This is a genomic window from Vibrio sp. YT-17 (assembly GCF_033337375.1).
In the GTDB taxonomy this organism is placed as follows: domain Bacteria; phylum Pseudomonadota; class Gammaproteobacteria; order Enterobacterales; family Vibrionaceae; genus Vibrio; species Vibrio alginolyticus.
The window spans coordinates 1-48,696 of sequence record NZ_JAWOQP010000031.1 but is presented as its reverse complement, the minus strand read 5'-3'; the positions used below and the strand labels follow the sequence as shown (position 1 = coordinate 48,696).

60 protein-coding genes are annotated in these 48,696 nt (G+C 44.2%); 33 read left to right on the top strand and 27 right to left on the bottom strand.

The annotated features are described in order from the left end of the window. The 3 genes from R7F67_RS21670 to R7F67_RS21660 form a co-directional block, all read left to right on the top strand. Positions 1-303: hypothetical protein (locus tag R7F67_RS21670; protein WP_318057369.1), on the top strand; the 303-nt coding region annotated here is incomplete at its 5' end. Between the two features lie 180 nt (positions 304-483). Continuing rightward, entirely contained in the window at positions 484-828 is a 345-nt protein-coding gene (gene kfrB / locus R7F67_RS21665; protein WP_140110025.1) for an IncP plasmid survival protein KfrB, read from the top strand. Between the two features lie 28 nt (positions 829-856). After that, positions 857-2,176: a phosphoribosyltransferase gene (locus R7F67_RS21660; protein ID WP_140110026.1), complete on the top strand. Its 1,320-nt coding sequence runs from the start codon at positions 857-859 to the stop codon at positions 2,174-2,176. A 36-nt stretch (positions 2,177-2,212) separates the two neighbouring features. Here R7F67_RS21660 and R7F67_RS21655 read toward each other — a convergent pair whose 3' ends face one another. Genes R7F67_RS21655 through R7F67_RS21645 form a run of 3 tightly spaced genes read right to left on the bottom strand, consistent with a single transcriptional unit; the run spans position 2,213 to position 3,803 of the window. Next, positions 2,213-2,650, bottom strand: coding sequence for a conjugal transfer protein TraM (locus R7F67_RS21655; protein WP_140110027.1), 438 nt, complete (start codon positions 2,648-2,650; stop codon positions 2,213-2,215). Continuing rightward, complete coding sequence (locus R7F67_RS21650; RefSeq protein ID WP_140110028.1) at positions 2,650-3,375, bottom strand: conjugal transfer protein TraL; 726 nt, start codon at positions 3,373-3,375, stop codon at positions 2,650-2,652. The genes R7F67_RS21655 and R7F67_RS21650 overlap by 1 nt, the downstream gene beginning before the upstream one ends. After that, positions 3,375-3,803, bottom strand: a complete 429-nt coding sequence (locus tag R7F67_RS21645) for a TraK family protein (RefSeq protein WP_318057368.1) — start codon at positions 3,801-3,803, stop codon at positions 3,375-3,377. Before R7F67_RS21645 ends, R7F67_RS21650 begins: the two co-directional genes overlap by 1 nt. A 339-nt stretch (positions 3,804-4,142) precedes the next feature. On the opposite strand from R7F67_RS21645, the gene traJ reads away from it, so the two are divergent. The 12 genes from traJ to R7F67_RS21585 all read left to right on the top strand — a co-directional run bounded on the left by traJ (position 4,143) and on the right by R7F67_RS21585 (position 17,223). Further along, a complete protein-coding gene (gene traJ / locus R7F67_RS21640) occupies positions 4,143-4,514 on the top strand; it encodes a conjugal transfer transcriptional regulator TraJ (protein WP_318057367.1) in 372 nt (123 codons plus the stop codon). 32 nt (positions 4,515-4,546) lie between these two features. Next, positions 4,547-6,955, top strand: a complete 2,409-nt coding sequence (gene traI / locus R7F67_RS21635) for a TraI/MobA(P) family conjugative relaxase (RefSeq protein WP_318057366.1) — start codon at positions 4,547-4,549, stop codon at positions 6,953-6,955. Then, positions 6,952-8,856 carry a type IV secretory system conjugative DNA transfer family protein gene (locus tag R7F67_RS21630; RefSeq protein WP_140110032.1) on the top strand — a complete coding sequence of 635 codons (1,905 nt, stop codon included), beginning with the start codon at positions 6,952-6,954 and terminating at the stop codon, positions 8,854-8,856. Before traI ends, R7F67_RS21630 begins: the two co-directional genes overlap by 4 nt. Next, a complete protein-coding gene (gene traF, locus R7F67_RS21625; protein WP_318057365.1) occupies positions 8,853-9,380 on the top strand; it encodes a conjugative transfer signal peptidase TraF in 528 nt (175 codons plus the stop codon). The genes R7F67_RS21630 and traF overlap by 4 nt, the downstream gene beginning before the upstream one ends. Before the next feature lie 9 nt (positions 9,381-9,389). Beyond that, positions 9,390-11,450, top strand: a complete 2,061-nt coding sequence (locus R7F67_RS21620; protein ID WP_140110034.1) for a DNA topoisomerase III — start codon at positions 9,390-9,392, stop codon at positions 11,448-11,450. A 4-nt stretch (positions 11,451-11,454) separates the two neighbouring features. Further along, positions 11,455-11,667 carry a conjugal transfer protein TraD gene (locus R7F67_RS21615; protein ID WP_140110035.1) on the top strand — a complete coding sequence of 71 codons (213 nt, stop codon included), beginning with the start codon at positions 11,455-11,457 and terminating at the stop codon, positions 11,665-11,667. A 3-nt stretch (positions 11,668-11,670) separates the two neighbouring features. Further along, positions 11,671-15,213 (top strand): zincin-like metallopeptidase domain-containing protein, encoded by a 3,543-nt coding sequence (locus R7F67_RS21610; protein ID WP_318057364.1) that lies wholly within the window; start codon positions 11,671-11,673, stop codon positions 15,211-15,213. An 11-nt stretch (positions 15,214-15,224) separates the two neighbouring features. Beyond that, a complete protein-coding gene (locus R7F67_RS21605) occupies positions 15,225-15,395 on the top strand; it encodes a hypothetical protein (protein ID WP_180765114.1) in 171 nt (56 codons plus the stop codon). Positions 15,396-15,514: 119 nt separating this feature from the next. Next, positions 15,515-15,838 carry a hypothetical protein gene (locus R7F67_RS21600; RefSeq protein WP_318057363.1) on the top strand — a complete coding sequence of 108 codons (324 nt, stop codon included), beginning with the start codon at positions 15,515-15,517 and terminating at the stop codon, positions 15,836-15,838. 89 nt (positions 15,839-15,927) lie between these two features. After that, positions 15,928-16,164: a hypothetical protein gene (locus R7F67_RS21595; protein ID WP_318057362.1), complete on the top strand. Its 237-nt coding sequence runs from the start codon at positions 15,928-15,930 to the stop codon at positions 16,162-16,164. Beyond that, the gene (locus R7F67_RS21590) at positions 16,164-16,364 is read left to right on the top strand and encodes a hypothetical protein (RefSeq protein ID WP_318057361.1); all 201 of its coding nucleotides are present in this window, start codon (positions 16,164-16,166) and stop codon (positions 16,362-16,364) included. The genes R7F67_RS21595 and R7F67_RS21590 overlap by 1 nt, the downstream gene beginning before the upstream one ends. A 379-nt stretch (positions 16,365-16,743) precedes the next feature. Beyond that, complete coding sequence (locus R7F67_RS21585) at positions 16,744-17,223, top strand: Fe3+-citrate ABC transporter substrate-binding protein (protein WP_318057360.1); 480 nt, start codon at positions 16,744-16,746, stop codon at positions 17,221-17,223. A 35-nt stretch (positions 17,224-17,258) separates the two neighbouring features. On the opposite strand, the gene R7F67_RS21580 is transcribed toward R7F67_RS21585, so the two are convergent. The 4 genes from R7F67_RS21580 to R7F67_RS21565 all read right to left on the bottom strand — a co-directional run bounded on the left by R7F67_RS21580 (position 17,259) and on the right by R7F67_RS21565 (position 19,648). Continuing rightward, positions 17,259-17,657 carry a hypothetical protein gene (locus R7F67_RS21580; protein WP_318057359.1) on the bottom strand — a complete coding sequence of 133 codons (399 nt, stop codon included), beginning with the start codon at positions 17,655-17,657 and terminating at the stop codon, positions 17,259-17,261. A 10-nt stretch (positions 17,658-17,667) separates the two neighbouring features. Further along, a complete protein-coding gene (locus R7F67_RS21575; RefSeq protein WP_318057358.1) occupies positions 17,668-18,327 on the bottom strand; it encodes a DNA adenine methylase in 660 nt (219 codons plus the stop codon). Positions 18,328-18,427: 100 nt separating this feature from the next. After that, positions 18,428-19,288, bottom strand: a complete 861-nt coding sequence (locus tag R7F67_RS21570; RefSeq protein WP_318057357.1) for a 3'-5' exonuclease — start codon at positions 19,286-19,288, stop codon at positions 18,428-18,430. Between the two features lie 3 nt (positions 19,289-19,291). Next, positions 19,292-19,648 (bottom strand): hypothetical protein, encoded by a 357-nt coding sequence (locus R7F67_RS21565; RefSeq protein WP_140110043.1) that lies wholly within the window; start codon positions 19,646-19,648, stop codon positions 19,292-19,294. A 355-nt stretch (positions 19,649-20,003) separates the two neighbouring features. Here R7F67_RS21565 and radC point away from each other — a divergent pair, with 355 nt between their 5' ends. The 7 genes from radC to R7F67_RS21530 all read left to right on the top strand — a co-directional run bounded on the left by radC (position 20,004) and on the right by R7F67_RS21530 (position 23,633). Next, positions 20,004-20,450: a RadC family protein gene (gene radC / locus R7F67_RS21560; protein WP_318057356.1), complete on the top strand. Its 447-nt coding sequence runs from the start codon at positions 20,004-20,006 to the stop codon at positions 20,448-20,450. A gap of 42 nt (positions 20,451-20,492) precedes the next feature. Then, positions 20,493-20,831, top strand: coding sequence for a helix-turn-helix domain-containing protein (locus R7F67_RS21555; RefSeq protein WP_203343778.1), 339 nt, complete (start codon positions 20,493-20,495; stop codon positions 20,829-20,831). Positions 20,832-20,842: 11 nt separating this feature from the next. After that, positions 20,843-21,037 (top strand): hypothetical protein, encoded by a 195-nt coding sequence (locus R7F67_RS21550; RefSeq protein WP_318057355.1) that lies wholly within the window; start codon positions 20,843-20,845, stop codon positions 21,035-21,037. Positions 21,038-21,046: 9 nt separating this feature from the next. Further along, positions 21,047-21,718, top strand: coding sequence for a hypothetical protein (locus tag R7F67_RS21545; protein WP_318057354.1), 672 nt, complete (start codon positions 21,047-21,049; stop codon positions 21,716-21,718). Positions 21,719-21,905: 187 nt separating this feature from the next. Further along, positions 21,906-22,178 (top strand): hypothetical protein, encoded by a 273-nt coding sequence (locus R7F67_RS21540; RefSeq protein ID WP_318057353.1) that lies wholly within the window; start codon positions 21,906-21,908, stop codon positions 22,176-22,178. Then, a complete protein-coding gene (locus R7F67_RS21535) occupies positions 22,178-22,996 on the top strand; it encodes a hypothetical protein (protein ID WP_318057352.1) in 819 nt (272 codons plus the stop codon). Before R7F67_RS21540 ends, R7F67_RS21535 begins: the two co-directional genes overlap by 1 nt. 1 nt (position 22,997) lies before the next feature. After that, the gene (locus R7F67_RS21530; RefSeq protein WP_318057351.1) at positions 22,998-23,633 is read left to right on the top strand and encodes a recombinase family protein; all 636 of its coding nucleotides are present in this window, start codon (positions 22,998-23,000) and stop codon (positions 23,631-23,633) included. Positions 23,634-23,647: 14 nt separating this feature from the next. Here the strand turns inward: R7F67_RS21530 and R7F67_RS21525 are convergent, their stop codons facing one another. The 20 genes from R7F67_RS21525 to R7F67_RS21430 all read right to left on the bottom strand — a co-directional run bounded on the left by R7F67_RS21525 (position 23,648) and on the right by R7F67_RS21430 (position 39,411). Continuing rightward, positions 23,648-24,136: a cold shock domain-containing protein gene (locus R7F67_RS21525; RefSeq protein WP_318057350.1), complete on the bottom strand. Its 489-nt coding sequence runs from the start codon at positions 24,134-24,136 to the stop codon at positions 23,648-23,650. Between the two features lie 202 nt (positions 24,137-24,338). Beyond that, the gene (locus tag R7F67_RS21520; protein WP_318057349.1) at positions 24,339-24,809 is read right to left on the bottom strand and encodes a hypothetical protein; all 471 of its coding nucleotides are present in this window, start codon (positions 24,807-24,809) and stop codon (positions 24,339-24,341) included. A gap of 14 nt (positions 24,810-24,823) precedes the next feature. Continuing rightward, complete coding sequence (locus R7F67_RS21515; RefSeq protein ID WP_318057348.1) at positions 24,824-25,279, bottom strand: OB-fold protein; 456 nt, start codon at positions 25,277-25,279, stop codon at positions 24,824-24,826. A 101-nt stretch (positions 25,280-25,380) separates the two neighbouring features. Beyond that, entirely contained in the window at positions 25,381-25,647 is a 267-nt protein-coding gene (locus R7F67_RS21510) for a hypothetical protein (RefSeq protein ID WP_318057347.1), read from the bottom strand. Between the two features lie 18 nt (positions 25,648-25,665). Continuing rightward, positions 25,666-26,112, bottom strand: coding sequence for an OmpA family protein (locus tag R7F67_RS21505; protein ID WP_318057346.1), 447 nt, complete (start codon positions 26,110-26,112; stop codon positions 25,666-25,668). Between the two features lie 17 nt (positions 26,113-26,129). Then, positions 26,130-26,858 (bottom strand): TraX family protein, encoded by a 729-nt coding sequence (locus R7F67_RS21500; protein ID WP_257878276.1) that lies wholly within the window; start codon positions 26,856-26,858, stop codon positions 26,130-26,132. A 12-nt stretch (positions 26,859-26,870) separates the two neighbouring features. Beyond that, the gene (locus tag R7F67_RS21495; protein ID WP_318057345.1) at positions 26,871-27,482 is read right to left on the bottom strand and encodes a transglycosylase SLT domain-containing protein; all 612 of its coding nucleotides are present in this window, start codon (positions 27,480-27,482) and stop codon (positions 26,871-26,873) included. Positions 27,483-27,493: 11 nt separating this feature from the next. Then, positions 27,494-27,991 (bottom strand): conjugal transfer protein TraL, encoded by a 498-nt coding sequence (locus R7F67_RS21490; RefSeq protein ID WP_318057344.1) that lies wholly within the window; start codon positions 27,989-27,991, stop codon positions 27,494-27,496. Between the two features lie 16 nt (positions 27,992-28,007). Continuing rightward, on the bottom strand, positions 28,008-29,807 hold the full coding sequence (gene trbL, locus R7F67_RS21485) for a P-type conjugative transfer protein TrbL (RefSeq protein WP_318057343.1): 1,800 nt from the start codon (positions 29,805-29,807) through the stop codon (positions 28,008-28,010). Between the two features lie 9 nt (positions 29,808-29,816). After that, positions 29,817-30,041, bottom strand: a complete 225-nt coding sequence (gene trbK / locus R7F67_RS21480; RefSeq protein WP_318057342.1) for an entry exclusion lipoprotein TrbK — start codon at positions 30,039-30,041, stop codon at positions 29,817-29,819. An 8-nt stretch (positions 30,042-30,049) separates the two neighbouring features. Further along, on the bottom strand, positions 30,050-30,832 hold the full coding sequence (gene trbJ, locus R7F67_RS21475) for a P-type conjugative transfer protein TrbJ (RefSeq protein WP_140110052.1): 783 nt from the start codon (positions 30,830-30,832) through the stop codon (positions 30,050-30,052). Between the two features lie 17 nt (positions 30,833-30,849). Further along, entirely contained in the window at positions 30,850-32,256 is a 1,407-nt protein-coding gene (locus tag R7F67_RS21470; RefSeq protein ID WP_140110053.1) for a TrbI/VirB10 family protein, read from the bottom strand. A 6-nt stretch (positions 32,257-32,262) separates the two neighbouring features. Next, complete coding sequence (locus R7F67_RS21465) at positions 32,263-32,763, bottom strand: conjugal transfer protein TrbH (protein ID WP_140110054.1); 501 nt, start codon at positions 32,761-32,763, stop codon at positions 32,263-32,265. A gap of 2 nt (positions 32,764-32,765) precedes the next feature. Next, positions 32,766-33,671 carry a P-type conjugative transfer protein TrbG gene (gene trbG / locus R7F67_RS21460; protein ID WP_140110055.1) on the bottom strand — a complete coding sequence of 302 codons (906 nt, stop codon included), beginning with the start codon at positions 33,669-33,671 and terminating at the stop codon, positions 32,766-32,768. Positions 33,672-33,688: 17 nt separating this feature from the next. Then, positions 33,689-34,468 (bottom strand): conjugal transfer protein TrbF, encoded by a 780-nt coding sequence (locus tag R7F67_RS21455; RefSeq protein ID WP_140110056.1) that lies wholly within the window; start codon positions 34,466-34,468, stop codon positions 33,689-33,691. Then, positions 34,468-37,008, bottom strand: coding sequence for a VirB4 family type IV secretion/conjugal transfer ATPase (locus tag R7F67_RS21450; protein WP_318057341.1), 2,541 nt, complete (start codon positions 37,006-37,008; stop codon positions 34,468-34,470). The genes R7F67_RS21455 and R7F67_RS21450 overlap by 1 nt, the downstream gene beginning before the upstream one ends. Continuing rightward, positions 37,005-37,316 carry a conjugal transfer protein TrbD gene (locus tag R7F67_RS21445; RefSeq protein WP_140110057.1) on the bottom strand — a complete coding sequence of 104 codons (312 nt, stop codon included), beginning with the start codon at positions 37,314-37,316 and terminating at the stop codon, positions 37,005-37,007. The genes R7F67_RS21450 and R7F67_RS21445 overlap by 4 nt, the downstream gene beginning before the upstream one ends. A gap of 2 nt (positions 37,317-37,318) precedes the next feature. Continuing rightward, the gene (gene trbC / locus R7F67_RS21440; protein WP_140110058.1) at positions 37,319-37,744 is read right to left on the bottom strand and encodes a conjugal transfer system pilin TrbC; all 426 of its coding nucleotides are present in this window, start codon (positions 37,742-37,744) and stop codon (positions 37,319-37,321) included. 11 nt (positions 37,745-37,755) lie between these two features. Beyond that, entirely contained in the window at positions 37,756-38,745 is a 990-nt protein-coding gene (gene trbB / locus R7F67_RS21435; protein WP_140110059.1) for a P-type conjugative transfer ATPase TrbB, read from the bottom strand. A gap of 288 nt (positions 38,746-39,033) precedes the next feature. Beyond that, on the bottom strand, positions 39,034-39,411 hold the full coding sequence (locus R7F67_RS21430; protein ID WP_140110060.1) for a transcriptional regulator: 378 nt from the start codon (positions 39,409-39,411) through the stop codon (positions 39,034-39,036). 419 nt (positions 39,412-39,830) lie between these two features. Here R7F67_RS21430 and trfA point away from each other — a divergent pair, with 419 nt between their 5' ends. The 11 genes from trfA to R7F67_RS21375 all read left to right on the top strand — a co-directional run. Next, complete coding sequence (gene trfA, locus R7F67_RS21425; protein WP_318057340.1) at positions 39,831-40,943, top strand: plasmid replication initiator TrfA; 1,113 nt, start codon at positions 39,831-39,833, stop codon at positions 40,941-40,943. 1,120 nt (positions 40,944-42,063) lie between these two features. Next, positions 42,064-42,480, top strand: a complete 417-nt coding sequence (locus R7F67_RS21420; RefSeq protein ID WP_318057339.1) for a hypothetical protein — start codon at positions 42,064-42,066, stop codon at positions 42,478-42,480. A 198-nt stretch (positions 42,481-42,678) separates the two neighbouring features. Then, positions 42,679-42,978 carry a hypothetical protein gene (locus tag R7F67_RS21415; protein WP_140110016.1) on the top strand — a complete coding sequence of 100 codons (300 nt, stop codon included), beginning with the start codon at positions 42,679-42,681 and terminating at the stop codon, positions 42,976-42,978. Between the two features lie 122 nt (positions 42,979-43,100). Continuing rightward, positions 43,101-43,535: an antirestriction protein gene (locus R7F67_RS21410; protein ID WP_140110017.1), complete on the top strand. Its 435-nt coding sequence runs from the start codon at positions 43,101-43,103 to the stop codon at positions 43,533-43,535. Positions 43,536-43,582: 47 nt separating this feature from the next. Then, positions 43,583-44,644, top strand: a complete 1,062-nt coding sequence (locus tag R7F67_RS21405; RefSeq protein ID WP_318057338.1) for a klcB — start codon at positions 43,583-43,585, stop codon at positions 44,642-44,644. 6 nt (positions 44,645-44,650) lie between these two features. After that, on the top strand, positions 44,651-44,905 hold the full coding sequence (locus tag R7F67_RS21400; protein ID WP_140110019.1) for a transcriptional regulator: 255 nt from the start codon (positions 44,651-44,653) through the stop codon (positions 44,903-44,905). 301 nt (positions 44,906-45,206) lie between these two features. Then, positions 45,207-45,542, top strand: coding sequence for a KleE stable inheritance protein (gene kleE / locus R7F67_RS21395; RefSeq protein ID WP_140110020.1), 336 nt, complete (start codon positions 45,207-45,209; stop codon positions 45,540-45,542). A 116-nt stretch (positions 45,543-45,658) separates the two neighbouring features. Then, complete coding sequence (locus tag R7F67_RS21390) at positions 45,659-45,961, top strand: transcriptional regulator KorA (RefSeq protein ID WP_140110021.1); 303 nt, start codon at positions 45,659-45,661, stop codon at positions 45,959-45,961. After that, a complete protein-coding gene (locus R7F67_RS21385) occupies positions 45,919-46,716 on the top strand; it encodes a ParA family protein (protein WP_318057337.1) in 798 nt (265 codons plus the stop codon). The genes R7F67_RS21390 and R7F67_RS21385 overlap by 43 nt, the downstream gene beginning before the upstream one ends. Continuing rightward, positions 46,713-47,717 (top strand): ParB/RepB/Spo0J family partition protein, encoded by a 1,005-nt coding sequence (locus tag R7F67_RS21380; RefSeq protein WP_318057336.1) that lies wholly within the window; start codon positions 46,713-46,715, stop codon positions 47,715-47,717. The genes R7F67_RS21385 and R7F67_RS21380 overlap by 4 nt, the downstream gene beginning before the upstream one ends. Positions 47,718-47,860: 143 nt before the next feature. Continuing rightward, the coding region (locus R7F67_RS21375; protein WP_318057335.1) for a DNA-binding protein at positions 47,861-48,696 on the top strand (836 nt) is incomplete at its 3' end.

Genomic DNA, 48,696 nt, shown 5'->3' with positions numbered 1-48,696 from the left:
CAACAGTCTAAGGCTCACCAGGACGAACTCGATAGAGTTGAAGAAGTGCATAGCTCTCAGCTGAGCCAGTTGGCCGAAGAACACAAACAAGAGTTAGCCCAACAATCCAAAGGCTACGAGCAAGATCTGAAACACCAAAGCGAACTAGCGGCTCAAAGAATAACTAGCCTGGAGGTTGATATTTCTGAATTACAAACCGAGCGTAATAAGGCGTTGGAAGCGGTAACTATAGCCAAAGAAGAAGCGGCGAATATTCGTGGACAAATTAAGGGCTTGGAAACTGCTTTAACTTCGCGCAATTGAGTTGTTACTCACTAAAAACAACCTGATAAATATAAGGTTTTGTCATAATATTAAAGCGTCCTTGAGAAATAAGTATCGGTTTGCGTTGGAGCCGATCTCGATTGGTTGCCGAGATCGGTTTTTTTATGGCCGTATGCAGTGCAACCAAATGCAGTATGTAGAAGATAGGAGCGCCGCAAAATGAAACAACGCTTATTGGTTATGAATGGCCAGCGAATAATTCAAACTGATAAAAGTGGCGCATGGGCAAATCAGAAGGTTGAAAAAGCTGGAGCGTTAAAGCCAGGTATTTACAACCTCTACATGGCGAAAGAGGCTGATAAGTCAAAAAGCCATGACGGCATGATAGTCCATGCTGACACCAATAAGGTTTATCAACAAATTGGCAAAAATTTTGTCATGCACTCTAAAGAAAATTTCGATATAGTACCTGAAATTGGGAGTGTAAAAAGTATCAATTATGATGCTTCGGGGAAAGCTGTAGTTACCCAAGCCGCGAAACTTAGTAGAGGTCGCTCCCGATAGTTTTAGCCGCTAAAACTGGAGGTGATTTTTGAATAAGTTCGGTATTGGAGAACGATCCCCTTGGGGGGATTTTCCAAAGGTAATTAGGAATGGAGATTTGGGGGAGTTAAAAAACGAACCTGAATACCAAGCGGCCAAGTCTGGAGACATGCCCGCTGCTCTTGAATTAGCTGATAGGTTGATTACTGATGACACAGTAAAATCTATTAAGGAGTGTATTGGGGACAGCAAGCCCCGCATATTGCCTGTACTGGCTTTAGAGTCGGCAGGTACTAATAAGATACCGTTGGCAATGGCTGAGGTATTGGCAGACCGTTTAGGTTTGGATGTTGAATTGAACATTGTTCAGCGTGACAAGGTTGGTCGCACAGATACGGGCGCAGATCATCGCCTGGCGTTCAATCCGACTTTTTACGGCAATGTCAAAAAGGGTGAAAAATACTTAATTGTAGATGACACTCTAGCAATGGGTGGAACCGTAGCCTCTTTAAAAGGTTATGTGGAGAATCGAGGCGGCCAAGTTGTAGCTGCGTCTGTTATGACCGCTCATGAAGGGGCGCTTAATTTACCTGTTAAGCCTGGAATGTTAGCGGCCATTGAAAGCAAGCATGGTCCAGCTATGAATCAATTTTGGAAGGATACTTTTGGATATGAACTCGACAAACTCACACAAGGTGAAGCCGGACACCTCAAATCAGCCAAGACGGTTGAGCAAATCCGAGATCGAATCGCTAAGGCAAGAAATGGCGTCATCGAGCGCATGGGCCAAAGCGGAGCTGAAACGCCGCAAAGAAGAACGAGCGCAGAACGCTCGGTTTTAGCAGGTAGCAGCCTACTTTCTGAAGCTGAGCAATTGGAATCTGAACAATCTTCAATGCTGGATAGTGCTTCTGTGGAACAAAGCTATCAAGAAATGTTAGCAACGTATGCTCAAGCCAAGCATGATCAGGTTGAACGCATCGAGGACCGTTTAGAAAACTTGATTAGCCAGCAACAAGCCCGCTTGCAACAATCTCAGCTCAACAAGCCTGGTTTTTTGTCCATGCCAGGAACAAAGAAAACTTGGCAAGTAAGTCAGTCTCAACAACAATCGCGCCTACAGACCTTGCAAGTTCGCTTGGAAGCTGTACGAGAAATTAAAGATGGTATGGGGGTTCATTCTCCCCGTATTGACGAGTTAGCCACAAGGAAGATGAGGGCAGCAAACCCTGAACTAGCTGCTGATTGGGATGCAATGAGACAAGCTCAAAGGCATCACCAGGCGCTAGTCAAAAAGCAGGAGCAAGAAAGGAAGCAAAACCAAGAGCGTAGCCGTTCGCATACTCTTGGAATTAATAAACCATACTAACTAGAGAAAAGCCTGGTATCGCCAGGCTTTCTTTTTCTAAAATGAAGCCCATAACGCTAACCCTGCTGCAAATACCGTCATCCCTGCCGCTATTAGGTTCATCCACGATACTTGGCGAGTTTCTTTGTGCAAAATTGCGACTTGTTCTTTTATTGTAGTCTCTACTTCTCTCCTAGCTGCTTCTGCGGCAAGTTTGGCTCCTTCTTGCATCGAAGTAGCCATAGCTTGCTTACTGGCTGTCAGAGCGGCGTTGAGCGTCCTTTCTGCCTTAGTTTTTGCATCTTCTCCCCATCGGTGCGCGATTTCCTCAAGTTCGCTTTTGAATGAGTCCAAGATCGCTTGTTGAGCTTCGGTGCTCTCACGCATCAAGCGATCATTGATAGTCTGCAAAATCAATATAGGGTCATCACGGCCAACGGCTATGCCGTGTTTGGCCGCGATTTCCTTGATGGTTTCTTCAACCTTGTCTGTCATTACAACACCGCCGCATTATCCAACAAACCAAACACTTGAGTTCGAACAATTTTCAATCGCTGGCGCGACATAATTGTCAATTTTTCATCGGCAATGGCTTCGTCAAATGTTCTTCTGTTCTCAAGCATTTCTGAAAAGTCTCGGCCATAGGTTTCATCTTTAAGCTTTGGCAGGTCGATAATGGCTGTAACTCGATCTTTATTATTTGTATATGCTTTCATCTGTTCGAACGATTTTCCTTGGTGTTCGATTGGTCCCCAATATGGATTCAACCACACAACAAAAAGAGCTTCTTTCGGGAACTGGTCTGCCAACTGAGAAAAACCATTAACAGTGTCTAATAAGGATTGGCTACCTGCGATAACAGTATGAACAACAATTTCATGCCCCATTTCGTTTAGTAGGGCAGGTACTTCGTTGGAAATTAGATAATGTGATAGAGGTACGAAAGAACTAGCCCCGTTATCAATGATAACGTCACTCTCGCTAGTCGCGATTAATTCAACTAACGCATCAAAATTTCGAGTATTAATTTCGTCGTCAGTCATAATGTTGAGTCGTTTTACGTTTAGGGCTTTATAACCTTCAAACGTGGAGTTCACAGGGTCAGTATCAATACAAGTAGGGTCCTGGCCCTTGTTTTTTTTGTACTGTGCGATGATAGCTGAGATAACAGATTTTCCTACCCCGCCCTTGCCTTGCAAAATAATGTGTACTTTAGCCATTAGATTAGATCCTCTTTATTCGGCGTTGAATTGAAATTAAAGCCAGTAATTCCTTTTGGCTTGTCCTTACTTTGAATTTGAACATCATCACTATTTTTATCTCGTGACATTGTTGCTGCGTTTTTTTCTGGTCCCTTTGTTGGGGTTTCTTCGGGTATTACTTCTCCAGTTTTTTTAGCGGCTAAAACTGGATTTTTCTTTTTAATGAATCGATGCACATAGGTTCGGAAAGTCTCGTAAGAAGATCTTAAATACTTATTTTCAACTAGATACTCCCAGATCAACTTTAATGAGTAACCAGCGTCCATTGACTCAACTACAAAACTTTTCACAGCTAGAAACTCGACAGTTGCCTCTGATTGCCGTCTTTTTTTCTTTTGCTTTTTCTGAACCCACTGCCCTAAATCATCGGTAGTAAGTTTTGTCATCGTTCCTGCCTATTTTCTGTAAACACCTGCATTTTCCTGTTTTATCGCCTGTAAAGACCAAGGATAAGCCAGTAAACATGCAGGTTTCACCTGCATTATGCCTTCTTTAAAAGTATTTTACGATATATCCATCAATTTACAACGAAAAACATGGAAAAACAGATGAGGTCAACGTACACTTTCCTGGAGTTAACAGCGCCGTAAGGCGGGCAAGATAGGTGAAGTAGGCCCACCAACAAGTTGGCGGTTCCTACTTCACTCGAACCTTATTCGCACCTTCGGGCTCAACGGAATCTTGCTCTGCGAGGCTTCCGGCTACCGCCGGAGAAAGAGGACACAATGACTACGGAAAAAAAAGTAACTAGAAAAAGCAGCCCACCAATCAAGGTGTATTGCTTACCTGCTGAAAAATCGTTAATTGAAGCTCAAGCTGCACGAGCTGGAATGAGTGCAGCTCGATACCTTCGAGAAGTCGGGCAGGGTTATCACATCCAGGGAGTTGTTGATTATGAGCAAGTAAACGAACTGGCAAAAATAAATGGCGACCTTGGCCGATTGGGCGGCTTGCTCAAGCTATGGCTTACAAATGATGTAAGAACTGCTCAATTTGGTGAGTCAACCATTAGAGCTGTTCTAAGCAAAATAGAAGCGACACAAGAAGAAATGGGGGCGGTTATGACAAAGATTGTCATGCCGAGATCTGAAAAGTGATTTTAGCCGCTAAAAAATTCAGGAGGTGACTTTTGATAGCAAAACACGTTCCTATGCGTTCGGCTAAAAAGTCTGACTTTTCTGGATTGGTAAAGTACATCACTGACGAGCAAAGTAAAACCGAGCGTCTTGGATTGGTGAACGTAACCAATTGCCAATCGCAAACTATGTCTGCTGTGATTAGTGAAGTGTTGGCTACACAACATCTTAATACCCGCGCTGAGGGAGATAAAACATATCACCTGATAGTTGGGTTTCCTCCTGGTGAAACTCCGTCAGAAGAAGTTTTGAAGGACATAGAAAAGCGGATTTGCGAAGGTCTAGGCTTTGGTGAGCATCAAAGGGTTAGTGCTGTTCACCATGATACAGACCACATGCACATGCACATTGCTATCAACAAAATTCACCCAACAAAAAAGACTATTCACGAACCCTATAAAGCCTACAAAACCTTATCGGGATTGTGCGACATTTTAGAAAAAGAGCATGGTTTACAAAGAGTCAATCATAAATCGGCGCGAACATTATCCGAAGGTCGCGCTAATGATATGGAGCAACATGCAGGCATTGAAAGCTTGGTTAGTTGGGTTAGGCGTGAGTGTTTAGAGGAAATAAGGGCCGCTGAAAACTGGCAGCAACTTCACCAGGTGTTAAGTGAAAATAGCTTGGAGATTCGCCAGCAAGGCAACGGCTTTGTTATTCAGTCTAATGATGGAACTCAAGTTAAAGCAAGCACTTTAGCTAGGGATTTGTCTAAACCAAAATTGGAAAAGAAGCTAGGAGAGTTTGAACAACTAAACGATTCTGTTTCTTCCAAGGACAAACGCCGTCGATACGAAAAGCGTCCTACGCGCTTCAAAGTCAACACGACTGAGTTATACGCAAGGTATCAAGAAGAACAAAAGCAATTAACCGCTGCTAGAAAGGTTGAATGGTTTAACGCCAAGGGAAGAAAAGATAGTCGCATCGAGGCCGCTAAGCGAAAGAACAGGCTCCGTAGAGCTGCAATAAAGCTAATGGGTGAAGGTCGTCTAAATAAGAAAATACTTTATTCCCAGGCTCATAAATCGTTTAAAGCAGATATACAGGCCATCAATAAGGCCAACAAGTTAGAGCGCCAAGCATTGTACGAAAAGTATAAACGCCGAGCGTGGGCCGATTGGCTCAAACAAGAAGCTTTAAAAGGTAACAAGACCGCTTTAGAAGCTCTGAGAGCGCGAGAAAAAGCTAAAGCACTTAAAGGCGATGTTATTAGCGGTGAGCGGGTAAACGTTGCCCCTGTTAACGTAGAGGGCTTTAACAAGCCTAATGTTGCCCCTATAGGTAAAAATCCTCCGGCCTTTGCTAAAAATCGCCTTCGAAATATGTCTTCACTTGGAGCGGTGCATTTCGACCACAAGCCAGGTCACGCGCCTGTGATGGACAACATTACCAAAAAGGGCACGATTATTTATCGTGCGGGTAAAAGTGCCATTCGTGACGATGGGGACAAACTTCAAATATCAAGAGAGGCAACAAATGAAGCACTCAAAGATGCTTTGTTGTTAGCCAAAGAGCGTTATGGCAGTCGAATTACTGTTAACGGGACCGCTCAATTTAAAGCCCAAGTAATTTTTACCGCTGCCACTTTAAATCTACCAATCACTTTTGCTGATGCGGGCATGGAGCGCCGCAGGCAAGACCTATTGAGTCAGGAGAATGATCATGACCGACGAGAACAAACTACTGGAAGAACTGAACGAAGAACTGGAGCTGAGCGAGGAAGACCTGATCGACCAAGCACTAGCCGCATTGGACGAGGAATTACCGAGCACACCGAGCCAGGAAGAAGGTCAACCGGAGCAAGCGACGACCGAAGCAGCGCAACCGGAGCAGCCAGCACCACAAGTACAAGCAACGCAGTCGATCGAACCAACGCCGGAAATGATCGCCGTAATGTCCTCAACAAGCCCAACGTTACAGGCATTGGAGGAAAACCGCCGTCCATCGCAAAAAACCGTCTGCGAACGCTGTCCTCACTCAGTGTGGTTCGCTTCGCCCGAAGAAGTGAAATGTTACTGTCGGGTGATGTTTCTAGTCAGCTGGAGCACCAACGATCCAAACCAGATAACCAATTGCGATGGGGAGTTTCTGGGGGGGGACGATTAAGTCCTAGTGAAGCGGCTGCAAATAAATATCTTTCGGAACGCGAGTCAAAACGTGCAAAAGGTTTCGATATACCGAAACATTCGCGTTATAATAATCAACCTGGTGCAGTTACTTATGGCGGCATCCGTAATGTGGAGGGGCAGGCTTTGGCCCTCCTGAATAGAGGTGATGAAGTCTTAGTGCTTCCAATTGATAAGGCTACCGCTCAGCGCATGAAGCGTGTGCGAATTGGTGAAGCTGTGACAGTTACCCCTCAAGGTTCGCTCAAGAAATCAAAAGGACGGAGCAGATGAAACCCAAAATAAACAACGCAGTTGGCCCTCAAGTAAGGGCCAAAAAAACAAGGAAAAATCGCACGTTACCCGCTTTGGGGGCAGTGTCGATTGCTGTCGGCTTACAATCAGCGACTCAATATTTTGCACACACTTTTAATTATCAAGACTCTTTAGGCGCGAATATTAATGACCTATACGCACCGTGGGCGATTCTAAATTGGGCTGGCGATTGGTATAGCCATTATCCCAATGAGTTTATGGAAGCGGCCAGCGTTGGAATGGTTGTGACTTCGGTAGGTCTGTTGGGGGTGACTATCACAAAGGTAGTTACTAATAACAGTTCAAAAGCAAATGAATATTTGCATGGCTCGGCTCGTTGGGCTGGTAAAAAGGATATTCAAGCAGCTGGTTTGTTGCCTCGCAACCGCAATTTGTTGGAGGTGGTAACAGGCAAAGAGGCTCCTAGTGCTATGGGGGTCTATGTTGGTGGTTGGGAAGATGAAGAAGGAAATTTTTATTATCTTCGCCACAATGGACCAGAGCACATTTTGACATACGCGCCAACACGTTCAGGTAAAGGTGTCGGGCTTGTTGTGCCTACTTTGCTTTCTTGGGCGCAAAGTGCAGTCATAACAGACCTTAAAGGGGAACTTTGGGCTTTGACTTCTGGTTGGCGTCAGCAATACGCAAACAATAAAGTATTGCGCTTTGAACCTGCATCAAATTATGGCGGTATCCATTGGAACCCGCTTGATGAAATACGCATCGGCACAGAATACGAAGTAGGAGACGTTCAAAACTTAGCAACGTTAATAGTAGACCCCGATGGTAAAGGCATGGAATCACACTGGCAAAAAACCGCCTTTGCACTTTTGGTTGGTGTAATTCTACATGCTCTATACAAAGCTAAAAACGAAGGGACACCCGCGACCCTTCCTGCTGTTGATGCAATGCTTGCCGACCCTGAACGCGACACAGGCGAACTTTGGATGGAAATGGCTACCTATGGTCATGTTGACGGTCAAAACCACCCTGCGGTTGGTTCTGCTGCGCGTGACATGATGGATAGACCAGAAGAAGAAGGCGGTTCTGTTCTATCGACCGCAAAATCATATCTAGCTCTTTACCGTGATCCTGTTGTTGCTCGAAACGTGAGTGAGTCTGAGTTCAAGATTAAAGATCTGATGAACCATGATAACCCTGTCAGCCTTTACATTGTCACACAACCAAATGATAAAGCTCGTTTACGCCCGTTAGTTCGAATCTTGGTAAACATGATTATTCGTCTACTGGCCGATGAAATGACTTTTGAAAAAGGCAGACCTGTCGCCCATTACAAACATCGATTGCTGGCGATGTTGGACGAGTTCCCAAGTTTAGGGAAGCTAGAAATATTGCAGGAATCACTAGCTTTCGTCGCTGGCTATGGAATCAAGTGCTACTTGATTTGCCAGGACTTAAATCAGCTTAAAAGCCGTGAAACTGGCTATGGCCCTGATGAAACAATCACATCAAACTGTCACGTTCAGAACGCATACCCGCCGAACCGAATTGAAACGGCTGAACACCTTTCTCGATTAACGGGCCAAACAACGGTAGTTAAAGAACAGATTACAACGAGTGGTCGCCGTACTTCTGCGCTATTAGGGCAGGTATCTCGAACCATTCAAGAAGTACAAAGACCGTTGTTAACGCCAGATGAATGTTTGCGTATGCCTGGGCCAGTTAAAAACGATAAAGGTGAGATTGAAACTGCTGGCGATATGGTTGTGTATGTCGCTGGTTATCCTGCTGTTTATGGGAAACAACCGCTTTATTTCAAAGATCCTATTTTCCTCGCTCGTGCTCAAATTGAAGCGCCAAAAGTATGCGACAAGCTACGAGTTGTCGAGAAAGCAGAGGAAGCCATTCAAATATGATGAAACGAATTTATGCAGGTGTTGCGATTTTTGGCGCGTCTCTCATGGCGCTTGGTGCAATCTGTTATGTCACTGGTGCTCGAATCAATACAACTAAAAGCATTCCTGTTGGCCTGTATTGGACAACTGACGCACCAATAGAAAAAGGGGCTTATGTTCTTTTTTGCCCGCCTGAAATTGGTGTGTTTGCTACAGCCAAAGAACGCGGTTACATCGGCGCGGGTTTTTGCCCTGGTGGTTATGGCTACATGATGAAACGCATTTTAGCGGCTAAAGGCGACACCGTAGAAATTACTGATAAGGGTGTTGTAGTTGAAGGGGATTTGCTGGAGCACAGTAAATTAATAACAACGGACCCAGCAGGGAGAGAGCTTCCTCGATACCAAGCAACACAGTACACGCTTGGTAGCTCTGAATTATTGTTGATGTCAGACGTTAGCGGTACTTCGTTTGATGCTCGTTATTTTGGTCCAGTTAATCGTTCCCAAGTGAAAACGGTTATTCGTCCAGTATTCATTTGGTAAGGAATATATATGAGATTATTTATTGCAGAAAAACCGTCAGTAGCTAAAGCAATTGCGGCTGAGTTAGGTGTGACAGGGAGGGGTGACGGCTTTATCGAGTGTGGAAAAGATAGAGTTACCTGGTGTTTCGGTCACATGTTAGAACAAGCTGGGCCAGATGAATATACTCCTGATGACGTACCTACGAATGACAAAGGCCGAAAATTATGGCGTGTTGAAGAACTCCCAATTATTCCTCAACAATGGATTTTAAGACCTAAAGACGACGCCAAGAAACAGGTGAAAACCATTGGCAAGCTGATCAAATCTGCCTCTCAGATTGTGAACGCTGGGGACCCTGATCGTGAAGGGCAATTGCTCGTAGATGAATTGCTAGTCCACTTCAATAGCACACAGCCAGTTCTTCGCTATTGGGCCAATGCTGTTGACTCGGTATCTGTTAAACGTGCATTAGCCAACATGAAAGATAACCGCGAATTTCATGGCTTTGCTCATGCAGCGGAAGGACGAGGTAAAGCGGATTGGTTGATAGGTATGAATCTATCCAGGGCGTATACCTTGAGAGCACAAAGGGGCGGCTCAAGAGCGTTACTAACTGTAGGGCGTGTGCAAACACCGACTCTTGCTCTAGTCGTGAATAGAGACCGTGAAATCGAGTCATTCAAATCCATCCCATTCCATACTATTCGCGCTGAAATTAAACATGAATCCGGCAGTTTTTGGGCGGGTTGGAAAGCAAAAGAAGATCAAGAGGGGCTTGACGAAGAAGGCCGTCTAATCGACACACAGATTGCAGACAAGCTAGTTGAGTCATTGAGCGGTAAGTCTGGAACAATCACAGACTACATTCAAGAAGCTAAGAAGCAGTCTCACCCGCTTACTTTTAGCTTGTCTGATATGACAGCCTTAGCATCAAGAAAGTTTGGATACAGTGCTCAGGATGTGCTTGATACGTGTCAGTCATTGTACGAAACACACAAGTTAACTACGTATCCAAGATCAGATTGTGCTTATTTACCAGAGTCTCAGTTTGCTGATGCGCCCGCTGTACTAGCGGCAGTGAAAGCCGTAAACCCTCATTTATCTTCAATCGTAGACCGAGCGGATACGGGAATTAAATCCCGCACTTGGAATGATAAGAAAGTATCAGCTCACCACGGCATCATTCCAACGATGCACAAAGGCGATTTGAACAAACTCAACGATAAAGAACGAAATATCTATGACCTGGTTGTAAGGGCTTACCTAGCGCAGTTCTATCCAGTACACGAGTTTTTAAGTACCACTGTTATTGTTGACGTACAAGGTGAAACGTTTGGTGCTAAAGGGAAAGTTGTCACCTTTAGCGGCTGGCATGATGTGTATTTGGACGACTCTGAGGAAGATGAAAACGATCAAGATGGTGATGACCAATCATTACCAAAAATGAAAAAAGGCGATGTTATTGATTGTGGTCAATCAGTCAGACGAGACGCCAAGACAAAACCCCCTGCAAGGTTTACAGAAGGTACGTTAATCACAGCAATGGTAAATGTCCACCGATTCGTAACGGACCCTCAACATAAAAAAATGCTACGTGAAGGTGATGGAATTGGAACGGAAGCGACTCGCGCTTCCATCATTGCAGAACTGAAACGCCGTAACTACTTAGAAACCCAAGGTAAGCGAATTGTTAGTACCACTTTAGGCCGAAGCATGATTGATGCTTTACCAGAAGTGGTAAAAAGTCCGGTTCTAACTGCTTTGTACGAACGTATGTTGCAAAGTGTGGAATCCGGCAAAACAGAACTGAATGCCTTTATTACCAAACAAGAGGCGTTTATCAAGGACCAAGTTGCAAAAGCCAATGATGGTGCAGTAGCTATCGCTGGAGGTAAAGAAGCGGCTGTAATCTCTGATGTATTTAAGTGTATGTCATGTGGTGCTGGCTTGTCGCGCCGCCCATTACCAAGAAAGAAAGGTCACTTTTGGTGGGGTTGTTCAAACTTCCCTACTTGCAAGCAAACCTACCCTGACATTAAAGGCCGACCTAATTACAGCAAAGGTCGCAACAATACCGACAAGGAGTAAACCAATGACAAATACAACCAATCAAGTAGCCGCTGACGCAGCTCTACAAGAAAAATTAGAAGATGCAATGACACCTGGCTATCAAGTGGAGTTTGACCCACTTGAAGCAGAAAAAGCAGGTGCATTTGTTGAAGATGCTTTATCAGAAATGGACGCCGAGGAAAGTACAGCTGATTTACTTGATCTCTTTGCTCCAGAGGACAATCAGGAGGGTTAACCTATGGCCGAAAAGAAACCACCATTTCACGAAACGGTTGCTCAAAATCTAATTGAGCAACTAAAAGCTGGCACTGCACCTTGGCAAAAACCTTGGGACCCTGGCGCACCAGGTTTTATGCCAACAAACCCACTCACAGGGAATCGTTATAAAGGTATTAACGCGATTCACTTAATGGCTCAGGGCCGAAGTGATAACCGCTGGATGACCTACAAGCAGGCTAAGGAACTCGGTGCTCAAGTTCGTGGTAAAGAAAAAGGGACAGGGGTTCAGTATTGGAAGTTTACAGAAGAACGGACCAAGCTCGATGCTAACGGGAAACCTGTCACCGATGATAAAGGAAAGCCAGTAAAAGAAACTATCCAGTTAGAACGCCCGCGAGTGTTTTTTGCCACGGTGTTTAATGGAGAGCAGATAGACGGATTACCTCCTTTAGAGCGTAAAGAGCAAACTTGGGATGCTTCTGAACGAGCAGAAAACATACTTCAAGCGTCTGGTGCTGATATTCGACACGGCGGCGATAGGGCGTATTACAGTCCGTCTAGTGACCATATTCAATTACCCGATAAAGGACAATTCTCGACATCAGACGGCTATTTTTCGACTGCTCTGCACGAGCTCGGTCATTGGACGGGGCATTCGTCTCGACTCGATAGAGACTTAAATAACCCTTTCGGGTCAGAGGCTTATGCTCGCGAAGAATTAAAGGCTGAGATCAATAGTATGATTTTGGGGGATGAACTAGGTATCGGCCATGACCCTGAACAACATGCAGCGTATGTCGGCTCTTGGGTTAAAGTCCTTCAAGATGACCCCTTAGAAATATTCCGCGCTTCTGCCGAGGCTGAAAAAATGGCGAACTACGTTCTGGCATTTGAACAAAAGCTAGTCCAGGAGCAAGACCAGACCCAATCTCAGAAGCAGGAGGCTGCACCGGAGCAAACACATGAGGCCGGAATGCAATTACCCATCAACAACCAACGTCAACAAGCGTTATTGAAAGAGGCGGTCGAAGCCGAGATAGGAGTTCCTGTCTTCGGGGTGCGTGACTCTGTGCCTGTGGACTGGACAGGCGAAGCTCGTGTTCATCCGGTAGTTATGGAAGGGTCTTATGAAGCAGGCGACTTAGAAGATCGAGAGTTACGCCCAGGTGAAACACCTACTCACTGGCGTGTAGAGGCAAAAGATTCTCAAGGGCAGTGGCATTGGTTTGCTAATCCTCTTGATGAGCAGGAAGGTCGTGAGATTGCCAAGCAACTCAATGACATTGGTAATAGGTTTAATGGTCAGGCCCAGCCGCAGAAACAGGAGGCCACACCGGAACAAGCACAGGAGGCCGGAATGCAATTACCCACCAACAACCAACAGATGCGCGATCAGTTGCTTTCCACGCTATCACAAGATGATTCCCAGGCACTCAGCCAGGTTGCTAACGAACGTCGCCGCCTGGTTGCCGGAGAAACGGACGTCCAGGCATTTGAAGAAACAGCGCGACAGGCGCTCGGCTTTGACTTACCAGCAGACTGGAACGGAGCTATTCAGGTTCAAGGTAACGTAATCATAGAGGATGGTGGGGAGCAGTTCGTAGAACCCGCGCAAGCGGTTGGTCGTGAACCCGAATTTTGGGGGGTTTATGCCCAACATGAAAACGGAATGCACCAATGGGTAGCTGATCTTAATACCCAAGAGCAAGCGGAAGAACTTGCTACGTTGCTTGGTGTTGTTGATGCTCTATCAGAACCTAATGAACATGAACAAACGGCTAAGTTTGCTCGTGTAAACGAAATGCGAGTTCGTTTAAACCCTAACAGCTCTGATGACGATATTTTAGCTGCTAAAGAAACGCGCAAATCAGCAGAAATGGCAGCAATGCTTAATGATGATGATTTACAGCGCCGAATCGCTGAATTTGAGCAGCAGGAGCAACAACCACAACAGCAACCAACCTCTGTACCGACTCAAGTTAAAGAAGAAAAAACGTTTATTAACGTCCCGTATAAAGAAAAGAACGAAGCTAAAGGGCTTGGTGCTAAATGGGATGGTGATCAACGTTCTTGGTATGTTCCTCCTGGCGTGGATATTAATCAATTTTCAAAATGGACAGCGGCGGGAAGCGGCAGCAAAGAAACGGTTCAATCCAGTTCACAACCACAACCTAAAAAAGACGAGCAATCCCGCCAATATCTAGCGGTTCCTTATGGTGAAAGAGCTGCCGCAAAATCGGCAGGGGCAGCCTGGGACAAGACTGCTAAGTCTTGGTATGTGGGGCCTAATGGCGATATGGAACGCTTGAATCGTTGGCTACCAAGTAAGGTTCAGAACCAACAAGATCCCGCTATGACGCCAAAAGAGGAATTTGGAGAAGCTTTACGCTCTTTAGGTTGTGAAGTGGATGGTGAGCATCCAATTATGGATGGTAAAAAACACCGCATTCGCACCACAGGCGACAAAAAAGGGGTTAGTCATAGTGCGGGGTCGGGTTTCTATGTCGGTCATCTTGACGGCCACCCAGCAGGTTATATCAGGAATAACCGAACGGGCATTGATATGAAATGGAAATCAAAAGGCTATGCGTTATCGCCAGAGGAAAAGGCGAAGTTGCAAGCAGAGGCCGCAGAAAAATTAGCGACTAGGGCGAAAGAGCAAGAACGCTTGCAAAATGCCACGGCGAATAGAGTCAGTCGTCAAGCTGCTACCCTCGTTCCTGCAACAGAGAAAACCCCTTACCAGGAACGCAAAAATATTCAATCTCTTCCTGGCGTTCTAACTGATTCCGAAGGAAAGAAAACCTATATCCCATTAAATGACGTAAACGGCAAGCAATGGACCATGCAATACATTCAAGAGGACGGTACAAAGCGATTTGCTAAAGACTCCAAGAAAGAGGGGTGTTTTCATATCGTTGGCGGGGATATGAAGTCTTTAGAGTCTGTTCCGGCCATTGTTTTACATGAAGGCTATGCTACCGCTGCGACGAATACCGAAGCGTTGGGTTTCCCAACGGTGGCAACGTTTGACGCAGGTAATTTGCCAGTAGTTGCTAAAGCCTTAAAGGAAGTTTTCCCCGATAAGCCAATGGTTATTTTTGGCGATGATGATCGTCACCAAGAGTTAATGACTGGTGTTAACCCTGGTAAAGAGAAAGCGAGGGAGGCTGCAAAAGCGGTAGGTGGTACAGCTGCGTTCCCTATCTTTGCTCCTGGTGAAGCTGAGTATCCGGCTGACTTGCCAAAAGTCACCCCCCAAATGTATCGAGAGCATTGCAATGCTAAAAGGGCATTGGAAAACGCGCCCGAAGATAAGCAGGCAGAAATTAAAAAGTCTCTGCTTAGTGATGAGCAGGTATCAGCAATTGACAACTTGTATCGTCACACTGACTACAACGACTTGGCTAACAATAGTCGTTTGGGTAAAGAAGGGGTTGAACGCCAGGTGAGGGCCACGGTTAGTAAGGCAATTCAGGAACATGATCGCAAGCGTGAAAATAAGCAAGTCCTTCAACAAGAAGAAGTTCAAAAGCAAAAGCGGGCTGCCCGCATCAACTAAGGAGAAAGTAAATGAGTTTTGAAATAAAAATCCCTGGCAGAGATAAATCTTATGATCGAGCTGTAAAGAAAGATGGTGAATGGATTGGGTTGTTTTCTGGAGAGAAGTTATCGGACATTCAGAAGAAGCACCCAAAAGCAGAGGTGGTTCCTAAATCTATGAAAAAAAGCCGAAGTCGATAACGTTTAGTTAGATTCAAATTAAAGGGTTCCAGGTCGGAACCCCTTTTTTGTGACACATGGTGCATATGTTATGATAAGCATGTAGGTAAGCAAGAAATTTCAAACGCTTAGGGGGAAGTATGGATAAAAATCATATTACGCAATCACTAACTGAACTTGCGAACGAAATTCAATCGACAATACCACACGCGAAACGTCTTAGTTATCTAGGTGTTAGTGCTGATATGTCTCTCGAAGTAGCTCAAGAGCTGCTAAAAGCCGTGAAATTCTATCAAGAACCTCGTTTTTTCGGCTGGCCTATCTCGCTTGTGGAGCTGTATCTCAGCGAAGAAGAACAGATCCCCGAACAAGTATTTAGAGCTTACCAAGAGCACATTAACTCTCTTGTTCAAGGTGACGAAACTAACGAATCATTTTTTGGGTATTCGGAAAAGAGTGTGTAGCGTGACAAGTATCACATAGTCATAACTAATCAAAAGCATCGCTTGATTTGTCCCGAATCGGGACATATAATTAAATCAAAGGTTAGGCAATGGCGCTGAAACCTAACATCAAACGAAAGGAAAAAAACATGAAAGCATACGTTTATAATGTTGAGACAATGGAAGTTGTAGTGGTCATCTCAGGCGAAACCAATGAGCAATGTGAAGCCAAAGCAAATGACATGGGTTATATGGGTGTAGATGAGTACGGTTTAACATACAGTCCTGCCTTTGGCTCTGTAGATGGCCTTGTTGAAACAGAATATACTGAAGAAGTTGAGGCTTAATGACTTCATCAAATCGCACAGACCAGCTCAATGAGCTGGTCAAAAAAGCAGGAAGTATCCGTAAAGCTGAGCAATTAATCTTAGATTTAAAAGGTGTTGCTCCATCAAAATCTGCAATAGATAGGGCGCTAAAAGGCTCTGGTACTGATTATTCAGTGCAATGTATGATTGATGATCTTACTAAGGCACTGAGCCATTAGCTTAGCTAATGGCTATACACACTCTTTTCCGAACACCCCATTTTTTATTGATGAAGCTTACGACCCAAACAAGAAATAAAAGAAAGCAGGTAGCGAAGCACTACATGTAGTGTTGGTTCTCAGCTGCCGGTATACCACATATAGGATTGATTATGTTTTTTGTGAATATAGGAATTATTGTTGGTTTTCTCATTCAGGTTGGATTGTATGTGAATGATAGGTGTTCACAACCTTATTTCGCATCGGGGTTTTGTTTATGTGTCGGTGCAATAGGTTCTATGGCGTTTGGTTACTCTATGGTTTGGGGTGCGATTCAGTTAGTCGGTTTGTTTATTGGCGTATGGCAAGTAACTGTTTGGTTCAGAAGGAAGCAAAAAGCATGAGTATGAAAACTAAAACCCCGATACGTTTTGTTTCAGAAGGCAAGACAGCAATTAAAGTCACAGTTCCGACACCAGAAGGTTCTCGCCGTTTTCGCTCGGTAGGCTTTAAAAAAATTGGAAGAGAGAAAGCTATAGAACTTGCCGTCAAAGAAAGGGATCGTATTGGTAAAGAGGAATGGGGGAAGTTCTGGCCTCGCGTATTGTCTGATCAGGACTTGCTATCTCGATTACCACGCAACCTAGAACCTACATTGCGCATTGCACCTGATAAGAAAAGCCCTGTGTACGAATACGTTGCTAACTGGATGAAATATAAGGATGGAAAACGAGTAAAAGCAGGTTGCCGATACAGTTGTCGAGAGCATGGCAAGCTAGGGGCTTACACAAAAGCGAAGCAAGCATTACTTAATGCTTATCATAGTGACTTAGCGTTGTTGTCATTTATGGGGAGAGCGCCAAATGTAACGCTTCAATAAAGGGCTGGCAGTGGCCCTTTATTGTTTATCCCTGGCTATTTGGCAGTTATTGAGCTGATTGCATACTGCTTTGTTTCGCCAGGCATTCCGTGTTCTTGAATAGAAATTTCGTGCCCTTCCTTTTCTCCAACAACCGTAAGAACGGCTTCGTAGTTGCCAAGTGAAAAGTGTTTACCACTAAAAAACTCTAACCCGTCCATTTCACTCACATTGCGCTTAATGTCTGTTACTACTAACTCTGGATACAAACATGTTGCAGCTGTTGGGTTGACTTTCCACATAAACAAAATGTCTCGCATCGACTGTTCTGAAAAAGGTTCTATCCTGGCGTTAAAATCAATGTCTTTGCATTTGTCCAGGTTACTAGCATTTGCATTAAAAGCGGTTGTTAACGCCAAGGTGATAATAGTTATGGTGAGTCGTTTTGAGTTCATTAAAAATCCTCTAGTCTAGTGATTGTAGAATCGCTGCCAGTACAGCTTGCTTTTCACCCGCTGGCAGTGATTTAAAATTGTTAGCCCATCGTGTAGCTTTCCTTTTAATGCGCTGTCTATCTGTATAGTTTGCGCCTGCGAACGTATGGTAGTGAATTTCTCCAGGCTTGAAGTTACACCAGACGGTTTCTGTCCTCACTCCGCCGCGAGTCATTGACTGAAAATCTATCGACCACCAATTATTTAGGTGTTCGTCGTATAGAGCACTGCGATAGCCAGAAAGAAGAACATAGCAAGGTAATTTACAAAGTATGTTCAGTAGTTCTATATGGTCCTCATTAGTGAGTTCATAATCATATTTAGCTGAGCTGGTACGCGTTTCTGGAAGGTAGGGGGGATCTGCGTAGACAACCGTTCTGCCACTGGATTCGAAATCGTGAGTTCGTAAATAGTCAAAAGCATTACCATGAATCAAGCTTGCTGCAGCATAGTCAAATTCATCTATACATTTTTTGTTTAAGTCTATTCCAATGTTCTGTTGAGCGGGCGCTTTCCTTTTCATCACGGCCCCTGTGCCAAGAAATGCTTCGATATAGGTATCGTGTGGCGGCATTAGATTGATAATCGCTTGATACGTACCGCTTCCACTTTTTGCCCCTAAATAACTCACTTCCTTGCCTCCTGCCCTCTTATAATATGGCCAATATAGTCATATCTATCTATGACGGCCACAGCTGCCATAGTCATTCCTGTCTATACTCGATAAACAGTTAATTTTCTAAGTTTTTCAATTCTTGTTTTAGTGATAGCCCGTAATCAGCTATAGAGCGTACCAGGTCAACGGTTGTTAATGTGTCTGCAACTGCGCTATGTGCTTCACCTCTCCACTCTATACGAGAGTATAAAACGGCGTCACTCAACGAAATAGAACCGTGTCTATTGGTGGGACCAAAAGCGTATGCTGCCAGCTGCATTGCACAATGTGTTTTTAACGCTTTTATCCATTCAGTTGGCTCACCATGTGCTTGAGCTGTTTGTCTCAAAAGCCGAACATCAAAATTATCATTAAAAATAATCAAAGGACGATCAGTGAGGATGGATTGAACGTTCGCTGAAATGTCAGTCCATGTTGGTGACTGTTCCAAATCTTGCTTTGTTATTCCGTGTATATGTATCGCTTCTTGTTCGATCTCGATGGTAGGCTTTATGCGGCTTTCAAATAATATTTTGCCGTGAGAATTGGCAATTGCCAGCTCAATGATTTGGGCGTTAGACCCAAGACCTGTACTTTCTGAATCAAGAAATAACGGTTCACATTCCAGCCATGAAACCGCTCTATTAGAGGCTTTAGCGTGTTTGCTCTTGAGTTTTGTTTTGATAGCCAGCACTGCCCTAGCCTGTTTTTGTTTGGAGGTGGCTGGCTTGCTCACCTTTGATCTCATTGGTACACAATCAGCAATTTTATAAACTGCAAACTTCCCACCATAATCATTTTTATAAAAGGCCACAGGTTCGGCTTCTTCTTTAGGCTTCATTCTAAATTCCTCTCGGAGTCGAGTCTTTGAAAAGCATTTGTCTTTGGCGATAGCCTCTGCCCTAGCCTGCTCTAACTCTTTCACTGCGTTATTCATGCTTTAACCCTGTAGTTGAATTTTACGCCAGGAAGGGATTCCTAATTCTTTACGGCGGCTGCTTATACGATAGGTGGTAACGTCAAAGTCCTTAGCAATTTTGTGATCCGGTTTGCTACCTAATACTGGATCTACTGACTCCCAAAGTTCTTTAAGTTCAGCTTGATTTAGCTTGTCATGCGGCTTTCGTTTCTCACCATTTTTTTTGGGTAACTCAATTTTTAACTTTCTTCGTCTAGCTCTAACAATGTGTACTTCAACATTCCATAGTTTAGCGAGAGCTATATCTGTTTGAGTACCAAGCTTACTATCTCGCTCCTCCCAAAAAGTTTTTCTATCTACGGGTTGTTCGTTGTCCACTAAGCCCCTCCTTGCTTTTCCTTTTAGCGGCTAAAAAACGGCCTTTCCTGTTTACGTTGGTGAAATGGCTATTTTGAATTGGTCAAATTAAAGTGGTCAATTAGCATTGCTTCTTGCTTATTTTGACCTATTCGTTTAAATTGGTCAAATAGAGTATACTTAAAATATACATGATTGTTTTTACGCCAAGAGTAAATGCTATCAATTTTTGAGTGGAGCGTTAGCCCTAAAGTCTTATTACACATTGGAAATAATGAAGAAATAAATTAAAAAAAGTAGACACCGCCACAGTGGGGCGGTATAATTGTTTACGAAAGGTCGGGAATGTTCCATGACCTATAAATGGAGAAACGCAATGTTTACACCAGAAGAACAAAGTATCATTGACCAGGCTAACGCTATCTTTGCTAAAAAAATCAAAACTTGTGACGCTTTTACCAGTCCTGAGCTGGTTAAAGGTTTTTGTCAAACTCGCCTTGCTACATCTGAGCGTGAAATTTTCTTGTTGCTAATACTCGATAATCAGCACCGCTTGATTGAAGCTGTCGAGCTTTTTCAAGGAACGATTGATAGTGCCTCTGTATATCCGCGTGAGGTTGTAAAGTCCGTTCTCAAGCACAACGGAGCGGCTTGCATCTTGGCGCACAATCATCCCTCTGGCGTTGCAACTCCATCTAGTTCTGATCGTCGCATTACTCGAAGAATAAAAGACGCTTTGGCGTTGGTTGATGTTCGCACTTTGGATCATGTGGTGGTTAGCGTTGAGGAAACTTATTCTTTCGCTGAGCATGGGATAATTTAATTACTACTGCGCGGCACAATGTGCCGCGCTAAGGCTTTTAATATGAGTGAAAATAAAACGCTATACAGCAATCTCGAATCGCAAATGACGCTAGATGATTTGATGAACTCTCAATGTACCTTGCCTTTGAGTGACCCTAATTATCTTTCACCAACACCAGAACAAATAAAGTGGCTGCGGGTTTATCTCGGATTGTCTCAAGCAAAACTTGGCTATTTTCTTGGTAAGACGGTAAGCGCCAAAGGTTGCTCCATTGTTCGCAAGTGGGAAACTGCAAGCGATAAAAAAGAACACCGCGAGATTGATGCTAATGCATGGCGCAGGATGCTATACGCTGCGGAACTAGCAAGTCCGACTGATGACATTAAGAAAGTTCGTTAAGAGAGGGAATTATGATTAAGCCTAAATTTGAATACACCGTGAATTGTGTGAAAAATGGTCCTATAGGTCGAGTGGTTTTATTAAACCCTGTAGGGGTTGGTGAAGTGATCAAGAAAGGAAGTGAATCTTATCGTGTCCTTGATATTTGGCATGGTGAAACTGGCTCTAGTGCCTTTGTTAAGGTCATAGACCAAGAGACAGAATAAGGAGTATTTATGAGCTGGATTTTACTCATTTTAGGCGGGTTATGTTTTGTTCTATCGCTTGCTTTTGCTAGACGAAAACAAAAGTTAGTTATAGGGGTGGGATTGGGCTTCATTATTTTCGGCGTGATTATTACTGTTATTCCTGATGAACCTACCCCTAAAGAACCGACCCCTATAAAGGCGTTCGATTTTTCTGAAATACGATTAAGTAATCCAGGGTGTGCTTTGAAAGGGCCAGACGGCGAAGCTGTTACTTTGCGTGAACAAAACGGAAAGGTGTTAATTCCAAAAGGGAGCACCATTACCGGGGAGTGCTTCATTGTCAATAAGCCAAACTTCCCTACCCCTGAGTGTAGAGACGGCCATTATCGAGTAACAGATCATAGTGGGGCTTTGCCTGTATCTATTCCTGTTTATGCTGGCAGTAGTAGTGTTGAATGTGGTGATGGTAAGTTTTTTGTCGATGGTGTTGAAGTTAGTGAAAAGGAGTTGGCCGTATATGCTCAAGCAGCAATGCTATTGCATCGAGAAGTGCGAGAGAAAAGCTTTCTAGCTCCAAGCGGGATTCCCGTTATAGACCCCGCAACTTTAATTGATGATATTTGCCGCCGCGTATTGGCCGGAAAGCAGTTACCGCCAGAACTAGATCAGTTAATAGCAGCGTGTGAGGAAAAATTATGAATAAGTTTAGAATTTCAATTTTGGTGATTTCGGCTTTAATTTTAACTGTATTTTTCTTTCTAGGTAAAATTGACGCAATTGTTATAGTTTCGGTTTGTTCAGGCGCAGTTTTGATTTTGAGTATTGTGGATGGATTAACTGAATCCTCCAGGTCCACAAAAAGCAAGCGAAATAAGTAGGGTGTTTTATGAAAACTAAATTTAACGGGTTTGTTATCGAACTTGTGTTGGAATCACCACAAACACCAATGCAACTTATGGCTGATAGTATTTGTGGGTTGACGATTGAGTTACCAGAAACAGGAGCTTTCCACTACTACCCAATTGAAGAAGGTATGAATACTTTACTTTTCAAAATGGATAGAACGACTTCGGTCCCGCCAGAAATAAGCCTGCTAGTTACGGATGAAGATATAAGAAAGCTAAAAGAAATTTCTGTGTTACCTGTGATTGGTTTTTGATGATGAAAATTACTTTAAACGATGACGTTGAATGGACTGATGAAATGGATTCTCTTCTTGGCACTAAACCTAGTGCCGAGCTTGCAGAAGAACTTGGTTTGTGGAAGATCCATGTTGAACAACGAATAAAAGAACTTGGTGTTTCACCATACAGAAACCCTCCGATCCAATGGACGAAAGAAATGGACGCTCTACTTGGTTCTGATACTGATCCAAACGTTGCGGAAAAACTTGGCCTTACCCACCCTAACGCCGTTAGTCATATAGGAAAGCGTAGGAGGGATTTAGGTATTGAAGCGTTTCGAAATCCTTCTGTTGTGCGTCCTTGGACGCCAGAAGAAGATGCGATTCTTGGTACTAAGCCTAATTATGTTGTTGCCGAAGAACTTGGCCGAAACGCATATCAAGTTTCAAAAAGAATGCAAGAGCTGAATATTCCTAAGCTAAGTCAAATTGATCCAGAAGTTGAAAAAAGGCGTCAAGCTGAGAACGCAGAGCAGGATAGATTGAACGCCATTGCTCATAAGAGGTTTATGAGTGAGGGGCTTGCTTTTTGGTCATTGATGTGGCGCGGATATTCTATTACTAAAGCCACCGAAGAGTTGGGAGTTCCGAGATCGAGAGCAAATAAATTGTTTCATGGTTTTAGGAGGTTAGTAAGACACCCCAAGCGGCTTGGTAGGGATATTATGAAGGATGAACCGCTTCATTTGATTGAAGAGATTAGGCGTCGAACGGAATATGAAATAAATCACAATGATTCTTCTATATGGACAGTTTGGAGTGAGTCTTGGCCTGAAATACATGAAGATAAATAAAATGACACAGAATGCTCGTATTTACTTGCGTGTAAGTAGTGATTCACAAGACCTGCAACGCCAGGAGAGGATTATTCAGGATGCTAGGACTGCTGGTTACTATGTAGCTGGAGTGTATCGAGAGAAAGCGTCAGGGGCGCGAGTAGATCGCCCCGAACTGCTGCGTATGATTGAGGACTTGCAGCCTGGGGATGTGGTGATTGCAGAGAAGATAGATCGTATTAGTCGCCTACCTTTGCCGGAAGCTGAAAAATTGATTGACTCGATACGCGCTAAAGGCGCAATGCTTTCTGTCCCTGGAGTTCTAGACCTTTCAGAGCTGGTATCAGACGCAACTGGTGTGGCTAGAGTTGTATTAGAGTCAGTCCAAGAGCTTTTGCTAAAACTGGCTTTGCAAATGGCTAGAGATGATTACGAAGACCGTAGAGAGAAGCAGAAACAAGGTATTGAACTTGCCAAGAAAAAAGGTAAGTACAAGGGAAGAAAAGCTAACCTTAAACAGCATGAACTTATCATTAGATTGCGCCCAAACCATACCATTGAGGATACCGCTCGACTTGTAGGCTGTAGCCAGAGCCAGGTTAAACGAATATGGGGAGAGCACAAAAAACAACTTGAAGATAACAATAAAGGGTAAAAGTGGTATTGCAGCTATTGTAAGCTGCAAAATTGACTTTCGCAGGGAATACCATCCCCATCGCCGTCCAGTTTTGTATCTGGGCAGTTAGCCAAATAAAACTTAGCTTCGGCGCAGGATATCATTTGACTACAGTAAGTTTTACCTGTGCAACTAAATCCCATTTTATCATAGTTAGGTTGTTCATTGGCTGGGTAATGGATAGTTCCATTTGTGGGTGTTGTTAAAAAGTAGATAGCGGAAGCAACCAATAAGATAAAAAAGGAAGTGATGACCCAAGGGACATTGCTTTTAATTGGTTTTATTCCGAGAATTTTTACATTTAAGGCGCTTGGTTTATTGTTGGTACTATCTAATATGAATACAACCTCGTCACCTAGTTTTGGGCGTCTATATCCCTTTTTAAAATTAGATATGTGGACAAAAATATCTCCTTTAAAATTAGATGAACTGATGAATCCAAATCCTTTTTCATCAAACCATTTAGTAACATTGCCTTTCATATAATTTACTTCTATTAATGAATGTTAGTGTTTATTAGCTTATTAGTTTCTAACTCAGGGTGTTCTTTAGCAAACTGTTGAATGTAGCTCAAACCTTGGTGATGTTCTTCGCCACATTTCAAACATATCATTGATTGTGTATCTGTATTGAACACCGAATTTCGGTGTTCACACTTCTTTTTATCGGCCACTAATCCTGCTCCTACTTCGATTGATTTGATGATCTAGCTGAACTCAAATTATTTTTTGGCTTGGTGGGGCCAATGCCAATGACTTCTTTCCAAGGACCCCCAAAACCAATAAATAGGTAAGCAACCGCATTCCCTAGCATTGCCGCTGTTAAGTAAATCCAGATTAGAGCCTCACCGAATTTCTTTGATAGGCTATCCATAGGAAATTGCGTTATTACTAAGTTTTCACAATTTACGGTTTTAGGAATTTCTTCAATGATTTGAATTTCTAGTCGTTCGTCAGCGCAAGATTCAAGATTAATAAACCCTTCTGGAGCGGGGCCTAACGATACAACTTGTCTAATGTTTTCAAAAAAAGAATATGAAAATCCGTCGAGCCCTCCTGTCATTACCATACTTGCCAGAAGGAATGTAAATAAAACGGTAGCAGGTCTGACTATAAAGACTGACAAAGCCAAATTTAACATTCTAAAAATAAACATACTGCCCCTCCTTTTTAGCTTGCTTTGTTGGTGTTATAACCAGGCTTAGAGACGTAAATTGAGCAACCTGGATATGCAGTCGAAATTGCAGTGATAACCCCTTTTAGGTTGATTGTGTCACCCTTATTGAGTTTGTTAGTATCGATGCCTTCACTGCTAACCAAATAGCTGATTTCATCGTTTTTAGTAACGGTAAATGTTTTAGAAAAAGCGTTGTAGGTTGTAAAGTTACTCGCTATCACTCCTTGGACTACAATGCCCTTCCCTACATAAGCTTTTTCTGCTCTGAGTTCATTCTTGCTGGCCTCCTGGCATATTCTTCCCGCAGTGTCTGTCACCATTACAGGTTCTGGGGTCAATCCATCGTTCATTGATGCCATTGATTCATTAAAATCATTGATGCTTTTTTCTAGACCTGCACAGCCTGATAGTAGAGCGATAGACAGTGAAGTGATTGCAAGTTTTTTCATGGTAAATCCTTTTTTGTTTTGATTGGGATGTTTGAAATCATTCGATTTCAAACATCATAATTAATATGAAACCATTTGATGTGATCGCCAGGTCAATAAAATTACATTCGCATACTGCGTTTTTGTGGCTGGTTTTGGTTGAGCTTTTTGTGTTGAGCGATTTCTTTTTCAGCTTCTCGAACTTTAGCCGCTAAAGCTGGGTGTTTTTCACTTTCATTAAGCTTTTTAATGATCGCTTCGGCACGTTCTGTGTTGGGTTTGTCGCCATCAAGTTTTTTTGATGCGTCTTTGGCCATCCAGCCAGGAATTACTCCTTTTTGATTGCTAACAATTGATAACAGTTCTTTTGTTTCCTTTAAAGCAGACATAGTAAACACCTCTTAGTTTTAGTAGGTAGGGACATAGATCATTTCTATATCAACGCGCTGGTTTATTCGCCTTCCTTCTGGCGTCCAGTTTTCTGTTAAATAGTCATCAGCTGAAACGTAGTTGATCATGATTTTCAACGGCGATACACCTTGAGCTACTAGATAATTCCGAGCTGAAACAGCTCTTGCAAGGGCTAGGTTTTCGTCTCGTTTACTTGGTTTGTTAGTGCTTGTTCTACCGTTGATAGTGATCATTGAGGCATCGAGCGCCGTTTCTAGCATTACCTCTGCAACAGGGCCAGGACGAAACCTGGTGCTGCTTTCCCCGAACGATACAGATACCGTTCTCGATACCACATCACGAGTGGCGTTATCGCTATAGTTGTAATCGTTTATTTCAGCGATAGCAGGAACCGTGAAAGCTAAACAACTGAGAGTAATAAAAGTGCAAATTGATTTGCGCATAACTCGATACTCCAAAATCAAAAAAATAAATAACCGGCATTACTCATTGGGATTCTTATAAGCCAGAGTGCGCCGAGGTGTAATGGATAGAAAGCGTAAAAAGCCCAACGAAGGCGGGGAACTTTAAGATCAAACATTGTGGAACTAACCAGGATAGGTAATGCGGCCAGCGCCCACATATTGCCATTGATAAAACCAAGGGAAGAACATGCTAGGAGTGCTATCCCAGCTGTATAAATCGAAGGCTGTTTTGAATAAGACCATACAGCCAATCCGAATAGCATTGCGGGCCACCAAAATTCGACAGAGGTTCCAGCATTTATGAATACTAAAAAGGCAAAGATGAACTGCTTTTTCTCGATAAAGTATGCAGTGGCCGTAATCGCTAAAAGTGTGAACAGAATGTTTAGCGGCCACCAACCCCCGTAAACAGTCCCTAACGCCATGAAAGGAACGGAGGCAATAATCCCGAAGGTAGCGAGACGTTTCATTGTTCGGCCATAAACACCGCGCTCAAGTTGCCCTGGTCTAGCAAGGTTATACGCCAAGACAAAAACAAATATTGGCATTGCAAGTCGGCCCGCTTCAAATAGATAAGGTAAAGTGCTATTGAAGAGGTATTTATTAACATGATCGCCAGCCATTAAAATGAGGCCGAGTAATTTTAAACCTTCAATTGTGCCGTTCGAAATAACTAACTTAGGCATGGTTAAAACTGGTTTTTGGTGAGTTGTAGAAGTATTCATTACCTTGCCTTATTAATTAAACGTTATCGTTCTAGGGACGTAACCTTTTGCTTTGAAGGTATTATCACTCCCCTTTTCTTGGCGTTCAGAACGGTTATATTTCACTTCGATTTGTGCTGCTTCCTCTAACACTTTTTGCATCTTATTGCTGTCAACTGGTGTCTTTCCTCCGTGGGCTGTCACATCAACAGTGGTAAAGTTTGCGTCCAGCCAATCAGCCCACTTGATCGCTTTTTTCATCAAGTCAGCACGATAAATTTGATTATATTTTGGCGTCCTTGAATGGTAATTTGCCGCTCTAGTCCAAAGGTCGCCTGAGTCTTTTAGGATATGGCCGCGAAGTCGCCATGCAGCGAGGTCGAAAGGGTAGCAGCCGGACGCTGCTACATGATCTGCGGTAATTCCATACTTTTTAAGATCGCGTAGGTAGGCAGTATTAAACTGCATAAAACCAACGTCATGCGTACCGTTTGAGTTTTTAACCCACTGTCCTGGTTTACCTGATTCTTTTTCGGCCACAGCCAAAACAATGTTGGCAGGTACTTCATATTTAACAGCGGCAGAAATAGAGCACACAACGCGCTCTTGTTCTAATGGGGGCATATCTGCAATAAACGGTAGCATGACGATTTTCCTTACCAATAGTAGGTTGGCCCAGCCAACTCGTTTTCTATGTAAACCTCAGCGAATCGCTCAGTTCTAGTGCAACCTTTCGGGTTTCGATAACCGTCTCTATCACGGTAACAACGGGTCCCTTGGATGTATTGGTCTGGAACATGATCCCAGCTCACGCATTCGTCATGGTCACGACGAGAACGCCACCTTGTGCAAACTCGGTGTGCTGGAACGAACGCAGCGTAACCATGTTTTGATGACATGTGGCTACCGCTTCCCGATGGTGGGTTGACGGCACATGATGTAAAGCTTGGTAGTGGAGGTTTGAATTTTTTAATGCGTTTCTTCAATGCTTTTTTTGCATCCCCACACCCACTAGGAAAGCCTGTAGGAAGACATAGCCAAATTGCACATTCATCTTGTGAAGCTGCTTGAGCGGGTGCATTAAAGGTAAGAGCAACAGTAAAGAGGCCAAGCCCAACCAGTAGTTTTCCCGCTTGTTTTTTTGCCTTTATCATCTTTAATTTCTCCTTGTTAAGCTGATTTGTTTTTGTTTACGAAGCTAGCCACTTCGGCTTTACGTTCTTGTTGGCGCTCTTGCGCATAAGAAACATATTCGCCCACATCAAACGTGTTTCGGTCTGGATTGCTTTCTTGCCAATCGGCATGTGATTGGCGCGCCTTGTCCTGGTCCTCGCTTGAGAGTGCATCGAAGCCGCCTGTTTGGTTGATCCAACCACTATCACCGCCACTTAGGCTGTTATTGTCGAAGGAGGGGGATTCTCCACTATCTGAACTATCGTTATTCTCGTTACTATTGGAGTCGCTACCCTGCCCCTGTGCTTTAATAGCAGCAGCAACTTTGCCACCTGCGGTGTCGCTGACGCGCTGCATAGCTTTTGATTTCACGTTGTCTGCTTTAGCTTTGGCAACTGAACCGATGCCTTTCGCCAGGTTTGCGCCTGTGTCGGCTGCTATGCGACCAGCTTTGCTTGCACCAGCCATGAAACCGCCCGCTTTAGCTGCACTGCTTGAGCCAGTGTCGCCATTGCTAGAGCTATCAGAGCTGCTTGAGCCAGTGTCGCCATTGCTAGAGCTATCAGAGCTGCTTGAGCCAGTGTCACCATTGCTAGAGCTATCAGAGCTGCTTGAGCCAGTGTCACCACCGCCAGAGCTATCAGAACTTGAGAAACCTGCCGCTTCCGAGAAAGGTGTGTCACCATTGCCAGCCTCGCCACCTCCTGCGCTGCTTTCAGACCCGCCTCCGCTCATGGCGTTACTTAAACTAGACATAACATCTGTGCCATTTGATACGTTTTCGTTAGCTTTGCTGAACGCGGCCATAAGTGCTTGAGCGCCACCCGCCATATTGGAAGCTGCTGCCCCCATAGCTGCACCACCAGTTGCGGCAGCGGCCATTGCCATACCAGCTGCGCCCAAAGCTGCACCTGCACCCATGTTCCCAATACCAGCACCACCGACACTTGCACCTGTAATGACTCCCGCTATGAGTGCAGGAACTTTATTTGTCAGGACTAGAAGAATGACAGCAACAATTAGCATCACCCCCATTTCTTTGAGGCTAATACCTTCACTCATGGCTAAGTAATAATCATCGAGGAACGTTTTACCAATACCCACGATAAACACCATAGACATTAATTGAGCGCCAACACCTAATACGGTTTTGTAGTAGTTAATCGCCATATCAGAGGTCCAGCGGGAACCGCCAAAACCTAAGAAGAACACACCGCCATACGCCAATATCCAACCAGAGCAAAGCAGTAACAGCATATTGACGCCAATTAACGCCAAGATAACGAGAATGACGGCCCCTATCGCTAACCCTGCAAATGAATCGGCGGGGGACCAGACAGATGATTGATCTACAACTTTCATGAATATTTCAAAGCCGATATCAACGATTCCAGAAGGGGATAAACCCATACCTAAACCAGTAGCGTTCCCCGCTAACTTTCGTAAGGAGTCATATATATCTGATGCGAAATTAGGACCGTTTTGGAGTAGCCACCAAAAGAAGCCTGTAAACACAGTGAATCGGATAAATTCAGCAAAAAATTCACCTAACCCTGCTTGGCGTATAGCCATAAGGCCGAACGTCCATACCAGCGAAATAACAGCTAAGGTCCAAAATAGCCAAGTTGCGGCGTCTACAATAATAGAGGCCCAAGAGGATGCGGCAGATGCGTAGCGATTAAGTACATTATCGAGTAAGCCTGCATTGTCGATAGCTGCATGAGCTGGGGCGGCAATCAAAAGCGCCAACCAGACGATAACAGGCAGAGCGAATTTTAGACTGGCTGGCAGTTTCATATTAATTCCTTACCATTCGTTTTTAGGGCTAGGTTTAAATTCACCGTCACGAGGGTTGCTACGGCGTAGACACTTGGTTGCAAACTCTTTCTGTGTCTCTTGGTTCTCAATTTTTTTGATGTTGCCGATTGAACAATTAATATCATTCACTTCCGGCATCGGTTCATCACCACATCCGGTTAATAGGGCCGTCAATATGACGGCTCCTATTGCTTGTAATTTCTTAGATTTCATCATCATCCTTACCATGAACGCGCTGGACTATCTCTGTAGCTGCCTTTTCGCAGTTGTTCAGATGCGGCTTGCTGCTGCGCTTCTCTATCTGCTACAACCTGCATACGTGTTGCTACGGCGTTCTGCTGAGCAATCAGTAATCCACGGATTTGTAGTAGTTGGTTGCTTTGGTTACTAGCTAGTTGGTTGGCGTAACTAATGGCTTCTAGCTGGCCTTGTGCCCCTTGTGCTGATGACTGGAGGCGTTGCAGCTGTCTAGCATCGGCCTTGATATTGTCCTGCTGCTTTTCTAAACCCTTAAACAAAGCGTCATTAGCTTTTTTTTGAGATTCAGACGCCAAGCGACGATTTTCATTCATTGCTGTCCACTCAGCATCACTACAGCCAGCACTAGAGAAGCAAGGAGAGCTGCGGTAATACGCAACGTCTTGGAACTTACCAAGATAACGATCTAGGCTGCCAAGTTGGTTTTGGTAGTATTCAAGCGTGTTCGTTGCTTGTACTAAGCTATTAATCGTTGATTGCGCTTGGTCCCAGATATAAGCAGCTGGGGCCATTGTGTTTTGCAGCATGTTTTCGTACTGCTGGAGCTGTGTTTGATACTGCTGAATCTGTTTAGCTGTTTGAGCTACCGATTCCATTGCTGACATGACATTTTGAACCAAGTTGCCACCGTCAATTACAGGGATACCTGCTTGTGCTGGTTGTGTTATTAGAGAGCCTACTGAACCTGTTGCCATTGCAAAAACCAGTGCAACTTTAGCGGCTAAAATATTTCCTTTTGCTTTCATTTCGCTATCTCCTGACGTTAGTAATCAAATGAGCTATATGGCTTAGAAAAAGTCATGTCTTTAGTGACAATGACGTTAAAGCGATAACCTGGGCGAATTTCCAAAGTCGGGGCGATGTTCATGTTTTTTCTGATCATCTCAACTGCTACTTGTCCTAGCTGTTGGCCTAGTGCTTCACTCAGTGCGTCACTAGCACGTTGACGGTCGCTGCCTTCGCTGCTGTTGTCGTTGTCTTGGCTCAACGTGATACCTGCTGTGATACCCGACATTAAGAAGGCCGAACCAAAGATGCGTAGATAGTGGTTGTTTACTTGGTCGTGGAAACCTGAATAACCAGCTGAATCCGCACCTGGCATTGAGCCAATATCCATAGCTTTACCATCGGGGAAGATAATTCGTTGCCAAGCAACTAAGACACGCTCTTGTCCGTAAGCTACATCACTGGAGTAAGAACCAATGAGGCGCGAACCTTGCGGAATCAGTAAATGGCTACCTGTCGCGGTATCAGATACGTTCTGTGACACTTGAGCCATAATTTGGCCTGGAAGGTCTGAATTGATACCAGAAATAAGCGTTGCAGGAATCACAAAGCCAGCTCTCAATTCGAAAGGTGAACGAGGTGCTTGCATTTGAGAATTAAGTTGCCAACGGTCCCCACCATCACTGTCAAATTGCCCGTACCCGCTGCCACCATCTTGAGCAGAGGTTTGCATGAGCATTGGTGCGCTGTTCGATGAACGGCCACCGCCCCCACCCTTACCAGTCATATTCTGGATTTGGGCTAATCGTTGTTGGTAAACCGCGTTAGGGTCAGTGCTGCGGTTCGCTGTTAGTTGACTACGAACACGCGCAATTTCTGCGAGCATTTCTTGACGAGTTTCAGGGCGATGGCTTGGAGCTGGAGTTGAGCTTCCGCTTCGCGGTGCTACAGCTTGTACGCCAGTTCTGGCGCTCACAGCTTCTTGTAACATTTGAAGCTTAGCCATACGAATACGCTGAGCTTCATCATCCATTTCAGGACTGTTCAACGTTGGGTTTTGTGGCGGCATTGGAGGCAAGTCTGGATTTGCAGGACGAGCCACCGTTACTGCTTCTGCTGCGGGTTTATCTTCTGGTTCTTGAATGGCTTCATCCAAATTAGGAACAGAAGGAGGCAAAGCAGCGGGAATAAAACCATCCTCTTGAGTGCCTGCAATTTCATCGGCAAACATTGATGTATTGCCCGCTAACTCTTTCGGTCCATCTGCGGGTGCATTTTGTTGCTCCGAGCGGTCTGCGGCTACTAGCATCATTACCAATAGGAATGAACCAAGCACACCACCTAGAATCATCATTGGACGGTTGTTAACACGGCGAACACCAGTCTTTTTAGACATATCACCAGGTGAAGCGTCAGGAGACATTTGATCGTTTTTATCGCTCATATCGAATTACTCCTTACGGACCCAATAGCCCACAGGAACAACAGTGCCGTTTTCTTGGGCGTAGGGACGAGTGATTGACTCATTGCCTACCATTACAGTTACACGGTACATGTTTGTGCCAGAGAACTGATCAAACACGTAATAGATAGGCAATCCAAAACCTTGCTGAACTGGCGGCTTAGTTTTTACTTCTGGCGCTGATTCATTAGGTCGAGAATTTGTTTGTTGTGCCGCTTTCGCGGATTCTGGATCAAACTCCAAGAGGGCGTAGCCTTTGTCTCGTAGACCTCGAACTAACGCAGAACCAAAAGCGTCAGGAGTCGCCTGTTTGATCTCAAAGCGAGTTTTAGCAGGTGGATACAATGAGGTGATTTGCTCAATAGTATCGTTTGCTATTTTTTGTTGATTTAATCCAGCTGGGTTTTCAACAAAGTTGCCGTAAGGGGTGTGCGATGCACACCCAACCAGTGCTAGGGAAAAAATCGCAGTGGCAAGTAGTTTACGCATGATTATTTGCCCCCTTTAGTAATGGTGATTTTGTCCTGGCGGCTACCAACACCAGAGATAAGAATTGCCTTTTTAAACACCGTATCAACGATGTAGCGATCACCTTGAACGCGATAGTTAACCATTTCAGTTTCAGGGTCGCTAAACCACCCGCCGTCATTTCGAACGACTAATAGAGTTGGTGCGTCTGCTTGCTGCATGGCTTTTGGCATTTGAATGATGGTCTTTTGGCCGTCATTGAATACACGGACAGGTTTCCAAGCTGCCGAGCCAGAAACTTGATAATCAAAAGACAAATCGCCTAGATATTCGCGTGTAGAAGGAATCGTATTATCTTCACGATGTTGACGTTCGCGGGTACGAACCGTTTCCCATTTAGCTAAAGCATCTTCGGGATATGTGAAAGACACTTGAGGCATGTATTCTTTGCGGTGTGAACGCAAGCGAATGTGATAAACACGGCGGTCTGTAGTGACGACTAAACTTGTTTCTAAGCCCACATCGAGCGGTTTAATGATCAAGTGTTGTGTTTCTGCTGACCCTGTACCGGAGATTGCTGGCTCTACATTCCAACGAGCGGTATCGCCCAATTGAATTGAGTTGACGTATTCACCAGGTTGTAAGGCAATGTCACAAACTTGTAGAACAGCACATACAACACTTGGAGATTGCGCCCCAAATACGAACTGTATTGAGCCGTTGCGGCCAGAGAACGGACGAATACCGCCATTACTATTACCCGCTTGCCATTTTTTAGCGATAGACAAGGCTTGACGTTCTTGTTGCGTTAATGTTGGGTTATTGTTTGAAAAAAACTTATCTTCTAGCCCGTTCGCATTGGCGATGTTTGCTAGAGAAGGCACTAACAGCGCAGTGCCAAGAATTACAGCTGATAATTGCTTGTTCATAGGTTTAAGCCTCGTAATCATTGAAGGCGTGACCAAGAGAAGTCACGAACGTAAATACCCAGGGGGTTATTGCGCATCTGTTCTTCTGTGGTCTGCGTTGAAGTATCTGCGGTGTAAACGGTAACTAATGCACGCATTAAAGCGGGTTCACCTTGCTTGACACCTTGGCGGTCACGTACTGTTTCCACCCAATCGACTTGCCACGTTGACGGTGTTTGCGGCATGACTGATTTAACATCAATACTTACCATCACCTTCGCGGCGCGTTTGAATGGACTTGAATCCGCGCTACCGTTTAGCCATTCATTCATTTTTATTGTTGCTGAATCCTTTGGTGATAAGTGGGCGTAAACACCAAAAACAGCTTTACGTTGCAAAGCTACGTCTGGAGACACTAAACGAGCGTTTTCAATGAATTTTGAAACCGTTGCGCCCATAACTCGCGGGTCAGCAGTAGATGAAGCGGTGACTGGTCCTGCGGCCTGAGATTGGCCTAGTTTGTCTACTTCAACGACATAGGGGATAAACTTTGATTGACTGCCAATGTTAATCACGCCCCCAACAGCGGCCAGCGCAATTAATAGGGATAAAATCCCCACAACTTGCCAGGTCTGCTTTGATGAAACCACCGAACCCACATGTTCGTTCCAAGTACGACGAGCTGTTAGGTAAGGGTTTTCAGTTTCTTCTTGGCGTTTAACTTGTTTTGTCTCTTTTTCAGCAGTTTCAGGTTCAGATTGATAACCTGGTGCGGGCTTTTTGAATACCAACCCTTTTAGTTTTTCGGATAAGCTCATTACGCCGCCTCCAAGTAGTTGTTAATGTTTATGCCTCGGCTTGACAGCCATTCATCAACCCATTCATCACCATACTTGGCTTCAAGTTGTTTGATGATTGCAATAGATTCCTTGTCGGAAGCACCCACAAACGACAATGCAAGTGGGCCAAGAGCTAAGTCATATAGACGGCGGCCATTTTCCGAAACATAGTAGTATTGACGTTTAGGAACTGCGGTCGCCAAAATCTCAATTTGGCGGCTATTAAGTCCCATTCGACGATAGAGAGCCGCTGTATCTTCATCACGCGCATACACGTTAGGAAGGAATATTTTGGTTGCAGTTGATTCGACAATAACGTCTAGGATTCCTGAGTTGGCCGCATCGGAAAGACTTTGTGTTGCCATAAGAACCAGACAATTCGCTTTACGAAGAACTTTGAGCCATTCGCGGATTTTTTCTCGGAAAGCAGGATGACCAAGCATTAGCCATGCTTCATCGAGAATGATTACAGACGGTTGGCCTTTAAGGCTGCACTCAATACGACGGAACAAGTAAAGCAATACAGGTAAGGCAAATTTCTCACCCAAGTTCATCAGTTCTTCGATTTCAAATGTTGTGAAATCAGTTAATGACAATCCATCTTCCTCGGAGTCCAATAGATGACCCATAGCACCATCTACCGTGTATTGGCGCATTGCTTCACGAATAGTTTCGTCCTGAATTGTCAGTGAAAACTCAGACAATGTTCGAGCGCCGCTGTCGTGCATACTTTGAATTGCGTTGCCAATCTCGTTGCGTTGAGCTGGAGTTGTAATAACCCCATTTAACGCCAAGATGGTATCAATCCACTCCATCGCCCATGCGCGATCTGATTTTGACTCTAGGAATTGCAGAGGACAGAACGCTAGACGGTCATCGTCTGCGCCAACAGCGAAATGCAGCCCTTTAACAGCCTTAGTTAATGGGTACATAGACATACCCTTATCGAAGGCGTAAATAGACATTCCTTTGTATCGACGTAGTTGAGCAGCAATCAATGCCAAGTGTGTTGACTTACCTGCGCCAGTTGGACCAAACATAAACGTATGACCCAAATCGCGAACGTGTAGGTTTAACCTAAACGGAGTAGAACCACTTGTTACACAGTGCATTAGAGCTGGTGACAATGGTGGATACATTGGACATGGGGCCTTTGCTGAACCAGTCCAGATAGTGCTAGTCGGAAGCAGGTCAGCCAGATTCATAGTGTTAATCAATGGACGACGAACGTTTTCTACTCCGTGGCCTGGTAGGCTTCCCAAGTAAGCATCTAAAGTGTTGATTGTTTCAGTTCGAGCGGCGAACCCAAGGCGGTTTACTGACTTTTCTACTTGGCGCGCTGACTGTTCTAGTCGGTCGCGGTTTTCGTCCATGAGAACCACTACGCTTGTGTAATATCCCGCAGCCACTAACCCGCTATTGATTTCAGCAATTGCGGCCTCTGCATCTTGGACCATTGATAGTGCGTCTTGGTCTACAGTACCGTTATTAGTGTTAAAGACTTGATCAAAGAAACCCCTAATCTTCTGACGCCATTTTTTACGGAACTTGTCTAAATGTTTTAGTGACTCGTGTTGGTCCATAAAAATGAATCGTGATGACCAACGGTATTCAACAGGTAATTCAGCAAGTGCAGAAAGTATTCCTGGGTGTGACTCCATAGGAAAACCTTCAATTGCTACAACCTGAACAAACTTGCGCCCCACTTTGGGAACCACCCCGCCCCACATTTCTTGCCCGCCTAGATACGCATCCATGTACATCGGATTGCTAGGCAACACGACTGGATGTGTAAGGCCAGTAATGCAGAACTGTAACCAACCCAAAAAGTCATCGTGAGTGATAGTTGTTCCATCTTCATTAGCAACTTTGTTGCCTCGCAAACGAGTTAGTTTAACTGCGCTTGATAGGCGGTTTTCAATTGCGGTAATTTCGCGCTTGAATTGATGAATTAAGCCCTTTGTTCGTTCTTTTTTACCAACAATTTCAGCATCATCATCAAACATAAGTTCAACAAACTTACGCTGAGCTAATACTGGTGGGAACCAGGTTAGAGTGATAACAAAATACCCCTCATACATGGTCCCCAACCCTTCGAAAAGTTGGCGGCGTTCTTCATCAATAGCAGCTGAAATTTTGTCTGGAAACGCAGAAACATTACGCTCTGAATAGTTTGGTGATGGACGGCGAACCGCATCAACATGAACCATCCAGCCACTACCCAGGCCCGAAAGGGCCTGGTTTATACGGAAGGAAACCATTTCGCGTTGTGCTTCGGTACTGCTTGCGTTGTCTTCTCCCTTGTAAATCCATGACGCCATAAATGCGCCGTTTTTACATACCACTACACCATCATCGACAACGGCTGCGTAGTTAAGCAAATCGGCCAATCCTGCGTCTTTGGAACGATGCTTTTTCAACTTCAATTCAGCATCAACCGCACGAATACGGGAAAATAGGATTAGTAACAACAAAGCACCGAAGCCAGCAATGGCGAATGAAATAGCTTGAATCATCATTTGTATTGCTTCCCTTGGCTTGATGTATTTTCACGGAAGGGCGTACTACGCGCTGGGTAGTAAGCTTTGTATATGCGGTGTCTCAGATACACATGGCGCAATTTAGGATCTGACTTAGCCATGAGTCGGCACACAAAAAGTGCGCCGAACCAAAGACAAACACCGAACACTGTTGCCCTGATTTCTTGAGCACTAAAAATTAGTGCCGCAGCGAGCAATCCTGAGAACATCACAAGCTCACGATCCCCGCCCATGAACAAGTTCTCTCGGTTGCCAGCTCTACGAATGGGGATCGTGCGCAAAGCCATAATTAAGCCGCCTGTACACCGTCAACAACACGAGAAACCGCACCGCCAACTTGGTTAATAACAGCATCGCTAAGTGCAGCAATTTCAGCACCACGACCAAAGAACGTAGACATCATGTTTTGCGCACCAACAAGCATCGCCATAACCAATACAAGGAAAATCAGTGTGCGGAAGAAGGCATTTAGTTCACCACCAAAGATCAAAATACCGCCAGCTACAACGATACCAATCATTGAAAGAGCGAATGCCACAGGGCCAGTAACAGAGTTACGAAGGTTAGTTAGCCAGCTTTCGTAAGGAAGTGAACCGCCAGTGCCTTCTGATGCCATTGCAGGTTGCAGCGCCATTGCTAAGAACATCAACGCAAAAAAGCCCAGGTAGAACATTGAAGTGCGGTCGAATCGGATTTTTGATAGAGAGAATTGCATTTGTATAACTCCTAGATAGTTTTGTTTGATAAAGTTGTGGTCAGGTATTGACCGTCTTGATAACCGGACACTTCGATAATTTCTTCGACGGCCCTAGTGTTGGTTTTCTTGTTTTTGGCGATATACACCAACGCATGAACCGCCTCGCCTATAAACGGTTCAATTGGGTCTGGTTTTTTAGGGTGCATTGATATAAGGAACTTAAACCTCCCAAGGCCACTAGAAGGACCTTTGTTTGCGTGTATCGTGGCAACGCCACCTGGATGACCTGTATTCCAAGCCATTAACAAATCGAGAGCTTCTGGACCACGTACCTCACCGACTAGAATTCGGTCAGGGCGCATCCTTAATGCGGTTTTTAGTAAGCTGGTCATATCGACCGTTTCGGAGGTGCGATACTGAACATAGTTCTTTGCAGCGCACTGAATCTCGCTGGTATCTTCAATGATGATGAAGCGGTCATTAGGGAATTGTTCAACGGTTTCGCGGATAATAGCGTTTGCCAGAGTGGTTTTACCGGAACCGGTTCCCCCCACGACAAGAATGTTTTTCTTTTGTGAAATGATATTCACCAAAGCATCTTTTTGAGCTTCGCTCATAATTCCGCTTTCAACATACTGGTCCAGAGTGAAGATGCTCACTGCCTTTTTACGTATGGCAAATGATGGACCCTGCCCGACAGCTACAGTTTCTAGTTGTCCTGCAAAGCGAGAACCATCTAAAGGAAATTCAGCCTCTAGTTTTGGAGTGTATGCAGTAACTTCTTTGCCGTGAAAGCCTGCTACGGTTTCGATAATAGCTCGGCCTTGAGCTGGTCTAAGTGTTGCTATGCACTGCATATCCTCACCTAGCTTTTCTACCCACACGGTGCCGTCTGGATTAAGCATCAACTCAACGGTTTTTGGATCATTAAAGATTGCTAGTAGTTCAGGACCCATATCCCTTTCTAGCTTCCTTTTTGCTCTGTCTTTTACTGAGCCTGTAGGTTCTTTAGGTTGCATTCAATTGCCCTTACCTTCGTTATATTGCGGTAAATCCGTTTCTTGGAGCATACGATATACCGAAATTAACGCATGTGCAACTAAACACAACAAAAGAATTTAAAGAAATTTACTTTTTGCCTTGCGATTGAGACGTCACGCGACCGCTATCACGTTTTGATTGGTAGATAACCTTTTTTAAAACAAGGGTAAAACTAGAGTGAGTAGCAAGAAGGAGGTTTTATTTGAAAGGATGCTAAATTTAGCAGCTAAAATTTAGCCGCTAAAATATTAGTATTAGGATGGAAATTATTTGCTAGAGGAATTGAGCTGACGGAGCTTTATTCTGGTTTCTTCGCCCCATTTCTTAACCTGGAATGCTTTGTGCTCAGGTAAGATAACAGAAACCCTTTCGTAGCCAGGAGGAAGGCTACTTGCTACTTTACAACCTGCTAAAGCTTCGAGAGATTCTTTATTAAGGTCTGTAGATTCCAATAGAAGTGGTAACGGCGTTTCAAGAGCTGTCGCTATCGCTTCTAGTACCTTCAATGAAGGATTTGCATTCCCCGCTGTTAAATCAGATAAGAACGATATAGATACGCCTGATCGCTCTGCTAATTCTGATTTAGTCATGTGCCGTTCATCTAAGATTTTTAGCACATTGGTAAAAAAAATGTAGTTGTACACCAACTGCCCCTCTTTAGGCCAATTTTAGCCGCTAAATTTTTTGACTCAACATTAAAGTATAGCTATACTCCTTTTCGTAATAACGAAAGGATACTCTACCATGAGTTACAATTAATTTCAGTTTATCGAACATCTTACCCGCGATACGAACTTTATTCCTAGTGAAAATAATAGTGGTCGTGCTGTTTTTGATCTAGCCGTCACAAGTATTTGCAGAAAAAGATGAAAACCGAAAGGAAGAAATGACTCATTCCCGTATTAACTTATTTGAAGTTATCGCTTTGTTTTTAATACGGGAAACCTAGTACAGCCTTGATTTTAAAAGCAATACTATTGAGTATTTGAACACTAAGACCCAAAGAGGTCAATAAGGTTTATGACCCCTCGGAGATTCGAGGATCATTATCGGAGGGCTTAAAATGGCATCAAAGGATGAGCAGGAATATACCAAAAAGCTAATTCAAGGCGGTATAGAACCAGTACGAGCAGCAGAAATTGCAAGTAAAACCGTTTATCATAGTAAAGAGTCAAAACGCCAGGAAGTAATCGAACCAACTGGAGGAACGATCAGTTTACCTGGTATCCCTGAATCATCTCCCCTGCCGTTACATGCCAAAACCTCCACAAACAGCAAGGCAATATCCATGACCGAATCCAAAAAAACTGGGCGAAATAAAGATGCTACCAAAGCCCTAGCTGAAAAGGTTAACGAGGCAAAGAAAACTGCGCTGCTTCAACATACCAAGCAGGAAATGAAGGACGCCCAACTATCGCTATTTGATATTGCTCCTTGGGGCGACAACATGAGGGCGCTACCTAACGATTATGCCCGCTCGGCCCTTTTTACGGTTAGAAATAAACGTGTTGCAAGAAAGGCACTGCAAAACGAGCCGATTTATAGCATTGGTGATACGAAAATAACATTTACAGGCGTTGAACTAAGAGCTGAGGACGACGAGCTAATCTGGCAACAGGTTATGGAATACTCTAAACGTTCTCCGCTTGGGGAGCCTATCTCATTTACGTTCTACGAGCTGTGTAAGGATGTAGGGTGGTCTATCAATGGCCGTTATTACAAAAAGGCCGAGGAATGTCTGTCTCGTTTGCAGGCGTCAGCAATGCAGTTTGAGTCAAATAGAATAGGCCGTCTTGAATCATTGTCTCTAATCAGCCGCTTTAGAGTGTTGGACCGAGGAAAAAAAACCTCTCGATGCCAAGTTATGATTGATGAAGAAATGGTAGTTCTCTTTGCTGGTGATCATTATTCCCGTTTCATTTGGGACAAGTACAGAAAGCTATCACCAATAGCACGCAGAATGTTTGATTACTTTTCCACGCACAAGGAGCCATTTCCGATCAAGTTGGAGAATTTCCGATTAATGTGCGGTTCTGAATCTACTAGGCCAAAGAAATGGCGTGAGCAAGTGAGTTCAGCATGTGAAGAACTTAGCGAAAGCGATCTTGTTAGCCATGCTTGGGTAGCGGAAGGAAAGCTTTTCTGTAGAAGAACTCCTGCTAAAGATGAAAGCTAGTGTGAATAACAGCGGGAAAAAGTGAGTCACGTTGACACTTGAGGGGCGTTTATTGACATTTGAGGGGCAAATCACATGGCGCTGTATTGACACTTGAGGGGCTTTTCACGTTCAGCCCCTTTTCTTGGCGTTCTAACCTAGCTTTAGCTTATCTTTTGCCCTATTTATCCACACTTTTTAACGAATTTCTGTGGATAACCCTGATTTTATATTGACATTTGAGGGGCGCAACTATTGACACTTGAGGGGCGCAACTATTGACACTTGAGGGGCCAACTATTGACACTTGAGGGGCCAACTATTGACATTTGAGGGGCCAAGCATTCCCCGCTTTCCTTTAAAAAACAAAACATTATAGTCGATTTCCTCACCCTCTAACCTCTCTTAACCTCTTTATAAACCATAAATATAACCAAATTTATAACCTGGCCTTACGGCCCCCGAAGGGGGACACCCCCTTCTCAATCCCTCCCGGACGCAAGCGTCCTCCCATCCCCCAGGGGCAAGCCCCTCGGACGCAAGCGTCCTTCACCCCTAGGGACGTGCTCTTACGCTGCGCTATGCCCAAAGGGGCAAGCCCCTCTGGACTCCCATTTGTCTACTCCTGCAAATGCTATAAGAACTCAGATCCCTAGAAAATCTGTACTCGCTTGAAGTATGTAAGGTTTTAACGCCAAGAAGAAGGGCGGAAATTTCCGAGTCCATAAACAGCCCCTCAAGTGTCAATAAAGCCCCGTGGTTACTGGCTTTGACGATTATCTGACCGCTTCATCAATAGCTATTCACAAAAAACTCACTGAAAAAGATACGGTTACTCCAAGAAGGGAGCTGATATTGAGATCTAATAAGCCCCTCAAATGTCAACAAAGCCCCGTGGTTACTGGCTTTGACGATTATCTGACCGCTTCATCAATAGCTATTCACAAAAAACTTACTAAAAAAGATACGGTTACTCCAAGAAAGGAGCTGAATTGAGATCTAATAAGCCCCTCAAATGTCAACAAAGCCCCGTAATTACTGGCGTTAAAGGCAATATGCAACTTGACAAGATAGGGCAAAATGCCCTATTATATATTCGAAGGCCGGACATATCGTCAAGGTCAAAACCGGAGAATTTCCGATGACAATTTACACATACACTTCTGATCTAACTCGCCCTCTTTGCCCTACTTGTGGGAACCCTGTTCCTCAAGATACTGACACACCTGATACCCCTTGGAATGGCACTTGTTCAGCTGGTCATTCATTCACATTCCAGCTGGAAGACGATGTGATTTATGTTTACGACGATGAAGGAACGCTAGATAGTGCGAACGTTGCTGAATTTGGCTGTGAAGTTGAAGCAGCCCTAAGTGTCATTGATAGCCTAATCGAGTGGACTAAAAAAGATGCTCATAATCACTATGACAGCAGCGATATTGAAGCACATTTGACTGAGCTTAATACGCTAAAGTTGGACGTTAAGAGTCTTGCTGTCGAGGTTTCAGAGCCTATTTGGTACCAAACTAACCTTGGATTTACCTTTGGCGTTAAATAAATAACCTTAAAGTGGCCAGTATAGTTATTTATGACTATGCTGGCCGCAGCGGTATAGTCATAAATATCTATACTCGATTGGATGGTGATATATTTTTCAATAAGTTATGTTTTTTTTGTTGACTGGATAGGGCAAAATGCCCTATTATATATCGTGAAGGCCGGACATGTCGTCAAGGTCAAAACCGGAGAGTTTCCGATGAATGTTACAGTTAAAGAGTTTCGCAATTCAGTTGATCACCTTTTTAGAATGGTAAATGTTGATTACCATTCCTGCGTAGGCCATCAAGAGGTTGGCTACTGGATCGAGCGAACAGAGAGAGTCCTAGCTACGGTTCGTGTGCTTGAATGTAAAAGGGCTAAACCAGTGGACCGTGAAGAACACGCCAAAAGCCTAGAATCAGCTGAGCGTCGCTTGGTTCAAGCGAAAGAAAAAAAGCAGTTGCTTGAAGCAAGGATAAAACCATCAAAAGCAAGCCTAACACTTTGTATTAATTAACAAAAAAGCCCGACAAAAGTCGGGTTTTTTTTTATTTATTGCTTGACCAGATAGGGCAAAATGCCCTATTATGTATTTCGAAGGCCGGACATATCGTCAAGGTCAAAACCGGAGAATTTCCGATGAATGCTACTACTGAAATCACACCTATTGTTGCAACTAAGGTTGCGCTGTCAGACCGTCTAAATTTCTACCCTACTTTCTTTGGATCTCGTTTCATGATGCGAGGAGAAGCCTATGTCATGGGTTATCTTGGGAAGTTTTCAGACGAGTATAACGGTGGATATTGGGACTTCTACACCCTATCAAACGGCGGCTATTACATGGCTCCAAGTTTGGATACCACTCTTTTCCTTGAAATATCTGGCAACTGGTTTTCAGGTGAAATGACCGATGATGCTGCTGGCATTGTGGCAACCTTGTTCGCTCTTGGTCAATTGGCCGGAGAATGCGAGGGAACAGCACTAGGGGATAGGTTTATAACGCTTTACCACTTGCTGAGAGACTTTGCCAAGGAGCATAAAGAGTCATCCCTTATTCTCCGCGCTATCGACTAATAAAGTGTGCCCTGGTGATTGCCAGGGCAATTTTGCAGGTTGTAATTATGATGTATGAAAACAACGAACGTGAAGAAAGCGCAGCTAAACTTGCAGCGAGTATGCCAGCTGGCCGTGATGACTTGCTTAGTTTGGCTCTCAAAGTAGTAGATGAAATACATAGTTCTGTTTTGGCGTCCGATAATACCTTGGCTAAGAAAGCAATAGATAAATATCAAGCTGTTATTTGGAAGCTCAACGGCGGTCGTTTTTTTGGTTGTGCTAATGGCGATGACTCGCCAGCGGCTATTGTCGAGGATTTTTGTTGCGCGAAATCTGGTGATGTTCCTAAATGGGGGCAATCAGGTAAATTCGTAGTGATTGTGGATGCGATTCGGGTTCTTGTAGAGTTTGGTAGTTTGGGGAGCTGGGGAAATACTCATTTCGAATTCAAACCAGTAGATTTGGATTCATGGTTTATTTCACCTACTGGTTATCGTTCGCATATTGGTGAATTGTCCCTTGGGTTAACTGTCGATGAAGCCGCGAAAGCAATTCTATCTGATTACCTAAAGGATAAACGCCACGATATCAAACCAGAATACAGAGATATTTTGGCGAAAGAGACGGTCCCTAACTTTCTCGATGCGCTAACCCCCTCTCCTAGACGTTCTCCGGCAAATGTAGACGTTCCAGAAGGGTTTGTGTTGGTTGATGTGGTATTGCCTTCACAAAAGGCATACATCGCTAAAAAGTGGGCTAAAGAGGCCCAAAATAAACTAAGTAGAATAAAGCGAGAATGTGATCCATCAGAAACAGCTCCGGTTCGTTCTAAACCTCGAAAAATGGTACAGGAACTTAAAAACGTAACTCCAGGACGGGAACAATTCGTGCGTGGACAGCGTTGCCAAGTAATAAGTGTCCATCATCCTGTTTTTGAAAATGATATAGGTAAGTTTGTAATTATAACGGATGTAAGTTCTTCTTCTTCTCAGGTTTGGGCGTATGACGACAAACCTGAAACTTTTCGGATCAACCGAAAAGGTAATCGAGTGATTGAACATGATCCCAAAGCGGTGCAGTCGATTTATTCTTTTAAACAATTGCGTCTAGCATCAGATACGGAGTGAATAGTAATGGTTGATGTGAATATTAGGCTTGAATGCCTGCGCCCTGCTGAAAAGTGGGCGCGTCCGACAGGTGAAGAAATCAGAGAGGTTTTGCGTTTAGCTGAGCTTACTGGTAGCCAGGCAGCAAAACAGTTGGGTTTGGGGCCTAGTGGACAAAGAACGGTTCGTCGTTGGACTGGAGAAGAATCAAATATTCCATACTCGGCTTGGGGGCAACTTTGTGAGTTGGCTGGGTTAGGAATTATTTGGAGAGAGAAGTAGCAGACAAATAGTATTTTAGCCGCTAAAATGGTTTTCGATTTATCGAAAATATAGCTTGACTGTATAGGGCAATATGTCCTATTGTACTGTTGAGGCCGGACAAACCGTCAAGGTCAGAAACCGAGAAATGTCGATGACGATAAATACAATGGCGTTGGATTAAGTTTGAATGGAAACGCCTCGGCGTTAACCGAGGCGCTTGGTCCGGCGCTGTCACACCGAACCTAATGCTCGTTAGGGTGTGGTCCCAAATAGTGAGCAATAGATAATTGGAGCATGGATAGCGTAGAGGGTCAAGAAAATGTCAAACATAGTGAAATTTCCCAAAGTGGGGCCGACTGGTTCCAACTCCCCGCCTGAACAATCAGCTAAAAAAGTGTCAGATACTAAGCCGCAGAAACCCGCGAATAAGGGCCGTTTCTTTGCGGCTATTGTTCGTTGGGTTTGGATTGCAACGGTTTTGGTTTGGCCCGTTCTCAAATGGATAGTGTCTATCAATGTGTTTTTTCAAGCGATTCGAGCTTTTTATCATTGGGACAATCCAGAAGTTCATGCTGGATGGGTGTTCGTGGGGCATTTTCTTGTGCTTACCCTGCTTACTTACTTTGTTTCGATATATAAGCCGAAAGGCATGTAATTTTAGCCGCTAAAATGTTGACCCAAAAATAAAGTTTAGCTATACTCTTTTTTGTTCGGCGGCTGTCACCGCCAAATTTTTACAATTAGGGTGTGGGGTTTGTATGGGTGCAATCCATGAAAAAAAGGCTAACAGAGTCTCAATTTCAGGCTGCAATCAAGGGTTTGGAAGTGGGGCCTCAAACAATCCAGATAGCGCATGGAGTCTTAGTCGAGGGGAAACCTCAGACGGAGTTTGTGACGTTATTGCAAGTAACAAAAGGGGCGGTATCTCAAGCCGTCAAGAGAGTATGGGAAGCTCACACGGCCCTAACGCCGGAAGGATACGAGCGAATAACGGCAATACTGCCGGAACATCAAGCGTTCATAGTCAAAAAATGGGCCGAGGACGCGGAAAAGAAACGGGGAAACAAAAAATGAAAACAACGGTCGTAGCGAACCAAAAAGGCGGGGTAGGTAAAACCTCAACTGTCGTGCATCTTGCTTTCGATTTTCAAGAGCGCGGAAAAAAGGTCGCTGTGATCGACCTTGATACTCAAGGTAATGTTTCTTACACGCTGAAAAACTTCCGTGTTGAAGGAGCTGCCGCAAGTAGCTTTTTTAAAGGCGGCCCTATCAATGTTACCAACGTTAATGACACGGGAATTTATCTGTTTGAGTCTGATTCCGCTTTGGCGAACATGGAAACTATGTCATTGGCTAACGCTGGTCAGAGCCTAAAAAATGGTTTGGCGTTCTTGGAATCTCAAGGGTTTGATATTTGTTTGATTGATACCGCTCCTTCTCTTGGCGTATCAATGGCCGCTGCACTCTTTGCAAGCGACTATGTAATATCCCCTATTGAGCCAGAAGTATATTCTATTCAGGGTATTAAAAAAATGAACGCTGTTATCTCTAACATGCGTAAAGCAAACCCTGCCCTTTCATTTTTGGGGATGTTTCCGAGTAAGGTGGATGGACGCAAGCCACGCCACCGCCGCAACCTAGAAGCCCTCCAAAAAGCTTTTCCACAACTAATGATCCCGCAGACTATTGGACAACGCGACAGCATTGCCGAGGCATGTGCAATTGGTATTCCTGTTTGGGATATAAAAAAATCTGCTGCTAGAGTTGCAGCGAAAGAAGTTAGAGCCTTGGCTGAATACGTGTTTAATAAGATGGAGATTGCAGCATGACCGCAAATAATAATGATATGACAGGCTTGGGCCTTGATGAAATTGGCGACCTATCTGGTCTGCTCAACGAGCCTGAATCTAATAATGGCGGTTCTGGTCCTTTGATGTTGCCTTTGGATCTTATTGATGAAGATCCAAATCAACCACGCACAGCTGATAACCCTGGATTTAGCAAAGAGAGCTTGGGAGAGCTGGCTGCTACGATTAGTCATCGGGGCGTTAAGACTCCTATTTCAGTTCGTGAGAATCTTGAAAAGCCAGGGCGTTATATTATTAACCACGGTGCTCGACGTACCAGAGCATCCAAGATAGCAGGAAAGGATGTTATTCCAGGCTTTATTGATAATGATTACAACGAAGCTGATCAAGTTATCGAGAACCTACAGCGTAATGACCTAACGGCCCGCGAGATTGCTGATTTCATTGGTCGTGAATTGGCTAAGGGCGTCAAGAAAGGTGAAATAGCCGAAACTCTAGGTAAATCCCCTGCTTTTGTTAGTCAGCATGTGACTTTGTTGGACCTTCCAGAGCCTATAGCGGCTGCGTTTAACTCTGGTCGCGCAAATGATGTAACGGTGATAAATGAGCTTGTCAAAGCCCACAAGAATAACCCTGACGAGGTTTCAGCTTGGCTTGATGATGAAGATCAGGAAATTACCCGTCCAGCTGTAAAGCTACTGCGTGAATATTTGGACGACAAACGCCAACATGATGATGATGATGATGATGATGAGTCTGCTTTTACTGGAGAGGGGGAGGAAGAAGCCAACGAAGAACAGGACGAACCTGGCAATAACAGCCCCAAACCACCTAAAGAAGTTGACCCTAACAAATTGAAAAAGGCGATTGTTATGGTTGTACATGATAGCCGCTCTGCTCGATTGGTCCTAGACCGCCGCCCTTCTTCTGATGGATTGGCTTGGTTGAAGTATGAAGATGACGGCCACGAGTTCGAGACTGATTTGGGGGATGTTCAGCTTATGTCCTTGATTGAGGGATAAGTTACATCGTCACTCAATTTATCACCCCTACACTACCCCGCTAACCAAGCGGGGTTTTTTTTTGCCTGGTCGTTAAATAATCTTGTGTATGTAGTATGTTGTAGTATACTACAACATACTACATACAATCAGGACGTTACACTATGGCAATCACTCAAGAAAAAATCTGGAAAATCGCTGATGAACTTGATGCAGCTGGCAAAAAGCCGACTCTTGCTGCTATTAGGAAAGAGCTGAATGGTGGCAGTTATACAACAATCAGCGAGGCTATGAAGGAGTGGCGGGCAAAGCAAGCCAATGATGCTGTGGTTAGCAAAGAACCTGCCCCTGAGATCGTCCTAGAACGGTTGTCAGAAGTCGGCGGCGAGGTTTGGGCCTTGGCTCTGGAAAAGGCTAATGATCGCTTTTCTAGCGACCGTGAAGCCTTAGAGCTGGAAAAACAAGATATGGAGGCATCTTGGCATGAAGCTACAGATCTTGCAGACCAGTTAACGTCTGATTTGGAAGAATCCAAAACTGTTGTTGCGAATCAGTTGCAGCAGTTACAAGAGCTACAGGAACAGAAGGAACAACTCCAAGCTCAAGTTTTATTGAGTAATGAAAGGGCTGTTACCGCAGAAACCAGCTGTAAAGAAATGCAGCTTAGACTTCAAGATTTGCGAAGTGAGTTGAGCCAAGCTCATGAAGATGCAAAAGCAAGCCGAAATGCTTTGAGTGTCAGTCAGAATGAGCTAAAGGACGCATTAAATAGCCATAAACAAGAGTTGTCGAAGTTGGCCCAAGAACACAAACAAGAGTTGGCTCAACAGTCTAAGGCTCACCAGGACGAACTCGATAGAGTTGAAGAAGTGCATAGCTCTCAGTTGAGCCAGTTGGCCGAAGAACACAAACAAGAGTTAGCCCAACAGTCTAAGGCTCACCAGGACGAACTCGATAGAGTTGAAGAAGTGCATAGCTCTCAGCTGAGCCAGTTGGCCGA

Bases quoted from the DNA above. Each gene is read 5' to 3' on its own strand.
- R7F67_RS21525 (WP_318057350.1), bottom strand. From the start codon at position 24,136: ATGAAAGGCAATGTTACTAAATGGTTTGATGAAAAAGGATTTGGATTC.
- R7F67_RS21450 (WP_318057341.1), bottom strand. From the start codon at position 37,008: ATGATGATTCAAGCTATTTCATTCGCCATTGCTGGCTTCGGTGCTTTG.
- kfrB (WP_140110025.1), top strand. From the start codon at position 484: ATGAAACAACGCTTATTGGTTATGAATGGCCAGCGAATAATTCAAACT.
- R7F67_RS21595 (WP_318057362.1), top strand. From the start codon at position 15,928: ATGGCGCTGAAACCTAACATCAAACGAAAGGAAAAAAACATGAAAGCA.
- R7F67_RS21650 (WP_140110028.1), bottom strand. From the start codon at position 3,375: ATGGCTAAAGTACACATTATTTTGCAAGGCAAGGGCGGGGTAGGAAAA.
- kleE (WP_140110020.1), top strand. From the start codon at position 45,207: ATGTCAAACATAGTGAAATTTCCCAAAGTGGGGCCGACTGGTTCCAAC.
- R7F67_RS21580 (WP_318057359.1), bottom strand. From the start codon at position 17,657: ATGAACTCAAAACGACTCACCATAACTATTATCACCTTGGCGTTAACA.
- R7F67_RS21490 (WP_318057344.1), bottom strand. From the start codon at position 27,991: ATGATAAAGGCAAAAAAACAAGCGGGAAAACTACTGGTTGGGCTTGGC.
- R7F67_RS21655 (WP_140110027.1), bottom strand. From the start codon at position 2,650: ATGACAGACAAGGTTGAAGAAACCATCAAGGAAATCGCGGCCAAACAC.
- R7F67_RS21610 (WP_318057364.1), top strand. From the start codon at position 11,671: ATGGCCGAAAAGAAACCACCATTTCACGAAACGGTTGCTCAAAATCTA.
- trbC (WP_140110058.1), bottom strand. From the start codon at position 37,744: ATGCAATTCTCTCTATCAAAAATCCGATTCGACCGCACTTCAATGTTC.
- R7F67_RS21385 (WP_318057337.1), top strand. From the start codon at position 45,919: ATGGGCCGAGGACGCGGAAAAGAAACGGGGAAACAAAAAATGAAAACA.
- R7F67_RS21555 (WP_203343778.1), top strand. From the start codon at position 20,493: ATGAGTGAAAATAAAACGCTATACAGCAATCTCGAATCGCAAATGACG.
- R7F67_RS21540 (WP_318057353.1), top strand. From the start codon at position 21,906: ATGAAAACTAAATTTAACGGGTTTGTTATCGAACTTGTGTTGGAATCA.
- R7F67_RS21530 (WP_318057351.1), top strand. From the start codon at position 22,998: ATGACACAGAATGCTCGTATTTACTTGCGTGTAAGTAGTGATTCACAA.
- R7F67_RS21445 (WP_140110057.1), bottom strand. From the start codon at position 37,316: ATGGCTTTGCGCACGATCCCCATTCGTAGAGCTGGCAACCGAGAGAAC.
- R7F67_RS21550 (WP_318057355.1), top strand. From the start codon at position 20,843: ATGATTAAGCCTAAATTTGAATACACCGTGAATTGTGTGAAAAATGGT.
- traJ (WP_318057367.1), top strand. From the start codon at position 4,143: ATGACTACGGAAAAAAAAGTAACTAGAAAAAGCAGCCCACCAATCAAG.
- R7F67_RS21465 (WP_140110054.1), bottom strand. From the start codon at position 32,763: ATGCGTAAACTACTTGCCACTGCGATTTTTTCCCTAGCACTGGTTGGG.
- R7F67_RS21455 (WP_140110056.1), bottom strand. From the start codon at position 34,468: ATGAGCTTATCCGAAAAACTAAAAGGGTTGGTATTCAAAAAGCCCGCA.
- trbK (WP_318057342.1), bottom strand. From the start codon at position 30,041: ATGAAATCTAAGAAATTACAAGCAATAGGAGCCGTCATATTGACGGCC.
- R7F67_RS21380 (WP_318057336.1), top strand. From the start codon at position 46,713: ATGACCGCAAATAATAATGATATGACAGGCTTGGGCCTTGATGAAATT.
- traF (WP_318057365.1), top strand. From the start codon at position 8,853: ATGATGAAACGAATTTATGCAGGTGTTGCGATTTTTGGCGCGTCTCTC.
- trfA (WP_318057340.1), top strand. From the start codon at position 39,831: ATGGCATCAAAGGATGAGCAGGAATATACCAAAAAGCTAATTCAAGGC.
- R7F67_RS21405 (WP_318057338.1), top strand. From the start codon at position 43,583: ATGATGTATGAAAACAACGAACGTGAAGAAAGCGCAGCTAAACTTGCA.
- trbL (WP_318057343.1), bottom strand. From the start codon at position 29,807: ATGAAACTGCCAGCCAGTCTAAAATTCGCTCTGCCTGTTATCGTCTGG.
- R7F67_RS21605 (WP_180765114.1), top strand. From the start codon at position 15,225: ATGAGTTTTGAAATAAAAATCCCTGGCAGAGATAAATCTTATGATCGA.
- R7F67_RS21415 (WP_140110016.1), top strand. From the start codon at position 42,679: ATGAATGTTACAGTTAAAGAGTTTCGCAATTCAGTTGATCACCTTTTT.
- R7F67_RS21590 (WP_318057361.1), top strand. From the start codon at position 16,164: ATGACTTCATCAAATCGCACAGACCAGCTCAATGAGCTGGTCAAAAAA.
- R7F67_RS21520 (WP_318057349.1), bottom strand. From the start codon at position 24,809: ATGTTTATTTTTAGAATGTTAAATTTGGCTTTGTCAGTCTTTATAGTC.
- R7F67_RS21630 (WP_140110032.1), top strand. From the start codon at position 6,952: ATGAAACCCAAAATAAACAACGCAGTTGGCCCTCAAGTAAGGGCCAAA.
- trbJ (WP_140110052.1), bottom strand. From the start codon at position 30,832: ATGAAAGCAAAAGGAAATATTTTAGCCGCTAAAGTTGCACTGGTTTTT.
- R7F67_RS21470 (WP_140110053.1), bottom strand. From the start codon at position 32,256: ATGAGCGATAAAAACGATCAAATGTCTCCTGACGCTTCACCTGGTGAT.
- R7F67_RS21420 (WP_318057339.1), top strand. From the start codon at position 42,064: ATGACAATTTACACATACACTTCTGATCTAACTCGCCCTCTTTGCCCT.
- radC (WP_318057356.1), top strand. From the start codon at position 20,004: ATGTTTACACCAGAAGAACAAAGTATCATTGACCAGGCTAACGCTATC.
- R7F67_RS21535 (WP_318057352.1), top strand. From the start codon at position 22,178: ATGATGAAAATTACTTTAAACGATGACGTTGAATGGACTGATGAAATG.
- R7F67_RS21620 (WP_140110034.1), top strand. From the start codon at position 9,390: ATGAGATTATTTATTGCAGAAAAACCGTCAGTAGCTAAAGCAATTGCG.
- R7F67_RS21400 (WP_140110019.1), top strand. From the start codon at position 44,651: ATGGTTGATGTGAATATTAGGCTTGAATGCCTGCGCCCTGCTGAAAAG.
- R7F67_RS21390 (WP_140110021.1), top strand. From the start codon at position 45,659: ATGAAAAAAAGGCTAACAGAGTCTCAATTTCAGGCTGCAATCAAGGGT.
- R7F67_RS21545 (WP_318057354.1), top strand. From the start codon at position 21,047: ATGAGCTGGATTTTACTCATTTTAGGCGGGTTATGTTTTGTTCTATCG.
- R7F67_RS21645 (WP_318057368.1), bottom strand. From the start codon at position 3,803: ATGACAAAACTTACTACCGATGATTTAGGGCAGTGGGTTCAGAAAAAG.
- R7F67_RS21510 (WP_318057347.1), bottom strand. From the start codon at position 25,647: ATGTCTGCTTTAAAGGAAACAAAAGAACTGTTATCAATTGTTAGCAAT.
- R7F67_RS21500 (WP_257878276.1), bottom strand. From the start codon at position 26,858: ATGAATACTTCTACAACTCACCAAAAACCAGTTTTAACCATGCCTAAG.
- R7F67_RS21515 (WP_318057348.1), bottom strand. From the start codon at position 25,279: ATGAAAAAACTTGCAATCACTTCACTGTCTATCGCTCTACTATCAGGC.
- trbB (WP_140110059.1), bottom strand. From the start codon at position 38,745: ATGCAACCTAAAGAACCTACAGGCTCAGTAAAAGACAGAGCAAAAAGG.
- R7F67_RS21495 (WP_318057345.1), bottom strand. From the start codon at position 27,482: ATGCTACCGTTTATTGCAGATATGCCCCCATTAGAACAAGAGCGCGTT.
- R7F67_RS21585 (WP_318057360.1), top strand. From the start codon at position 16,744: ATGAGTATGAAAACTAAAACCCCGATACGTTTTGTTTCAGAAGGCAAG.
- R7F67_RS21570 (WP_318057357.1), bottom strand. From the start codon at position 19,288: ATGAATAACGCAGTGAAAGAGTTAGAGCAGGCTAGGGCAGAGGCTATC.
- R7F67_RS21600 (WP_318057363.1), top strand. From the start codon at position 15,515: ATGGATAAAAATCATATTACGCAATCACTAACTGAACTTGCGAACGAA.
- trbG (WP_140110055.1), bottom strand. From the start codon at position 33,671: ATGAACAAGCAATTATCAGCTGTAATTCTTGGCACTGCGCTGTTAGTG.
- R7F67_RS21505 (WP_318057346.1), bottom strand. From the start codon at position 26,112: ATGCGCAAATCAATTTGCACTTTTATTACTCTCAGTTGTTTAGCTTTC.
- R7F67_RS21615 (WP_140110035.1), top strand. From the start codon at position 11,455: ATGACAAATACAACCAATCAAGTAGCCGCTGACGCAGCTCTACAAGAA.
- R7F67_RS21410 (WP_140110017.1), top strand. From the start codon at position 43,101: ATGAATGCTACTACTGAAATCACACCTATTGTTGCAACTAAGGTTGCG.